The 57,462-nt window shown below is 58.3% G+C and carries 58 protein-coding genes and 6 tRNA genes (1 of these 64 running past the window's edge); 20 read left to right on the top strand and 44 right to left on the bottom strand.

Annotated features, from left to right (window positions below):
* On the top strand, positions 1-565 hold the 3' portion of the coding sequence (locus AQ996_RS04670; protein WP_055251464.1) for a hypothetical protein. It extends 389 nt beyond the left edge of the window; the window shows 565 of its 954 coding nt (coding positions 390-954); the start codon falls outside the window, past its left edge; the stop codon is at positions 563-565.
* 140 nt (positions 566-705) lie between these two features.
* Positions 706-2,013, top strand: coding sequence for a hypothetical protein (locus AQ996_RS04665; RefSeq protein ID WP_055251462.1), 1,308 nt, complete (start codon positions 706-708; stop codon positions 2,011-2,013).
* 54 nt (positions 2,014-2,067) lie between these two features.
* On the opposite strand, the gene AQ996_RS09795 is transcribed toward AQ996_RS04665, so the two are convergent.
* From AQ996_RS09795 to AQ996_RS04645, 5 genes are all read right to left on the bottom strand, one after another.
* Entirely contained in the window at positions 2,068-2,406 is a 339-nt protein-coding gene (locus AQ996_RS09795) for a hypothetical protein (RefSeq protein ID WP_148315848.1), read from the bottom strand.
* 31 nt (positions 2,407-2,437) lie between these two features.
* On the bottom strand, positions 2,438-3,565 hold the full coding sequence (locus AQ996_RS09790; protein WP_147344724.1) for a hypothetical protein: 1,128 nt from the start codon (positions 3,563-3,565) through the stop codon (positions 2,438-2,440).
* Positions 3,566-3,845: 280 nt separating this feature from the next.
* Entirely contained in the window at positions 3,846-5,525 is a 1,680-nt protein-coding gene (gene ettA, locus AQ996_RS04655; protein ID WP_055251458.1) for an energy-dependent translational throttle protein EttA, read from the bottom strand.
* Between the two features lie 184 nt (positions 5,526-5,709).
* Entirely contained in the window at positions 5,710-6,414 is a 705-nt protein-coding gene (locus AQ996_RS04650; protein ID WP_055251455.1) for an SdpI family protein, read from the bottom strand.
* The gene (locus AQ996_RS04645) at positions 6,407-6,685 is read right to left on the bottom strand and encodes an autorepressor SdpR family transcription factor (protein WP_022094448.1); all 279 of its coding nucleotides are present in this window, start codon (positions 6,683-6,685) and stop codon (positions 6,407-6,409) included. The genes AQ996_RS04650 and AQ996_RS04645 overlap by 8 nt, the downstream gene beginning before the upstream one ends.
* Before the next feature lie 461 nt (positions 6,686-7,146).
* On the opposite strand from AQ996_RS04645, the gene AQ996_RS04640 reads away from it, so the two are divergent.
* Both AQ996_RS04640 and AQ996_RS04635 read left to right on the top strand, forming a co-directional pair.
* Positions 7,147-7,944, top strand: a complete 798-nt coding sequence (locus AQ996_RS04640; RefSeq protein ID WP_055251453.1) for a tRNA threonylcarbamoyladenosine dehydratase — start codon at positions 7,147-7,149, stop codon at positions 7,942-7,944.
* A 14-nt stretch (positions 7,945-7,958) separates the two neighbouring features.
* A complete protein-coding gene (locus tag AQ996_RS04635) occupies positions 7,959-8,741 on the top strand; it encodes a TatD family hydrolase (protein ID WP_055251452.1) in 783 nt (260 codons plus the stop codon).
* Positions 8,742-9,005: 264 nt separating this feature from the next.
* On the opposite strand, the gene AQ996_RS04630 is transcribed toward AQ996_RS04635, so the two are convergent.
* Positions 9,006-9,665: an HAD family hydrolase gene (locus AQ996_RS04630; RefSeq protein ID WP_316242505.1), complete on the bottom strand. Its 660-nt coding sequence runs from the start codon at positions 9,663-9,665 to the stop codon at positions 9,006-9,008.
* Positions 9,666-9,729: 64 nt separating this feature from the next.
* Complete coding sequence (locus tag AQ996_RS04625) at positions 9,730-10,572, bottom strand: Cof-type HAD-IIB family hydrolase (RefSeq protein ID WP_055251448.1); 843 nt, start codon at positions 10,570-10,572, stop codon at positions 9,730-9,732.
* Positions 10,573-10,905: 333 nt separating this feature from the next.
* Between AQ996_RS04625 and AQ996_RS04620 the strand changes: the two genes are divergently transcribed.
* From AQ996_RS04620 to AQ996_RS04610, 3 genes are all read left to right on the top strand, one after another.
* On the top strand, positions 10,906-11,952 hold the full coding sequence (locus AQ996_RS04620) for a hypothetical protein (RefSeq protein WP_147350681.1): 1,047 nt from the start codon (positions 10,906-10,908) through the stop codon (positions 11,950-11,952).
* Positions 11,953-12,015: 63 nt separating this feature from the next.
* The gene (locus AQ996_RS04615) at positions 12,016-12,633 is read left to right on the top strand and encodes an ATP-dependent Clp protease proteolytic subunit (RefSeq protein WP_055251444.1); all 618 of its coding nucleotides are present in this window, start codon (positions 12,016-12,018) and stop codon (positions 12,631-12,633) included.
* Positions 12,626-13,930, top strand: coding sequence for a VirD4-like conjugal transfer protein, CD1115 family (locus tag AQ996_RS04610; protein ID WP_055251441.1), 1,305 nt, complete (start codon positions 12,626-12,628; stop codon positions 13,928-13,930). The genes AQ996_RS04615 and AQ996_RS04610 overlap by 8 nt, the downstream gene beginning before the upstream one ends.
* A gap of 141 nt (positions 13,931-14,071) precedes the next feature.
* On the opposite strand, the gene pgi is transcribed toward AQ996_RS04610, so the two are convergent.
* Positions 14,072-15,766: a glucose-6-phosphate isomerase gene (pgi, locus tag AQ996_RS04605; protein WP_055251439.1), complete on the bottom strand. Its 1,695-nt coding sequence runs from the start codon at positions 15,764-15,766 to the stop codon at positions 14,072-14,074.
* Positions 15,767-15,965: 199 nt separating this feature from the next.
* Positions 15,966-16,490 carry an iron-containing alcohol dehydrogenase gene (locus tag AQ996_RS04600; protein ID WP_253274604.1) on the bottom strand — a complete coding sequence of 175 codons (525 nt, stop codon included), beginning with the start codon at positions 16,488-16,490 and terminating at the stop codon, positions 15,966-15,968.
* Positions 16,491-16,726: 236 nt separating this feature from the next.
* Between AQ996_RS04600 and AQ996_RS04595 the strand changes: the two genes are divergently transcribed.
* Both AQ996_RS04595 and AQ996_RS04590 read left to right on the top strand, forming a co-directional pair.
* Positions 16,727-18,232, top strand: a complete 1,506-nt coding sequence (locus tag AQ996_RS04595; protein ID WP_055251435.1) for a Y-family DNA polymerase — start codon at positions 16,727-16,729, stop codon at positions 18,230-18,232.
* Positions 18,225-18,650, top strand: a complete 426-nt coding sequence (locus tag AQ996_RS04590; RefSeq protein ID WP_233540402.1) for a hypothetical protein — start codon at positions 18,225-18,227, stop codon at positions 18,648-18,650. The genes AQ996_RS04595 and AQ996_RS04590 overlap by 8 nt, the downstream gene beginning before the upstream one ends.
* A gap of 26 nt (positions 18,651-18,676) precedes the next feature.
* Here the strand turns inward: AQ996_RS04590 and AQ996_RS04585 are convergent, their stop codons facing one another.
* A complete protein-coding gene (locus AQ996_RS04585) occupies positions 18,677-19,060 on the bottom strand; it encodes a heavy-metal-associated domain-containing protein (RefSeq protein ID WP_055251434.1) in 384 nt (127 codons plus the stop codon).
* A 175-nt stretch (positions 19,061-19,235) separates the two neighbouring features.
* Between AQ996_RS04585 and AQ996_RS04580 the strand changes: the two genes are divergently transcribed.
* The gene (locus tag AQ996_RS04580) at positions 19,236-19,940 is read left to right on the top strand and encodes a DUF3793 family protein (protein WP_055251432.1); all 705 of its coding nucleotides are present in this window, start codon (positions 19,236-19,238) and stop codon (positions 19,938-19,940) included.
* A 46-nt stretch (positions 19,941-19,986) separates the two neighbouring features.
* Positions 19,987-20,406, top strand: coding sequence for a flavodoxin (locus tag AQ996_RS04575; RefSeq protein ID WP_055251430.1), 420 nt, complete (start codon positions 19,987-19,989; stop codon positions 20,404-20,406).
* 117 nt (positions 20,407-20,523) lie between these two features.
* On the opposite strand, the gene AQ996_RS04570 is transcribed toward AQ996_RS04575, so the two are convergent.
* From AQ996_RS04570 to AQ996_RS04545, 6 genes are all read right to left on the bottom strand, one after another.
* The gene (locus AQ996_RS04570; protein ID WP_055251428.1) at positions 20,524-21,276 is read right to left on the bottom strand and encodes an amino acid ABC transporter ATP-binding protein; all 753 of its coding nucleotides are present in this window, start codon (positions 21,274-21,276) and stop codon (positions 20,524-20,526) included.
* A gap of 12 nt (positions 21,277-21,288) precedes the next feature.
* Positions 21,289-22,650 (bottom strand): ABC transporter permease subunit, encoded by a 1,362-nt coding sequence (locus tag AQ996_RS04565; RefSeq protein ID WP_253274603.1) that lies wholly within the window; start codon positions 22,648-22,650, stop codon positions 21,289-21,291.
* A 117-nt stretch (positions 22,651-22,767) separates the two neighbouring features.
* Positions 22,768-23,628, bottom strand: a complete 861-nt coding sequence (locus tag AQ996_RS04560; protein ID WP_022094421.1) for an ABC transporter substrate-binding protein — start codon at positions 23,626-23,628, stop codon at positions 22,768-22,770.
* A 147-nt stretch (positions 23,629-23,775) separates the two neighbouring features.
* Entirely contained in the window at positions 23,776-24,642 is an 867-nt protein-coding gene (locus tag AQ996_RS04555; RefSeq protein WP_055251426.1) for a deoxyribonuclease IV, read from the bottom strand.
* Between the two features lie 129 nt (positions 24,643-24,771).
* Entirely contained in the window at positions 24,772-25,791 is a 1,020-nt protein-coding gene (locus AQ996_RS04550) for a Gfo/Idh/MocA family protein (RefSeq protein ID WP_055251424.1), read from the bottom strand.
* Between the two features lie 90 nt (positions 25,792-25,881).
* Positions 25,882-27,072 carry an aldo/keto reductase gene (locus tag AQ996_RS04545; protein ID WP_055251422.1) on the bottom strand — a complete coding sequence of 397 codons (1,191 nt, stop codon included), beginning with the start codon at positions 27,070-27,072 and terminating at the stop codon, positions 25,882-25,884.
* 326 nt (positions 27,073-27,398) lie between these two features.
* On the opposite strand from AQ996_RS04545, the gene AQ996_RS04540 reads away from it, so the two are divergent.
* A complete protein-coding gene (locus AQ996_RS04540) occupies positions 27,399-28,313 on the top strand; it encodes a ketopantoate reductase family protein (RefSeq protein WP_055251420.1) in 915 nt (304 codons plus the stop codon).
* A 109-nt stretch (positions 28,314-28,422) separates the two neighbouring features.
* On the opposite strand, the gene AQ996_RS04535 is transcribed toward AQ996_RS04540, so the two are convergent.
* The 3 genes from AQ996_RS04535 to AQ996_RS04525 form a co-directional block, all read right to left on the bottom strand.
* Positions 28,423-28,629: a hypothetical protein gene (locus AQ996_RS04535; RefSeq protein WP_055251418.1), complete on the bottom strand. Its 207-nt coding sequence runs from the start codon at positions 28,627-28,629 to the stop codon at positions 28,423-28,425.
* Between the two features lie 186 nt (positions 28,630-28,815).
* Positions 28,816-29,589, bottom strand: a complete 774-nt coding sequence (locus tag AQ996_RS04530; protein ID WP_055251416.1) for a hypothetical protein — start codon at positions 29,587-29,589, stop codon at positions 28,816-28,818.
* A gap of 312 nt (positions 29,590-29,901) precedes the next feature.
* Positions 29,902-31,212 (bottom strand): O-acetylhomoserine aminocarboxypropyltransferase/cysteine synthase family protein, encoded by a 1,311-nt coding sequence (locus AQ996_RS04525; protein WP_055251414.1) that lies wholly within the window; start codon positions 31,210-31,212, stop codon positions 29,902-29,904.
* A gap of 275 nt (positions 31,213-31,487) precedes the next feature.
* Between AQ996_RS04525 and AQ996_RS04520 the strand changes: the two genes are divergently transcribed.
* The 5 genes from AQ996_RS04520 (at position 31,488) to AQ996_RS04500 (ending at position 35,010) form a co-directional block, all read left to right on the top strand.
* Positions 31,488-32,390 carry a LysR family transcriptional regulator gene (locus AQ996_RS04520; protein WP_055251412.1) on the top strand — a complete coding sequence of 301 codons (903 nt, stop codon included), beginning with the start codon at positions 31,488-31,490 and terminating at the stop codon, positions 32,388-32,390.
* A gap of 48 nt (positions 32,391-32,438) precedes the next feature.
* Positions 32,439-32,975, top strand: a complete 537-nt coding sequence (gene rnhA / locus AQ996_RS04515; RefSeq protein WP_055251410.1) for a ribonuclease HI — start codon at positions 32,439-32,441, stop codon at positions 32,973-32,975.
* 73 nt (positions 32,976-33,048) lie between these two features.
* Positions 33,049-34,155: a Gfo/Idh/MocA family protein gene (locus tag AQ996_RS04510; protein WP_055251408.1), complete on the top strand. Its 1,107-nt coding sequence runs from the start codon at positions 33,049-33,051 to the stop codon at positions 34,153-34,155.
* 2 nt (positions 34,156-34,157) lie between these two features.
* Entirely contained in the window at positions 34,158-34,568 is a 411-nt protein-coding gene (locus AQ996_RS04505; RefSeq protein ID WP_055251406.1) for an acylphosphatase, read from the top strand.
* Positions 34,569-34,629: 61 nt separating this feature from the next.
* Positions 34,630-35,010 (top strand): Fur family transcriptional regulator, encoded by a 381-nt coding sequence (locus AQ996_RS04500; protein ID WP_172674613.1) that lies wholly within the window; start codon positions 34,630-34,632, stop codon positions 35,008-35,010.
* 76 nt (positions 35,011-35,086) lie between these two features.
* On the opposite strand, the gene AQ996_RS04495 is transcribed toward AQ996_RS04500, so the two are convergent.
* From AQ996_RS04495 to AQ996_RS04485, 3 genes are all read right to left on the bottom strand, one after another.
* Positions 35,087-35,884 (bottom strand): HAD-IIB family hydrolase, encoded by a 798-nt coding sequence (locus AQ996_RS04495; protein WP_055251404.1) that lies wholly within the window; start codon positions 35,882-35,884, stop codon positions 35,087-35,089.
* An 83-nt stretch (positions 35,885-35,967) separates the two neighbouring features.
* Positions 35,968-36,546 (bottom strand): urease accessory protein UreE, encoded by a 579-nt coding sequence (locus AQ996_RS04490; RefSeq protein WP_055251402.1) that lies wholly within the window; start codon positions 36,544-36,546, stop codon positions 35,968-35,970.
* Between the two features lie 3 nt (positions 36,547-36,549).
* Entirely contained in the window at positions 36,550-36,978 is a 429-nt protein-coding gene (locus AQ996_RS04485) for an FKBP-type peptidyl-prolyl cis-trans isomerase (protein WP_035138874.1), read from the bottom strand.
* Positions 36,979-37,098: 120 nt separating this feature from the next.
* On the opposite strand from AQ996_RS04485, the gene AQ996_RS04480 reads away from it, so the two are divergent.
* Entirely contained in the window at positions 37,099-38,112 is a 1,014-nt protein-coding gene (locus tag AQ996_RS04480; protein WP_055251400.1) for a dipeptidase, read from the top strand.
* Positions 38,113-38,186: 74 nt separating this feature from the next.
* On the top strand, positions 38,187-38,963 hold the full coding sequence (locus tag AQ996_RS04475; RefSeq protein WP_055251398.1) for a M48 family metallopeptidase: 777 nt from the start codon (positions 38,187-38,189) through the stop codon (positions 38,961-38,963).
* Positions 38,964-38,969: 6 nt separating this feature from the next.
* Here the strand turns inward: AQ996_RS04475 and folB are convergent, their stop codons facing one another.
* The 22 genes from folB to AQ996_RS04365 all read right to left on the bottom strand — a co-directional run bounded on the left by folB (position 38,970) and on the right by AQ996_RS04365 (position 56,325).
* Positions 38,970-39,455, bottom strand: a complete 486-nt coding sequence (gene folB, locus AQ996_RS04470) for a dihydroneopterin aldolase (RefSeq protein ID WP_055251396.1) — start codon at positions 39,453-39,455, stop codon at positions 38,970-38,972.
* Between the two features lie 43 nt (positions 39,456-39,498).
* Positions 39,499-40,080: an HD domain-containing protein gene (locus AQ996_RS04465; RefSeq protein WP_172622418.1), complete on the bottom strand. Its 582-nt coding sequence runs from the start codon at positions 40,078-40,080 to the stop codon at positions 39,499-39,501.
* Positions 40,081-40,082: 2 nt separating this feature from the next.
* Positions 40,083-40,640: a GTP cyclohydrolase I FolE gene (folE, locus tag AQ996_RS04460; RefSeq protein WP_055251394.1), complete on the bottom strand. Its 558-nt coding sequence runs from the start codon at positions 40,638-40,640 to the stop codon at positions 40,083-40,085.
* A gap of 66 nt (positions 40,641-40,706) precedes the next feature.
* On the bottom strand, positions 40,707-41,288 hold the full coding sequence (gene nrdG / locus AQ996_RS04455; protein ID WP_055251392.1) for an anaerobic ribonucleoside-triphosphate reductase activating protein: 582 nt from the start codon (positions 41,286-41,288) through the stop codon (positions 40,707-40,709).
* Between the two features lie 426 nt (positions 41,289-41,714).
* A complete protein-coding gene (gene nrdD / locus AQ996_RS04450) occupies positions 41,715-43,937 on the bottom strand; it encodes an anaerobic ribonucleoside-triphosphate reductase (protein ID WP_022094397.1) in 2,223 nt (740 codons plus the stop codon).
* 564 nt (positions 43,938-44,501) lie between these two features.
* Positions 44,502-44,972, bottom strand: a complete 471-nt coding sequence (locus AQ996_RS04445) for a hypothetical protein (RefSeq protein ID WP_055251390.1) — start codon at positions 44,970-44,972, stop codon at positions 44,502-44,504.
* 101 nt (positions 44,973-45,073) lie between these two features.
* The gene (locus AQ996_RS04440; protein WP_055251388.1) at positions 45,074-46,273 is read right to left on the bottom strand and encodes an MFS transporter; all 1,200 of its coding nucleotides are present in this window, start codon (positions 46,271-46,273) and stop codon (positions 45,074-45,076) included.
* A gap of 73 nt (positions 46,274-46,346) precedes the next feature.
* Complete coding sequence (gene buk / locus AQ996_RS04435; RefSeq protein WP_055251385.1) at positions 46,347-47,459, bottom strand: butyrate kinase; 1,113 nt, start codon at positions 47,457-47,459, stop codon at positions 46,347-46,349.
* 3 nt (positions 47,460-47,462) lie between these two features.
* A complete protein-coding gene (locus tag AQ996_RS04430; protein ID WP_055251383.1) occupies positions 47,463-48,470 on the bottom strand; it encodes a phosphate acyltransferase in 1,008 nt (335 codons plus the stop codon).
* 5 nt (positions 48,471-48,475) lie between these two features.
* Positions 48,476-48,709, bottom strand: coding sequence for an acyl carrier protein (locus AQ996_RS04425; RefSeq protein ID WP_055251381.1), 234 nt, complete (start codon positions 48,707-48,709; stop codon positions 48,476-48,478).
* Between the two features lie 103 nt (positions 48,710-48,812).
* The gene (locus AQ996_RS04420) at positions 48,813-49,235 is read right to left on the bottom strand and encodes a Zn-ribbon domain-containing OB-fold protein (RefSeq protein ID WP_055251380.1); all 423 of its coding nucleotides are present in this window, start codon (positions 49,233-49,235) and stop codon (positions 48,813-48,815) included.
* A 38-nt stretch (positions 49,236-49,273) separates the two neighbouring features.
* The gene (locus tag AQ996_RS04415) at positions 49,274-50,560 is read right to left on the bottom strand and encodes a thiolase family protein (RefSeq protein ID WP_055251377.1); all 1,287 of its coding nucleotides are present in this window, start codon (positions 50,558-50,560) and stop codon (positions 49,274-49,276) included.
* Positions 50,561-50,881: 321 nt separating this feature from the next.
* Complete coding sequence (locus AQ996_RS04410) at positions 50,882-51,499, bottom strand: TetR-like C-terminal domain-containing protein (protein ID WP_055251376.1); 618 nt, start codon at positions 51,497-51,499, stop codon at positions 50,882-50,884.
* Between the two features lie 27 nt (positions 51,500-51,526).
* Complete coding sequence (locus tag AQ996_RS04405; RefSeq protein WP_055251374.1) at positions 51,527-52,165, bottom strand: 4'-phosphopantetheinyl transferase family protein; 639 nt, start codon at positions 52,163-52,165, stop codon at positions 51,527-51,529.
* A gap of 145 nt (positions 52,166-52,310) precedes the next feature.
* Positions 52,311-52,385, bottom strand: a tRNA-Val gene (locus AQ996_RS04400).
* Positions 52,386-52,388: 3 nt separating this feature from the next.
* Positions 52,389-52,464: transfer RNA gene (locus AQ996_RS04395), tRNA-Gly, on the bottom strand.
* A 130-nt stretch (positions 52,465-52,594) separates the two neighbouring features.
* Positions 52,595-52,670 (bottom strand) — tRNA-Gly (locus tag AQ996_RS04390).
* Positions 52,671-52,712: 42 nt separating this feature from the next.
* A tRNA-Cys gene (locus tag AQ996_RS04385) sits at positions 52,713-52,786 on the bottom strand.
* A gap of 35 nt (positions 52,787-52,821) precedes the next feature.
* A tRNA-Gly gene (locus AQ996_RS04380) sits at positions 52,822-52,897 on the bottom strand.
* 105 nt (positions 52,898-53,002) lie between these two features.
* On the bottom strand, positions 53,003-53,749 hold the full coding sequence (locus AQ996_RS04375) for an anti-sigma factor antagonist (RefSeq protein ID WP_055251373.1): 747 nt from the start codon (positions 53,747-53,749) through the stop codon (positions 53,003-53,005).
* Positions 53,750-53,830: 81 nt separating this feature from the next.
* Positions 53,831-56,176: a SpoIIE family protein phosphatase gene (locus AQ996_RS04370; RefSeq protein WP_055251371.1), complete on the bottom strand. Its 2,346-nt coding sequence runs from the start codon at positions 56,174-56,176 to the stop codon at positions 53,831-53,833.
* A 59-nt stretch (positions 56,177-56,235) separates the two neighbouring features.
* Positions 56,236-56,325, bottom strand: a tRNA-Leu gene (locus AQ996_RS04365).
* 767 nt (positions 56,326-57,092) lie between these two features.
* Here AQ996_RS04365 and AQ996_RS09935 point away from each other — a divergent pair.
* A partial coding sequence (locus AQ996_RS09935) for an IS110 family transposase (RefSeq protein ID WP_216594993.1) occupies positions 57,093-57,462 on the top strand: 370 nt, incomplete at its 3' end.

Raw genomic sequence — 57,462 nt, 5'->3', positions numbered from 1 at the left:
GACTACGCAGGAGATGCGCCAGATTGCGGGGCGCGCGACCACGGCGCGCGTCGCCCCCAACAGCCTGCTCGCCAAGGCGGCGGCAGAGCGCAGCCAGACGCAGAAGAAGGTTATCGTCTTCTCGATCGCCATCGCCATCGTCGCGGTCATCGCTTGCGCCGGCGCCATCCTTGTCACCACTGCCGGTGAGGGCCTGGGCGAGCGCCCCGAGCCAATCCTTTCGTCGCGCACGACCGAGAGCGATGCAAATGGCAACACCCAGTCGCAGGATCAGCAGGCACAGACGGACGATACGCAAGACAGTTCTACCTCTGCCAATTCGTCCTCGAACACCCAAAACCAATCGCAGGGCGTCGATTCCTCTGCGAACAACAGCGGCACGCAATCCGGCACGACTGACTCAAGTCAAACGACTGACGGCTCTCAACCGAGCACGGGCGACCAGGCGAATGGCAATACACCGAGTACGGGATCTACCGACAACAGCAACACCAACAGCTCGAGCGGAACCGCGTCCGGCACGGCATCTGACAGTTCAAGCCAAGGCGCGACATCGGGCAACTAGGCACATTTGCCTCTCATAGATAACCGACCTGTATAACGGGCGCGAATCGACAGCGGTTCGCGCCCGTTTGCCTTGGGCGCCGCCATGGCGAGCGCCATGCGATGGTAAGATGCTTTACATGTGTAAAGAGGAGATTTGCCATGAGCAAGACAATAGTTAGGCCCACGCTTTCACTGGGCAACCACATCTATCTGTATCGCCTGCTGCGCGATGCGATTGGATGCGGCAAGCAAACGTTTATGACGCAGGTCGAAGAGGCGCTCGCCGCTGGCGACATGACCGCTTATGACCTGGGCTTCGAATCCACGCGCGAGCTGCTCGAAGAGCTTGACGACTGCATTAAGCTGACCGTCTTTAAGGGCGGTCGCCTGTATGCCACCGTCATCGCCAACGAGGCCTGGGATGCCGCCCTTGCCAAGGGCGAGGACAAGCCCAAGACCGCCAAGGGCGCTAAGCAGTCCTACAAAAAGAAAAAGCGCGGTGAGAAGGACCTCAAGGCTGTGCGCCCCAAGCACGTTAAGCGTCCCGAACCAGAAGCCGCGGTTGAAGCTGTGCCGGAGCCCGAGCCCGAGACAGAGATCGAAGTCGCTATTGAGGTGGCAGCAGAAGCCGAAACCGAAATCGCCGCCATGACCGATCCCGAAGTCATGCCAGAGCAGGAAGCCGCTGTGGAGCTCAACGAGGCATCCAAGTCGACAACCGAAGAGGCGGCTGGCCAGCCCGAGGCGCCCGTGTTCCAGAACCACGATGTCTTTGGCGACAACACCGAGGACAATCAGTCCGACGAGCTCGCGGATCAAGATGCTGCCGAGGCAACACCGGAGCCCGAGGCGCCCCAGCCTGCCATCTCGCTCACGGTTGTCTACGACCCCGAGAACGCCAACGCCGGCATCACCACCATGGTATCCACGCCGGTCGAGGCCAAGCCGAACGTCGAGGCAGAGGACACTCCGCAGGCCGATGCCAAAACCGGGACCGAAGACACGTCCATCTCCGTGGAACCGACAGATTCCATAGCTAAGCCAGAAGCGGCATCTGAGTCTGCACCTGTCATTGAGTCCGCATCCGCACCCGCCTGTGACCAGGCTCCCACACCTGCACCGACTCCGGTCCCCAATTCAGCACCGGCCCCCGCTCCCGCAGCACCGACCATCCCCGGGGACTTCCCCATCGATTTCGCGACCGAGGTCTTCTGCCCTAGCCCGCTGCTGCACCAGCTGTCGACTTATCTCCCCTACGGCGCTGACACCCTCGGCATCGTCGGCGAGTACTACTGGATCGCTCGCGAGCGCGGTACCATCGAGGCCGGCCGTAACCGCGCGTGCTTCCCCCTGCGCTACACACAGGCCGGCAAACGCCACGAAGTCACCGTACGCATTCGCCGCAACACCACCGGCGGCCTCGGAGCCACCTGGGCCATCGACAAGGTCGAAGCCCCGGTCGAGTAAAAAACGGCCTCGGATAGCCAATTGACCATCCGAGGCCGTTTGAATTCAGGCCTTTTAGTTGTCATCGGCGCATATAGACACCAGAGAAGCAAGCTCATCCTCAAGTTGCGGAGCAAAGTATCTAAAAGAAACCTGCGCTCCGGTCGGTATCGACTCAATCATATTCGCAGCATTATCTGAAACTCGGTACGATGCAGTTTCACCTGTCTTCAAATCCTCTATTGAGCAGACAGCGTCTCCAGCATCAATCGACCTAAGCACGCCTTTTCCTTGTAACATCACATCGGCATGCCCGCCAGCTATTTCTAATGAACCTGAGTCTGTCGCAGTCACTTCTCCGGAACCTCCGCGCGATATCTCTTCCTTTGTTGAACAGCCCACCAATGAAGCCATCAGCACCAAAGACAGAGCTAGACGAATCGCCCTACTTCGAAAAAGTCGTTCCATAAGTCCACGCATAATAGCTCTGATCATACTTCAGGAAGGATAAAGATGAATTCCAGCCGTCCGCTATGCCAATCATCTGCCTTGTCTCTCCAGTTTTCTTACCAGTAAGTGTGGCGTAAGCCTCCGCTGTTACAGAATGGGCTGATCCGTTGTACAAACTCGCATGTAAAACATTCGGTCTATTAGAGTTAATCTCATTTTGAATGCTCGCGATAGCCGGAGAGGAGACAGTGCGGGCGATAAGAGCACTTCCTCTGCTTGCGCAGTAATTTGTAAACCCCGTTGCACAGGTTGATATCGGCGTTCCGCCCAAAACAACGCCGGGAACAGTCTGTTCTTCAGCGGAAAGAGCATGGGTATTGGTGTAATTCCATATCTGCATATATTGCGAAGGGTCGCTATATAAATTGGCAATGCCATACAGTTCCGCAACGTTCGAAAAAGCGGTCACCATACAAGCATAGTGGGCAGTAAGCCTCTTAATCTCGCTTTCATCATATGACATAAACTGAGAAATGGAACGAAATCCAGATACTGTGTAATCCTGCATTTGAGTTGCGTAAATTACGACATCGTTCCAGCTTGAAGGTTTATTCGATAAAACGACAGGCCGTCCTTCTATGGAAACAGCCGGGATTGTTCTTCCGCAATTTGTTGTTATTGAACCGTCCAAAGATTGCACACCGAATTCGAATGGATTGATCATTACGACTGGGTTATTGAAAGAATAAGACTCAACACCAAGATCTCCTCCCCGATCCATAGGGCTGACTAAGCCGTCTCCAAAACGATATCCCGTAAGTATTTCATCATCTGAAGCATCTAAAACCAAATAGCCCGCGGCTCTATTGAATGTCACAACCGGAACAATGTAGCCAAGCGGGGACCCATCAACGTCTACAAAAGGAATAGGGTCAGAAGGCGTATACGAAGAGCCGAGGAGTCCCTTTATATATTTATCGGCAAGCTCTTGCGCAATTTCTGAAGTAAATTGTATCTGCTCACCATCAATATTGCCCGTCGAAGCAAAAACCTCTTTCGGACGTGCGGCTAAGGCGACAATTGAAGACGCGACAAGTTGCAGAAAACGACGACGCGAAAGCATATGTTCTTCTTTCTAGAGGAGCGACTTATAAGATACTCCTATTCTATAACCTTTTTTGTAACGTTACAGCACTGGTTATATTTCAATTCGATTTGCTTATGTCCTTGTAACCCAATACGTCTTTACGTTTTAAACGGAATTAGAAAATCACTCATAGCAAAAACGGGCTTTAATCCCAAAGAGATGACTTTGATTATGAATCAAACCAGCAGCCAGGGCATAGCTGCAGTGCAATTGCTACAAGAAAGGCCGCCCTTGCTGGCGGCCTTTCTACTTGCTACTAGTCACGCGTCAGTTTGCGGTGAATACGATGCGGCTGGGCTGCGTCCTCGCCCAGGCGCTCGATACGGTTGGCCTGATAGGCCTCGAAGTTGCCCTCGAACCAATACCAGTTGCCCGGATTCTCGTCGGTGCCCTCCCACGCCAGGATGTGCGTGGCGACGCGGTCCAGGAACATACGGTCGTGGCTAATGACCACCGAGCAGCCCGGGAACTCGAGCAGCGCCGCTTCGAGCGAGGACAGCGTCTCGACGTCGAGGTCGTTCGTGGGCTCGTCGAGGAGCAGCAGGTTGCCGCCCTGCTTGAGCGTGAGCGCCAAGTTCAGACGGTTGCGCTCGCCACCGGAGAGTACGCCGGCGCGCTTCTGCTGGTCCTGGCCCTTAAAGCCAAAGCTCGCCACGTACGCGCGGCTCGGAACCTCGGTCTCGCCGACCATCATGTGGTCCAGGCCGTCCGAGACGACCTCCCATAGGTTCTTATCGGGGTCGATGCCGGAACGGTTCTGGTCGACGTAAGAAATCTTGACGGTCTCGCCCACCTCGAGCTCGCCCGAAGTCAGCGGCTCCAAACCCACGATGGTCTTGAAGAGCGTGGTCTTGCCGACACCGTTGGGGCCGATGACGCCCACGATGCCGTTACGCGGCAGGGTGAACGAAAGGTCGTCGATGAGCACGCGACCGTCGAATTCCTTGTGCAGGTGATGGGCCTCGAGCACCTTGTTACCCAAACGCGGTCCAACGGGAATGCGGATATCGGTCCAGTCGAGCTTCTGGCTTGCGCGGGCCTCGGCCTCCATCTCCTCGTAGCGAGCCAGACGAGCCTTGTTCTTGGCCTGGCGAGCCTTGGGCGAGCTGCGTACCCACTCGAGCTCGGCCTCCATGCGCTTGGCGAGCTTGGCGTCGCGGTTGCCCTGCGCCTCGATACGGGCGGCCTTGGTCTCCAGATACGTGGAGTAGTTGCCCTTGTAGGGATAAAGGTGACCGCGGTCGACCTCGCAGATCCACTCGGCAACGTTATCCAGGAAGTAGCGATCGTGCGTGACGGCAAGCACCGCGCCCTGGTAGTTGTGAAGGAAGTGCTCGAGCCACAGGATCGACTCAGCGTCTAGGTGGTTTGTGGGCTCGTCAAGCAGCAGCAGGTCGGGAGCCTCGAGCAGCAGCTTGCACAGGGCCACGCGACGGCGCTCGCCGCCGGAAAGCACGTTGACCGGCATGTCGGAATCGGGCAGCTGCAGGGCGTCCATGGCCTGGCCGAGCTTGGAATCGATATCCCAGCCATCAGCGGCGTCGATCTCGTCCTGGAGCTTGCCCATCTCGGCCATGAGGGCGTCCATGTCGCAGTCCGGGTCGCACATCTCCTCGCCGATCTTGTTGAAGCGATCGACCTTGGCAATCATGTCGCCAAACGCCATGCGCACGTTCTCGATGACGGTCTTGTCGTCGTCGAGCGGCGGCTCCTGTTGCAGGATACCCACGGTGTAGCCGGGGGTGAGCCTGGCATCGCCGTTGGAGACCTCCTCAATGCCGGCCATGATCTTGAGCAGGGTCGACTTGCCCATGCCGTTGGGACCCACGACGCCGATCTTGGCACCGGGGTAGAAGCTCAGGGTCACGTCGTCAAGGATTACCTTGTCGCCATGGGCCTTGCGAGCCTGATACATCTGGTAGATAAACTCTGCCATTTGCCTGTTCTATCCTTTCTACCTGCTGTTTCCCTATTCTTGATTCGCTTTAGTAGAAACGAAATGAGGAAACCAGCTCTGAAACGTAACGAAAAAGGGGCATGGTTGCCCACACCCCCTAATACTACCTGGGAAAAGTCCCCCGGAACATACTATGAACTGCGTACGCTAGTTTTCCGCAACCTTAACGAGCGGCTCGCTGCGATTTGCGCCACAGCAGATACGAGTAGACGTAGACGGCTCCAACCGAACCAAACGCCAGAACCGCAATCACCGCGGCGACGACTTCACTCGAAAGCACGCTGCCTGCCACGCCCATCACAATCAGGCCAACGCCCAGCACCATAAAGCAGGCACCGCCAAAACGCTGCGTACGGCGCCAGTTCTCGGGATCGGCAAGTGCCCAGGGCGTCTTGATACCGAGCGTGTAGTTCTGCTTTACGCGCGGTAAGTAGTTGCCCATACCAATAAAGAGCAAGCCGATAGCGCCTGATACCAGCAAATTGACCGTTCCTACCACCGGCACGATGCCCCACACCGTTAGCTCCCCCAGCCAGCTTATGGCACACATGAGCAGCGTGAAGGCGATTACGAAGCCCTGATAGAACTTACCCGAGGTCCGATACGCCTCGCCCTTGGGGTCAATGCGTGGCACGACGTAGAACATCGCGAGAAGTGCCAGAGGCAACACGCCGAGCGCGGAGGCCATCCAGCTAGGGCCCCAACCGTCGACGGCGCCATTCGCGCCCCAGTGCGTGGGAATCTGCGCCGGCAGGCTCGGCATCACTATCAGATGCGCTGCGACATTGGCAACGCACAGAGCGACCAGTGCAATCCACACGCGCGACGATACCCCCGTGGCGTGAATGCCCTTGTTTTCGTTATTCATCCTTATCACCTTCAGTGTTTGTAAAGCCCATAAACCAGCCAATCAAGTCCTGCATGACGGTGGTATTTAAGCTGTAAACGATGTTTTGGCCATGGCGCTCGTCGGTCACCAGCCCGGCGTTTTTGAGTGTCGCCAAATGATGACTGAGCGACGGTTTGCTTATGTCGAAATGCTCGGCGAGCTCCCCCGCCGTGCAATTGCCCTCGCGCAGCAGTTCTAAAATGCGCCGCCGCGTTGGATCCGCCAGCGCCTTAAAACCTTCTCCCGGCATAGAACCTCCTCTCGCTATCTCTCGCGACGTGCACACTATACTCGATATTTAGATGTTTGTCTAATTATCTAATAGCAATGTTATGTATAGAACATTCGTTCGTTTTTAGATACAATGGGTCCAGAAGCAGATGGGCCAGCTCCCTCTTCCCAAGAAGGAGATGGACTATGAGTATTAACGATGTCCTGACGTTGTTGTTGCTTGTAATCGCGGCTGTGGAGCTCGGCATCCACATTGGAGGTCGAATGAAATAGCCGCCCCCGCGTAATGCGAAGACGGCCACTTCTCACGCTACAAACGTGTTTGGGAGTTGGCCAACCCGCTGCAACGGGTGCCATCTGCTTCATCTTATGCGAATCACTGCCTCATTTCAACAAGCCCCTAGGGCTCAAATGGAATCGCGATAATACCTATAATGGCGATAGCTAAAACACGATTCGCTTCCCCATCGGAGGATGTCTATGACCGAAACCACAGCCGCAACTCCCAACGAGACGCGCGATGCCAAGCTCGAGATCATCATGGGCCGCGAGGCACTCGACAAGCTCGCCGATACCACGGTGCTGGTACTCGGCTGCGGAGGTGTGGGCTCCAACTGCTGCGAGGCACTCGCCCGCGGCGGCATTGGTCATTTTGTAATTCTGGACAAGGACATCATCGCGCCCAGCAATATCAATCGCCAGGCCATCGCCTTTCACAGCACCATCGGCAAGCGCAAGGTCGATGTTATGGAAGCCATGATCCACGATATCAATCCTGCCGCCACCGTTATCAAACGTACCGAATACCTGCTGAGCGACAACATCGATGATTTCTTCGCGAGCGTTTTGGAGCAGACGGGCGGCAAGCTCGACTACGTCGTCGACGCCATCGACACCATCTCGGCCAAGCTCACCATTGCCAAATATGCTCAGGACCACGGCATTCGTTTGGTTAGTTCCATGGGCGGGGCCAACAAGCTCCATCCCGAGTGCCTGCGCTTTGCCAACATCTTCGATACGGTACGTGACCCCATGAGCCGCATTATGCGCAAAGAATGTAAGAAGCGCGGAATCAAGAGCCTACATGTACTGTTTAGCTGCGAGGAATCGGTTAAGACACAGCCCCGCGACCCTTCCAACATCCACGAGCGCACCGAGCTGGGAACTGCCAGTTTTATGCCGCCCATCATGGGTCAGATGATTGCCGGCGAGGTTATCCGCCAGATCAGTGGGCGCGGCACCGAACGCGTACGCTCCGATGGCCAGCGCCTAGACTAGCGGAGCGCGCCGAGATGGAGCCCCGGTTATTTGATGCACACTGCCATCTTGGTTTAATGGCTCACCCGGACGCCGTTGCCGATGAGGCAACGGCGCTGGGCCTGATTCTATTTGACTGCGGCGTCGATCCGCACGACTTTGCACGCGCCAAGAAGCGCGCCTGCGGCCGTTCAAATATCTTTGCCGGCATCGGCCTCCATCCCTGGTGGCTCGCCGACGGACGATGTGGCAACGCTGAAATCAATCTGCTTTGCGAAGTCGCTGCACAAGAACGCTTGATCGGCGAGGTCGGGCTCGACTTTTCCGCTCGTTTTGCCGGAAGCGAGCCGCTACAAGTACAGGCATTTGACCGGCTCTGCGATACACTCGTGCAGCACCCTCTTGCCGGGCGCGTGATATCAATTCACGTCGTTCGTTCGACAGGAACCGTGCTGGACGTCCTCGGGTCACATGAATTGCTCGCCCCAAGCCCCGACTCCCCCGCCATCATCTTCCACTGGTTTAGCGGTACCTCGAACGAGTTCGTCCGCGCGCGAAACGCAGGCTGCTATTTTTCCGTGAACGAGCGGATGCTCGCTACCAAGCGCGGTCGTGAATACGCCCGACAGATCCCACTCGACCGTCTGCTGCTCGAAACCGACGCTCCAGCCGAACCGCAAGCAGATGCAAGCGCGCGACAGCTCATCACATCGCTAAAAAGCGCCTCCCTGCACATCGCCGAACTTAAAAACTGCGCCGAGGAGAGCGTCGAATCAACCGTTTTAGGAAATTCGCACTCCATATTTGACTTCAACTGACCCCGGAGGGCAAAAAACGCCAAATATGAGTACTGCTGCAAAGCTAGTAGCATTATATTGTGACAAAAGAACGCCTTGATAATGTACAGCTGTTCATTATCAAGGCGTTTTAGCATGGCTAAAGCCATATTTAACAGGTTATAATCGCCCCCAGGCGCTCAACCAAGGCCTTAAAAGCATAATTTCCCTGTTACTAAATTAGTGACAGTACTCATATTTGGCATTTTTTGTCCACGAACCCCTAAAGAGCCTCCAACAGACCCCCTAAGAAAGCTCAAGCAGCTCGGGCAGCTGGTCGATAATCTTGTCCGCGGCATCCTGGCTAAAGCCAAAGCGCTCCTCGCGCTTGGCAATGACTGTCAGGCCGGCTCGCTTGCCGGCAGTGATGCCAGGCACCGAATCCTCAACGCAGCAGCAGCGATTCGCGGGCAGCCCCAGCAGGTCCAGCGCATGCAGATAGATGTCGGGCTCGGGCTTACTCTCCTTAAACTGCTCGCCGCTCACCACATACTCAAAGGCATCCGACAGCCCGCATGCGTTGAGCACTTCTTCGATGCTATCCATGGGAGACGAGCTGGCAAGCGCCACGCGAACGCCACGGCGCGGCAGCTCTCGAATCGTATCCACGGCGCCCGGGTTAATCAAAGCCTGATAGTCGCGCGGACGCTTATGCGCCCACTCGTCCCAACGGGCCAACGCTTCCTCGCCAGTGAAATGCCCCTTACCGGCGCGCTCAAACCAATCGACCAGCATATGCAGGAAGAACTGATGCGAGGTGCCGACTTGCCCATTCAACTCCTCTTGAGTCAGATTAAGCCCAAGCTCCTTGGCAAACGCGGCAGTCTCGCCCAAGTAGTAATACTCGGTATCGACAATGACGCCGTCCATGTCAAAGATAACGGCGTCGAACGGAAATGCGGACACGGCACCCTCCCTAACAAAAGGACGCCCGCGAACAGGCGCCCGAGCCATGCATTAATCGGCGATTCTAACCCAGCAGCTTATCCAGCGCCACCGCAATGCCATCTTCGTTGTTATCGGCGGTCACCATCTGGGCTACAGCCTTAACCTCATCGACGGCGTTACCCATGGCAACACCGGTGCCGGCCCACTCAATCATGGACTTGTCGTTCTGGCCGTCGCCAAACGAGACGACCTCGCTGGCATCGATACCGAGCTTGGGCAGGGCACCCTCGAGCGCACGAGCCTTATCGATGCAGGGCGCCGTGTACTCAAAGTACCAGTCGGCCGTAAACATGCCCGAAAGCGTCTGGGTAAAGGGCGCATACATTTCCTCGTAATGCGCCTGTAGGTAGGCCGGGTCGCCCGCCGTCAGCAGCTTGTCCACGGGATAAGCGTCCACGACCTCATGCAAGCTCTCGACCTCACGGATCTTAAGGTCGCACGCATCGCGCTCATACTTGACGATGTTCTTCTGCGAGCCGTCCGGCAGCGTAATCATGCAGCGATACGAGTCCTCTACATGCAGGTCACGCCCGAGCGAAATCATGGGGATCACATCAAAGTTGCGCAGATGATCAATCAGGCGATGCAATTCATCGACCGGCATCGCCTGGTCGAACAGCACCTCATCGGTCTGGGCATCGACCACATGCGCGCCGTTGAAGGCAACCAGCAGACCGTCATGGTTTTGAAGGTCGAGCTCCTGCGCCAAGGCGTGCAGCCCCCATGCGGGACGACCCGAAGCCAAGATGAGCTTAATGCCCGACTCCTGCGCCGCGAGCAGCTTCTCGCGCGTACGCGGGCTAATGACCTTTTGATCGTTGGTGAGCGTACCGTCGATATCCATTGCGATGGCTTTGATTGCCATATGTGCCTCCTTGCATCGTTTTTATCGCGCACTATCTTATCCGAGCCGGGCACGTTCGCACAGCGCGCGTATGACGGTTGCAAAACCACCCCATTTGAAACAAAGGCAAAAAAGTACTTGTAAAGACGCGTTCCGACATATAAGTTGATAAAAGACCGCCGTTGCGGTTTTAAGTAGATCGAGCATATGAAGTTTCAGTTTTCAGCGTGTAAGAGAAGGAAGATCGGCAAAGTACAACCCCAAACGCAATGACAACTTAATGAGGTAACTGCCACATGTGAGGCACCCAGGGCATTGCTGTCTCGATTTTGAGCACGATGCCTTCCGCCTTGCATGGGCCGTTCCATCCCGCCCCTGCAGCAACTGCCTCACGGGCTCATTGAAAACCGCATAGCACCCCAACGTCAGCACATCACCCACGGCAAGCACATCACTCACGACAACCAACACATCAACAAACAGCACGAACATCAACCGATTGGAGAAGCTATGACAAACCACCACGCTGAAAACGGCGATAAGAAAAGCATTCTGGATGCCCGCATTGAGCGAGCGTATGCAAACGAATATGACGCCGCCTTTGCCGCCGCGACCATCAAGAACTACGCGTCGCTACCGCTCGCGACGATCTTGGCCGACCACCCTCAACTGCTGAAGCGCTGCACAAAGATCATGGGCGACCCCGACATTCGCAAGCTGACAGACCCCTATGCCCCAAAACGCGACAACGATTCGTACGTTCTTACCGTAGGCTGCCTAGCCCATATGCTTACGGCGCTCGACACGAAACTCAAACTCGAATGGGAACCCGACGAGCGTCATGAACTCGAAAGCAAGCGGAACACCCTGCGCACCGCAATGTTCCTTCCGTTGGACGGCCTCAAGCGCTGCAACGTCGAGCTCAATACACAGGCGCGGCAAAAGCCCGGGATCACGGGGCAGAAAACTCCAAGACCCCATGCGGCCATCGTCGACCGCAACCGATATAACCGCATGACCGCGCACTTTTCTGCCGAGGGAGCAGCCATAAGGACGCTGATCGACCTGCTGTGCCTCCTGAGCATCAACGAGCTATTTGAGGGCTATCTCGCCCTTGTTCCCGCGACGGCACCCAAGTCGGTAGCAAAGATCATCGAGACCTGCAGACGCCAGTTTGAGCGCCATCGCAATGGCAGCGAGATGAACGCCAGCATCGCGCAGTACTACGCGGCTCATTACAAAAATGACGGATGTGCCCCTGTCGAGCATCAGCTGCGGCTCGCCTACACCACGCCCGCCGCAACGCTCCATCGCTTTGGAGCCCTTGGCGCTTGCGAGCCGCACGAACAGGCAGCCTGCCCCACAACCGAGCTCGATCTCAGGCTCGGACGAACCCTGTAGCCCGCCAGCCCCTCCGCGGGCAACAATCCTATTCCACAACACAACCAACAGAAAGGAGTCCTCATGGACACCAATCATTCCCCCATCATCAGTCCCCTCACCATGCGTGAATCCGCCCGAGGTATCACGCTCACCAGCATTTACGATGAGATGCTCGCCCGTCGCGAGCTCTCCGTCATGGGAAACATCGAAACCCCGATGGCCCACGACCTATGCCAGCAGATCCGCCTGCTCGATGCCACCGACCCCAGCCGCCCCATCACCATATTTGTCGCCAGCGCCGGCGGAAGCGTGCGATCGGGCCTTGCGATCTATGACGCCATGCGCCTCGCATCGTACCCCATCCGCACCGTCTGCCTGGAATTCGCCGCGTCCATGGGCGCCGTGATCTTTATGGGCGGCGACGATCGCCGTATGGCGCCCCATGCAGAGCTCATGATTCACGACCCGCTGATCCCCCAGGGGGCAGGCGGCTCGGCACTTGCGCTGCAGGAAACCAGCCGGCGTCTCATGCAGACCCGCAAGATCCTCACGCAAATCCTCTCGGACCGCAGCGGCCTCACGCCCAAGCGCATCCAGTCCCTCACTGCAAAAGACACCTACCTTTCGGCCGAGCGCGCCGTCGAGCTCGGCTTTGCCCACGAAATCCTCTCGACCACCAAGGAGGTCGCTCATGTCTAACCTCGCCAGCCGCCTCGCCGCATCTGAGTCCGCATCGTCCACCATCCTCGCGAAAGATCGGACGCTTTCCTGCGACACCCGCCAAACGGGACTCAACAACAACGCACTTGTGATCGGCCCCTCGGGAGCCGGCAAGACCCGAAACGTCCTCAAGCCCAACCTGCTGCAAATGAACGCAAGCTACATCGTGCTCGACACCAAAGGCACGCTCTGTCACGAAGTGGGACCCGTGCTGGCAGCCCACGGTTACCGCGTGCAATGTCTCAACTTCGCTGACCTCAACACCGTCCCGGCCCTTGCGCCCGGCATCGAGCGCTGCGGCTACAACCCCCTGAGGCACATTCGCCGCAAGGCGGACGGCAGGCCCAACCAGCAGGACATCCTCTCGGTGGCAAAGGCCATCTGCCCCATCGAGGACAACAACCAGCCTTTTTGGGATCATGCGGCGGCAAACCTGCTGTCGTGTCTTATCGCCTACGTCACCGAACAGCTACCCGCCGACGAGCAGACGATCAGCTCGGTCATCAAGCTGATCGAGCACCTGCAGGACGGTGCCACGGGTCGATTGTTTGACGACCTGATCACGACCGACCCCCAAAGCTATGCCCTCTCGCTATGGCGGCGCTACGCCATTACGCAAAATGCCGAGCGCATGCACGCGAGCATCGTCGGCATCCTTGCCGAAAAGGTCATGTGTCTGGGATTCGACGGTGCGGCACAGCTCTATCGTGAGTGCCATCAGGTGGACTTCGCTTCCATGGGACACACCCCCTGCGCCCTGTTTGTAACCGTGAGCGATATTGACCGCAATCTCGATCCGCTGACCGGCCTCTTTATTTCGCAGGCGTTTATGGGCCTCATTCGTGAGGCCGATAGGCAGCCCGACGGCAGCCTGCCCGTGCCCGTGCGCTTTATGCTCGATGACTTCGCAAATCTGCAGATCCCCCAGATCGACAACGTGCTCTCGATTATCCGAAGCCGCAACATCTGGGCAACGCTGCTGCTGCAGTCGACCAACCAGCTCGATGCGCTCTATGGCGAGGCACGCGCACGCTCCATCATGGGCAACTGCGACACGCATCTGGTGCTGGCGTTCCAGGATCCCGAGAGCGCCCGGGTGTTTTCCGACCGCGCCGACGCGCTGCCCAGCACGCTCATGGCGACGCCGATCGATCGCTCGTGGCTCTTTGTGCGCGGCTGCACTCCCGAACAGGTCGAGCGCTTTAGGCTCGAAGACCATCCGCTCTACGGGGAGCTGCCCGAGGCGCAGCGAGGCCATGCGGAGGCCGAGCTCTAGACGCAGGGCCCTCGCAGCACGCGACGCTCCGGCGAAGATCCTTAAAGGCCGTGCGCCCCGGGGCCACGGCAAAGCAAAGGGGCCCGCATCCGATGGGATACGGGCCCCTGACTATAAGGCGCGATGCGTTAACAGCAGCGACTACTTGCGGTGAGCGCGGTAGAACTCGATGAGCGCCTGGGTCGAAGCGTCCTGCTCGGCCTTGGCGGCGTCGTCATGGAAGGCTGGAGTGATCTGCTTGGCAAGCTGCTTGCCCAGCTCGACGCCCCACTGGTCGTAGGAGTCGATGCCCCAGACCGTGCCCTCGACAAACGTGATGTGCTCGTACAGGGCGATGAGCTCGCCGAGTGCGAACGGGGTCAACGTGTCGCCAAAGATCGAGGTCGTCGGACGGTTGCCCTCAAAGCAGCGGGCCGGGACGATCTGCTCGGGCGTGCCCTCGGCGCGCACCTCATCGGCCGTCTTACCAAAGGCGAGCGCCTTGGTCTGGGCCAGGAAGTTGCCCAGGAACAGCTCGTGCACGTCCTGGCCGCTGTCGGTCGCAGGGTTGGCGGTATTGGCGAAGGCAATGAAATCGGCCGGGACCACCACGGTGCCCTGGTGCAGCAGCTGGTAGAAGGCGTGCTGACCGTTGGTGCCGGGCTCGCCCCAGAAGATCTCACCGGTGTCGGAGGTCACGGCGCTGCCGTCCCAGCGGACATGCTTGCCGTTGGACTCCATGGTGAGCTGCTGCAGGTAGGCCGGGAAACGATGCAGGTACTGGCAGTACGGCAGCACGGCGTGGCTCTTGGAACCGAAGAAGTTGACGTACCAGACGTTGAGCAGGCCCATCAGCGCAACGGCATTGTTCTCGAGCGGCGTGTTGCAGAAGTACTCGTCGATAGCGTGGAAGCCCTCGAGGAACTGCTGGAAGCGCTCGGGACCGAGCACGACGATCAGCGACAGGCCCACGGCGGAGTCGACGGAGTAGCGGCCGCCGACCCAGTTCCAGAAGCCGAAGGCGTTGGCGGGGTCGATACCGAAGGCCTCAACCTTCTCGAGTGCGGTGGAAACGGCGACGAAGTGCTTTGCCACGGCCTCAGCGTTCTGCTCATCGGAGCCGTCGATGGCGCCCTGGGCCTTGAGCTGCTCGAGCATCCAGGTCTTGACCTCGCGGGCGTTGGTGAGGGTCTCGAGCGTGGTGAAGGTCTTGGAGACGATGATCACGAGCGTGGTCTCGGGGTCCAAACCCTTAAGCTTCTCGGCCTGGTCGTTGGGGTCGATGTTGGAGATATAGCGGCAGTCGATACCGGCGTCGGCATAGGGACGCAGAGCCTCGTAAGCCATGACCGGGCCCAGATCGGAGCCGCCGATGCCGATGGACACCAGGTGCTCGATCTTCTTGCCGGTAACGCCCTTCCACTCACCGGAGCGCACGCGCTCGGCGAAGGCATACATGCGGTCGAGGACCTCGTGCACGTCGGCGACGACGTCCTGGCCGTCGACGATGAGCTGGCCCCTCTCGGTTGCGGGGCGGCGAAGCGCGGTGTGCAGGACGGCGCGGTCCTCGGTGGTGTTAATGTGCTCGCCGGAGAACATGGCGTCGCGGCGCTCCTCGAGCTTCACCTCACGAGCAAGATCGCACAGCAGCTTGACGGTCTCATCGGTCACCAGGTTCTTCGACAGATCGAAGTGCAGGTCACCGGCGTCAAAGCTCAGCTTGTTCACGCGCTCGGCATCGGCAGCGAACCAGGCCTTGAGGTCGATACCCTCGGCCTCGAGCTTCTCCTGATGAGCCTCGAGTGCCTTCCAAGCGGCAGTCGACGTAGCATCGATAGGTGCGGCAACAGTTGCCATAGAGTCCTCCTCAGCATACGGGCGCACGCCTCCATGCGCCCGGACATTCAGATGTCACTATTCTAGCGCAGGTCAAGACTACAATCAGCGAGCGTTGCCAATCGGCCCCCAAACGGCAACCGATCAAAAAGGGACAGGCTTATTTTGGCAGGTCAAACGCTTTACCAACCAAAAATAACCCGTCCTTTTATGGCAAATATTAGGCCGCGGCGCAGACGCTACCGAGTAACTCACGCAGAGGAGACCCGATGCCCTCCAGCAGTTCGGGCGCGATAATGGCAAAAACGGGAACCTCGCCGGTGCCCACGACAGCAGGCACCTTGCCCTCCGAGACAATGCATCCATAAGGCACAAAGCCGTCTTCGCCGGCATCGAGCGCCGCCATGCGACGCGCGAGCTCGCGCGCAAAGCCAGCAGTATCGGCATCGCCAATCGCCAGGACAAAGTCCACGCCTTCGTCGGTCGCCAGGGCCACGGCTTCGTCGATCAGCTCGTCTCCCCCGTCGCCCTCAAACGAGCCGCAGCGGAAAAGCACATGCTCGAGTAGGGCTCGATCAAGCGAGCCAAGTGCCGCCGAGACAAGCTCATCGCGCGTATGCTTGTCACCGCCCAGCACAACCAGCGCCTTGGTGCCACCGTAGTGAGCGACCAATCGTCCGCACCAGCGAGCCACGTCTCCATCCGCAACAAGGCGCGTCGGCATACCAAACCCATAATTGACCATCTTTTCCACAACCCTTCCGTGCGTATAGGCGGTATCAATCGTTAGGCTCATGCTACGAAGCGAGGTTTTCCGAGCTGTTTCGCACTCTTTAGAGCTGCGTTAAAACCCGATCCAACCGCACGACCATACCTACCAAAACAAACCAGTCCCTTTTTGACAGGTTTTGACGATGTCCGGATGAGCGGGTATTATCGAACAGGTATTCGATAAGAACATGTGTTTGATGGGAGGCTCGGATGGCGCACGAGCAGCACACCTATATCTGCATCGACCTCAAGACGTTTTATGCCAGCGTCGAGTGCGTCGACCGTGGGCTCGATCCGCTCACCACCAACCTGGTCGTTGCCGACGAATCGCGCGGACGCACGACCATCTGCCTTGCCATCACGCAGGCCATGAAGGACCTCGGGATACACAATCGCTGCCGTCTGTTCGAAATTCCCGATGGCATCGACTACATCACGGCCGTACCACGCATGCAGCATTACATGGAGGTGTCGGCGAAAATCTACGGTATCTATCTGGAATACGTCAGCCCCCAGGACGTGCACGTCTACTCCATCGATGAGTGCTTTATCGACGTGACGCCCTATCTGGACCTCTATCACACAGATGCGGAAGGGTTCGCCTGCACGCTGCGCGACGAGGTCCTCGCGCGCACCGGCATCACGGCGACGGTCGGCATCGGCCCCAACCTATTCCAGGCCAAGGTAGCGCTCGACATTACCGCCAAGCACGTACCCAGCCGCATCGGCATACTCGACGACGAGACCTTTCGCAAGGAGATCTGGCCCCATCGTCCCATCACCGATATCTGGGGCATCGGTCCCGGCGTGGCAGCCCGCCTCGAGAAATACGGCGTCTACGATCTGATGGGCGTCGCGGCGCTCGACGAAAACCTGCTTTACGACGAGCTCGGCGTCAATGCCGAATATCTCATCGACCATGCCTTCGGGCGCGAGCCGACAACCATCGCCGATATCCAAGCCTATCGCCCGCAAGCAACCTCAACCACCACAGGACAGGTGCTCTCGAAGGGTTATGCCTACGAACAGGCCTATACCGTCTTGCGCGAGATGGTCGACAACGCCGTTTTAGACTTGGTCGATAAGCACGTGGTCTGCGACAGCATCTCGCTCTTTGTGGGCTACGCGAGCGAACGCGCCGACATACGCCGCCTCGACGCCAGCGGTACAGCGCAGTATGTGGACGGATGCGGGCACCTGCGCTCGAGCACATCGAGTATCGAACCCACCGCAACCGCCGGCCCCGAGCTCGCGCCCCGTGCGCCCAAGCCCGTCCAGCGCGATGACGAACGGCGTCGCCTGGTGCGCGAAGCGCAGGCAATCGATGGCATCTTTGTGGGAGAGCATGGCGGCAAACCGCGCGGTGGCTATGCCGCACTCTTTGCGCACTCTAACGCCTCGCGAAAGCTGCCCGAGCGTACCAATTCGTTTAAGAAGATCATGGGCTATTTCGATGAGCTCTGGGCGCAGACTGTCGATCCCAAACGACCGGTCAAGCGCATCAACCTGGGATTTGGCAACCTCATGCCCGAGGAATTTGCCACCATCGATCTGTTCAGCGATATCGAGGCCGATGAGCGCGAGCGCGACCTGGCGCGCGCCGTCCTGGCCGTGAAAGGCAAGTACGGCAAGAACGCGCTCGTCAAGGGATTAAGCTTTACCGCCGGCGCCACCGCGCGCGAACGCAACGGCCAAGTTGGAGGACATCGTGCCTAAACCCAAGCAGCAGCCCGTGCGCCCGCCGACCGCCTTCGAGCGCCTGGCGGACCCCGAGGGTAGACGCCGCGCCGCCGACCCCAACCTCACTGCCAACGGTGCCGTGCGCGCCAACCGCGCCGCGCAGTTTATGCCCTTTGCTGCCCTCACGGGATACTACGAGCTCGTGCGCAAGCAGGAAATCACCGTCGAGCCAAAACGTGAGCTCACGGAAGAAAAAGCCCTCGTGCTTTCTAAAAAACTCGAGGGTCTCAAACGTGGCGACTTGGTTCGTGTCACCTATTACGATACATACGGCTATCGCAGCCGCACCGGCATCCTCGACGAGGCGCTCCCCGCCTTCAAGCTCCTCAAGCTCCGAGACATCGCTATCGACTTCGACGACATCCAAGACATCGAACTGCGCGGACGAGCCTAGCCAAAGAAGCGCATCCAGGGCGGCGCCTACAGCGTCATGACGTAGTAGCCCGCGTCTTTCACGGCCGTCTCGAGGACACCACGATCAACCGGCTGCTTAGAGCGCACGCGTGCCGTGTGGTCCGCATACGTCACCGTTGCCCACACGCCATCCAGCGCATTGAGGGCATTGGCTACGTTCTGAGCGCAGCCGTCACAGCTCATGCCGCCGATGAGCAGCTCATCGCTATAGGGATAGTGTGACGCATCGGTATCCACCACAACAACCTTTTTGGCCTTCTTGCCGCTCGCACCATCGCTGCAACAACTCTTCCCGTGTGTCGAAGCGGCAATGCGACGCAGTCCAAAAAACATGCCGACGGCAATGACGGCCAGCACGATGAAATTCGCAGGGCTGAGCAAGTCACTCATGCGTTCCCCTTTCAAGTAGCACTATCTAGATACCCCCATGGGGTGTCCTCATCTTAACCCAAAATCGTGTCCGTTCGGTCAATTAGTTTCCTTCTTCAAACTTTTTTGTTGACCATGGCTTACTTTCGTGTATAAGTTTTCCTAGGCTAACAACTGAGGACCCGAAAGGAGCATCGTGACTCGAACCATTGACATCCCAACATACCAAACGGCTGTCGTGCGCAACTGCTCCCCTACGCTCGCAGGTATCAAGCCGGCTTCGCTCTTTACCTATCCCGGCGTTTACGCCAACCAAAACGGAAAACCCGGCGCCGCCCATATCGAAGAGCGACGCTCTCGCCTGCTCGCCGTCATAGCCCAATGCAACCGCGAGCTCCAGCCACTCGGAATCCATATGAGCGTTTTGGTCTGGCGCCCCTGCGGAGCGCTCATCTATGTGTATCGCCCTGCGGACCTCATGCGATACCTCTCCGACCCCCGTGCCACGACGGCGCTAGCCGCCGAAGGTTACGATGTCCACAACCTGCCCGCATCCCTGGTGCATCTCGCCGCGCGCATCACGCTGGCAAGCAGCAATGCCGCAGAGAGCGCCTATGACGGCAGCGTCTGCGCGCTAGCGCGAAATAGGCACTGCGATACGGGGTGCATGTGCGAGTTCCCCCACGAAATTGGCTATTTTTTGGGCTATCCCTACGAAGATGTCCATCAGTTTATCGTCCAGCACGGTGAAAACTATAAGGTCTTTGGCGCATGGAAGGTATACACAAACGTTGAGCAGGCGCTCACGACCTTCGATTCCTATCGTGCATGCACGCAATACCTTACCTACATCTATCAACAGGGCTGCACCCTGGAACAACTTGTCCAGGCAACCCGATAGAGCATACAAAACGCGGCCGCACGCCGCGCAACCGAAAGGAAAACATATGAGCAAGATCGCAGTAGTCTACTGGAGCGGTACAGGCAACACCGAGGCCATGGCAAACTTCGTTGCCGAGGGCGCAACCGGTGCCGGCGCCGAGGCAGAGGTCATCTCCTGCGCCGACTTCTCCGCAGACAAGGCCGCCAGCTATGACGCCATTGCCTTCGGCTGCCCCGCCATGGGTTCCGAGGAGCTTGAGTATGACGAGTTCCAGCCTATGTGGGACGAGGTCAAGGAGACCCTCGGCGATAAGAAGGTCGTCCTCTTTGGCTCTTATTCGTGGGCCGAGGGCGAGTGGATGGACAACTGGAAGGCCGATGCCGACGAGGCGGGCGTCAATGTCGTCGATTCCGTCATTTGCTACGATGCGCCCGACGATGAGGGCGAGACCGCTTGCAAGGCCCTCGGAGCCGAGCTCGCGTAACGAACCCAGGACCTCCAAAAGAGTCTGCATCAAAGCGCATCCTTATCCCTACAAAAGAGCGGGGGCTGGATTCAAGTCCAGCCCCCGCTCTTTTATAACGGCAGTTACATCAACCGGCTACGAGATATTGCCCAAGAACGCCTTGGTGCGCTCGCTCTTGGGGTGGTCGAAGACCTCGCTCGGCGTACCCTCTTCCACAATGACGCCGCCGTCCATAAAGACGACGCGGTCGGCGACGTCGCGGGCAAAGCCCATCTCGTGCGTCACGACGATCATGGTCATGCCATCGCGTGCCAGGTCGCGCATGACACCCAGAACGTCGCGAACCAGCTCGGGATCGAGCGCCGACGTGGCCTCGTCAAAGAGCATAACGTGAGGGTTCATCGACAGGGCGCGGGCGATGGCAACGCGCTGCTGCTGGCCGCCCGAGAGCTGGCTCGGCATAAAGTCGATACGCTCGGCAAGACCGACCTTGGTCAGCTCCTCGACGGCGATCTTCTCGGCCTCTTCCTTGCTGCGCTTGAGCACCTTTTGCTGCGCAAGCATGACGTTCTTTTTGACCGACAGGTGCGGGAACAGGTTGAACTGCTGAAACACCATGCCCAAGTGCGTACGCACCTTATTGAGGTCAACGCCCTTGGCGCACACATCCACGCCCTCGACGACAATCGAACCACTCGTAGGATGCTCCAGACGATTGATGCAGCGAAGCATCGTCGACTTGCCCGAGCCCGAAGGACCCAGAACTACGACGACCTCGCCCTTATGCACATCCAGATCGATATCGCGCAGGACCACGTTATCGCCAAAGGCCTTCTGGAGGTTCTTAATGCTGACGACGACCTCGTTCGAGTTATTGGTTTCGCTCATGATAGGACCTCCTTACAGACCGGCGATGTGATCGGCAGGCGTCGCGACAACCTGTCCGGCGCTCTTGGCGGGACGCTTCTTCTTGGTCTCGGTCGTACCCAAAAGCCTCGCCTCAAGACCGCTCACCAAGCGAGCGAGCGGCAGGGTGATGACCAGATAGAACAGGGCGGCAACCACGTACGGTGTAATGGAGCCCGTCGTGGCCACGATGGTACGGGCGTTCATGACGATTTCGACCACACCCACGGCGGCAAGCAGCGACGTATCCTTGTAAAGCAAGATAAACTCGCTGGTCAGCGTAGGCAAAACATTGCGGAACGTCTGCGGAATCATAACGTAGAGCAGCGTCTGGAAGGCATTCATGCCCAGAGAGCGAGCAGCCTCGTTTTGGCCCTTGGGGATCGATTGAATACCGGCACGGAAGATCTCGCACAGGTACGCAGACGAGTTCATGGCCATGACGATAACACCCAAAACATAGTCGTCCACCTTGACGCCGGCCAACGGCAGACCGAAGAACGCGATATAGATCTGCAGGAACGCCGGCGTACCGCGAATGATATTCACGTAGATGCCGGCGAGGCAGCGCAGGATGCGCGACTTGGAGATGCGCATAAGCGACAGGGCAAAGCCAAAGGGAATTGCCAGCGGAAACGCCACGAGCACGATCGAAAGCGACATAAGGAAGCCCTTGAAGACGATCGGCAGGCTCTGGACCAAAATGACCGGGTTCAGGAACAGGCGCAGGAACATATTGGAGTTCCACGCCTCGACCCACGGCTGCTCCTTAAGGTCGGCCAGGAAGTTATCGAAGGCCGTCACGCCCTTGATCTCCACCGACGGAATCTTGGAGATCTTCTTGGTCGAACCGTCGGCGAGCGTATAGGTGCCGCTAAAGGCCTCATCGCCGCCCTCGACGGGAAACGTCACACCGTAAACCTCGACGCGGAAATAGCCGCCGGCAGGCGCCGTCTCGCCAAAGTCAATCTTGAGCGTCTGGCCGTCAGCCTTGCACGTGGGCTTCATGGGCGTACGATCCATGAGGTCCTCGCCCGAGAGCATCGTCAATCGCGTGTCATCGGTACCAAACGTCGTGCCGTCGACAAACGTCAAAGAAAGACCGCTCAGCTCCTCGTCGGCATCGGCCTGAACTTCCCAGGTAATGCGCGTCTCGGTGCCGCCGACCACATCGCTGCCCGAACCGGTGTTGGGTCGGGCGGTAATCTTTGCGGTCTCAAGCGCCTGAGCGGTCGTGGGCGCATATGCCCCCGCGCACACCAGCGCGAGCGCCACGGCCATGACGCAGGCTAGCTTTTGGAGCAAGGCGGACAGTGGAAAACGCTGCTCCGCGGCCCCTTTGTTCAGTCGAGACAAGGTGGCTCCTATCGTAGAAGTTGCCGGCAAAACGAGACGGAAACGCTCTCCGTCAAGAGAAGCGCAAAGGCCCTCTCCGCAAAACGGAAAGGGCCCGCGCGCAATCAAGTAGTTATTTTACTTGATATTGTACTTAGCCATGAGGGCGTCGACGGTACCGTCGTCGGTCAGGTCCTTGATGGCCTGGTTGATGTCGTCCTTGAGCTTGGTGTTGCCCTGGTTGATGGCGATGGCGTACTCCTCGCCGGTGCTGATCTGCTTGATGGTCTGGCAGGTGTTGAACTGCTCGGCGGTCAGCTGGCTGGCAACGGAGCGGTTGGTGACTACGGCGTCGCCCTTATCGGACTGCAGAGCGCTGAAGCACTCGGTGGCGTCCTTGTAGGGGACGATCTTGGCCTTCGGGAAGTTCTCCTGGGCAAAGGCCTCGGCGGTCGAGCCAGACTGGACGATGATGGTAGCGTCGGCGTTGTTGAGCTTCTCGCTGAAGTTATCGGCCGTGATGTCGGTGTTATCGACCTTGGTCACGATAGCCTGATCGTCCATGTAGTAGGAATCAGAGAAAGTGACTTCCTTCTCACGCTCGGGCGTGTCGGTGATAGCCGCGATGGAAACGTCATACTTGGCGCCCGAAGCGACGCCCGGAACCAGCGTGTCAAAGTCATTGTTGACATACTCGACATCCAGACCCAGCTTGTCACCGATAGCCTTGATGAGCTCAAGGTCAAAGCCCTGGTAGTCGCCGTTGTCATCCTTGTACTCAAACGGCGCGTACTCGGCAGAGGTGCCGACGGTCAGCGTGCCGTCCTTGACGAGCGCGTACTCCTTGGAGCCGTCGACCTTCTCGACCTTAGCGTCGTCAGAGCTGCTGGAACCGGCATCAGAACCAGAGGTGGCGTTGGACGAGCCGCAGCCCGTCAGAGCGAGGGCGAGCGCCATAGCACCCGTGGCGGCAAATGCGCCAAGCTTCTTCAGCTTCATAATCAGTCTCCTTCCGGTGACCTCGTTTGATTCAGAGGTCTGCAAAAACTGTTGGCTATTATGCACCCGGAATTACGAATCTGCAATGAGAAAACTGATTGAAACAAACCCATAACGTGAATGGAATACTCTACTTTGTGACAGTTATTACTGCTGCAATGACCTTAATAGCCTAATTTCAGCTGCATAACCTGCAAGTTCGTTCGGAGTCTCCAAAATAAACGGCAGCGAACGCAAGCGGCCATTCGATACAATATTCTGCATAACCTGCATACCGCCACCAAATTCCTCGCTGCCAAGGTATCCCTTGCCGATGCACTCGTGGCGATCTTTATGGGCGCCACAAGGGTTCTTCGAATCGTTGATGTGTACGGCATGCAAGCGATCGATACCCACCACGCGGTCGAACTCGTCGAGTACGCCGTCCAGATCATGGATGATGTCGTAGCCGGCATCGCTCACATGGCAGGTATCCAAACAAACGCCCAGCTTGGCCGACAGCTCGGGGCGCTTGCCGGCAACACCCTCAATGATGAGCGCCAGTTCCTCAAAGCTACGACCCACCTCGGTGCCCTTGCCCGCCATGGTCTCGAGCAATACCGTCGTCTGCTGCCCCTCAAACATCACCTGGCACAGCGTGTCGACAATCATCTGAATGCCGGCGTCTGCCCCCTGTCCCACATGCGCGCCAGGATGGAAGTTGTAGTAGTTGCCGGGCAGCGCTTCCAGACGCTGCAAATCTTCCGCCATAGCCTCCAAGGCAAACTCGCGCGCCCGCTCCTTAGCGGAGCAGGGGTTATAGGTATACGGGGCATGCGCCACCAGCGGTCCAAAGTCGTTTTGCGCCATAAGCTCGCGCAGAGCCGCCACGTCATCCATGTCAAGGTCTTTTGCCTTGCCACCGCGCGGGTTGCGCGTAAAGAATGCAAAGGTATTGGCGCCAATGGACAACGCCGTCTCCCCCATTGCCCGATAGCCCTTCGTCGTCGAAAGATGACACCCGATCGTCAGCATCTCCAACTCCCCCTCATCAGTTGCGGTGAAATACGGTCTATTGGTGCCTTATTTTGGCGCAAACAGACCGTATTCCACCGCAAGTTATAAAAGGGGCATCAGGGGCACGGTCCGCCGAGCCCCCACGCCCTAAAGTTTCAAGCGAATCGCATCGATGATGTGCGCACAGCGCTGTGTGGCGGCTAGGGACATGATGGGGCTTTCGAGTTTCCCCGCCTGAATGAGCCGCGCCGCATGCGACACCTCACCGTAAAAATCATCGACCTCAAATGGTGCATCGATTTCGAGTATCCGACCGTCGGAATACTTCACATGAGCGAGCTCGGGGCGATGGAGACGCTCGATTTCCAACGAGCCCCGCTCACAGGCAATCGTTAAGCGGCTTTCATATGTTGCTTTGCCGTCGCACACCATATGAATGGGTATACCGCCGACGCTCATATGGATCTCATCGGCCCAATCGACGCGGCCGCCCGATACGTCACGCCAGCGAACTTCACGGGACGAAACCTCGCACGCGCCCGCGAGCAAATCCTCAAACCAACCGACCGCATAACAGCCCATGTCATATAGACAGCCGCCCTGCAGCGGATCAAGCAGATAGCCCGAAGGAGACTCGCCGTAATCGAGCTTTTGCACGCTTTCAATCGAGACGATACGGCCAAGCTCACCCGACGCAAGCAAGTCTTTCACGCGAGTGCGCATCGGGCAAAACCGATTCTTCATCGCCTCCATAAACAACACACCGCGCTCGCGAGAGGTGGAGGCGATCGAGAGAGCCTCTTCCTCACTCAAAACGGCCGGCTTTTCGCACAGCACGGCCTTTCCGGCGCACAGCGCGCGACAGGCCCAACGCGTATGCATGCCATGCGGAAGAGCCAAGTAGATTGCGTCGACATCGGGGTCGGCAATCAGCGCATCATAAGCCGCATCGCCGCTATCGTCGGCCGAGGCATGGCCATGCGCAGCATCGATCGAAAACACTCGGCAAAATTCCTCGACATGTGCAGGAGTGCGGCCGGCCGCAGCCACCAGCCGTGCCCCGTCGACCTTCTTGAGCGACGATGCAAATCGATGAGAAATGTGCCCAGCGCCCAAAATGCCCCAACGAACCCCACGCGAATCATTACATGAATCCCGATGGCCCACGACAGCCCCCTTCAGTTGCGGTGGAATAGTCCCTGTTTAAGCCCTATTCTGCCGCAAACAGGAACTATTCCACCGCAAGTTATAAAAGGGTCACGAGGAGCGCGTTTTGCCGAAGGCCTTAAGCACTGCCGTCACGGGTCCAGGCTGGAAGCGTCGGCGCACGTCATCGAGACGCTCGGGAATATCGATATGCTGTGGGCAGTGGCGCGCGCATTTGCCGCACTTGACGCAATTGCTCACCAGCTTGGCCTCGCTTGTACGCACCGCGCTCGCCGTAAAGTACTGCGATAGACCCGTAAACCAGCTGTGCGCATAACTCGCGTTGTAGGCGGCAAAACATCCAGGGATATTGATGCCTTTAGGGCACGGCATGCAATAGCCGCATCCCGTGCAGGGCACGCGATTCGATTTTTCAAACTCATCCAGCACGTGCGCGATCGTGTCGAGCTGAGTAGCTGTCATCGAATCCGGCAGGGCCCGATCGGCCAACACCACGTTCTCATCCACCTGCGCGGTATCGGTCATACCCGAAAGCAACATCGTCACCTGAGGATGATTCCACACCCACGAAAGACCCCAGGCGGCAGGAGTGCGCAAATGCGGGTCACGGGCACTATCGAGCACAGCGCGGGCCCGTGGCGGCAGCTTGCCCGCTAAACGCCCGCCCAGCAGTGGCTCCATCACAAACACCGCGAGGCCTCGCTCGGCGGCGGCCATGAGCCCCGCTGTTCCCGCCTGATATCGCTCTCCAGCGTAATTGTACTGGATCTGGCAAAAGTCCCACTCATATGCATCGAGCATCGTCAGGAAATCCGCCGCGCTGCCGTGGTACGAAAAACCAATCTGGCGAATGCGCCCCGCCGCCTTTTGACGCGCGATCCAGTCCTCGATGCCCAACGCCACCACACGTTCCCACTGGGCGGGCGAGGTAATGTTGTGCATGAGGTAATAGTCGATATGGTCGGTCCGCAGGCGGCGCAGTTGCTCGTCGAAGAACCGGTCGAAATCCTCCGCGCATTTGCACGAAGCATGCGGCAGCTTGGTTGCGAGCAAAACCTGGTCGCGCAAGCCCAGGCGCTCAAGCGACGCACCCACACAAGCCTCGTTGCCGGGATAGAGATAGGCCGTGTCCAGGTAGTTAATCCCCTGCTCCACCGCACGGGAGATGATGGCGTCGGCAGTCTTCGCATCCGGGCGTCCCGGCGCACCGGGAAACCTCATGCAGCCCAGCCCCAACGCCGAGATACGGTTGCCGCTTTTGGGGTCAACGCGATATTGCACGGCCCCTCCCCTCCCATCGAAGCCCTGACAAGGCGAAACAAACCCGTCACGTCATCGAAACACATCGGAATCGCAATTGAGAACGTATCGTAACGCAGCAGAAATCGAGCCGTCACGGCACCGCTTTAACATCAGCAAAAAGCCCGATGAAAGGAACCGGGCGTGACCACGCGCATGTCTTTGTGGTCTGCCCCGCGGCATAAGCGCACAGCGCAATAGTTTCTTTTTCACAACAGCAGCCCCGCGCGCCCACCAAACGCCCCGACGACATACAATCCATCAGGCGCCCCATATGCGGGCGCCTTTTATATGGGGAGATGATTCATATGCAGATCAACAAGGTCGCCTTTATCGGCAAGGGCGGCGTCGGCCTGCTCTACGGCAGCATGATTGCCAAGGCCCTCGGCAACGACGCCGTCGAATACGTCATGGACGACGCTCGCTTTGAGCGCCATGCGAACGACGCGCTCACCGTCAACGGCAAGCCCTGCGATCTCACGTCCGTCCGCGCCAGCGAGGCGACACCCGCCGATCTGGTCATCCTGACGGTCAAGACCACCGGTCTCGACCAAGCACTCAAGACTATGGAGCGTGTCGTGGGACCCAACACGCTCATCGCCTCGCTGTGCAACGGCATTACGAGCGAGCAAAAGATTGCCGAACGCTTTGGCTGGGAGCATACCGTTCTTGGTATCTGCCAGGGCATGGACGCCGTGTTCCTCAACGGCGCGCTCACCTTTACCAATGCGGGCGAGATTCGCTTTGGCGCGGCAGCGGGCACCGACCCCGCGACTGTCGCCGCTATCGACGAGCTCTATACGCGCTGCGGCATCGCCCATACCGTCGAGGACGACATCGCCCACCGCATGTGGGCCAAACTCATGCTCAACGACGGCATCAACCAGACCTGCATGGCCTACGGCGGGACCTACGGAAGCGCCACGGAGCCGGGCTCCGAGCAGCGCCGCTGTTTTGTCTCCGCCATGCGCGAGGCGCTTGCGGTTGCCAACGCCGAGGGCGTTGAGCTGACCGAGGCAGACCTGACGCAAATGGTGCACCTCATCGAGGGAATCGACCCCACCGGTATGCCCTCGATGGCGCAGGACCGCATCGCACAACGAAAAACCGAAGTCGAGGAGTTCGCGGGCACCATTTGCCGCCTGGCCGCCAAACACGATATCCAAGTGCCGCAAAACGATTGGCTCTACCAGAGGATTCGCGAAATAGAAGGCAGCTGGTAGTGCTCGGCATACTGCAGCCAACAGATCCAATGGTAAAGCCGCCGCAAGGGGCACTCCCCTCGCGGCGGCTTCCTTTTTCATCTTTGACCAAAAATCAGCTTCACAACGGTTAGAGCTGCGACTCCGACGCCTGGCCCTCATCGTCGCGACAAAGGGCTACACCCGCACTTCCCAGCAGCGCGGCCGCGATCAACACGTCAACCACGATAGAGGCAGCCCCACAAGACCCCTGCATACCCGCGACGAGCGCGGCCGTAGGACCAAGGCAACCAAGCATCAACGCGACGGCGGCAACGGCAATATCTCGAGCATTCACAAGACCACTTCCTCCAAGAGAAAGACCTTATTTCTCAAGAACCAGTGTGCCCCGCATCCATACGCCCAGCGTACCGCCACGGTAAGGGCTCTGTTAACTCAAACGCATACATAGAACGGACGTCCTTACGTTGCCCTAAAGCTCGGTAAAGACGCCCGTCCGCCAAATATCCGTGATGCAGAAAAATTACCAACCGGTGTAGTAGTCGGTGGTTCCGGCAGCGCAACCGGAGTCATAGACCTTGCAATCACCCTTGGAGCCCGTAAAGGTCGAGCCCTGGGCCATATCGCCCGCGGCAACAACGTAATAGCCGTCGGAATCGCGCCAGAAGCCCTCAGAATCCTGAGTCCATTCGCCCGTGCGATAGTGATAAAGCACATTGCTGCTGTAATAGGTCTCGCGGCGCCCGTTGTAGTTATTGACACCCGCAGAGCGCGTCAGGCCCGATCCGTTCGCGTAGGACGCGGCAGACGCGTAGGACGGAGTGTAACCGGCGTTGTAGTACGAAGCCTGGGCGACCTCGGCAGCCTCCGCCTCGGCGGCAGCCTCGAGCGCATTGCGCTTGGCATCCTCAAGCGCAATGCGCAGCTCATCGAGCTCGGTCGACTTGGCGTCGACCTCCCCCATCGTCAACAGGCTACCCGCGCCGTCGATGCAACCCTGCAGCACAGCGCGCTCGTCATCGGTGGCATAGTCACCGTACATGTTCATGATGATCTGAGCGCGCATCTCCAGGGAATCGCGCTTGGCCTCCATCGAGGCGTTCCACTCCTGCATGGAACCATAACCATCGCCGCGATAGTCAACGGGCTGTACCAGCGTCGTCTCGGACGGCGTAGATCCAACCGTATCGGACAGTGTTGCGGCGTGGGCATCAGTTGCACCGGCGCCCGCCAAAAGTGCCACGGTCAGAGCGGCGGAAAGGGCGGCGGCTTTCGGTTTTCGTGAATCGATCCTCATGTAGCTGGAAACCTCCGTAGTGCGTTTTTGCTGCGTTTGAGCTGCGTGTGATTCGATCGCGCTGCATAGTACCCCGAGCAAATCGCGACCTGCGGTTTTACTCAAAAGGCGCACGTCAATTGCGTAAAACTCACATCCTCTCAACAGGAGTTTTCCACAACTCAAATGCATAAAGCGTGTCAAAAACCCTGTTTTTGCACCCGCTCTATGCAAAAAAGGCGCCTGTGCAACCATTGTTCGCACAGGCGCCTTGAGCAGGCATTTTATGCAGTTATACCTATCGAGTCGCAAGGGGTCCTTGCACAAGTCGCCTTACTCGTCCAGCGCGGCGAAGGCCTGCTTCAGATCCCAAATGATATCCTCGGCGTTCTCGGTACCGATGGAAAGACGGATCGTGGAGGGCGTGATGTTCTGCTCGGCGAGCTCCTCGGCAGAGAGCTGGGAGTGCGTGGTGGTAGCCGGGTGCACGACGAGCGACTTGACGTCGGCCACGTTGGCGAGCAGCGAGAACACCTGCAGATGATCGATGAACTTCCAGGCAGCCTCCTGGCCACCCTTAATCTCAAAGGTGAAGATCGAAGCGCCGCCGTTGGGGAAGTACTTCTGATAGAGCTCGTGATCGGGGTGCTCAGGCAGGCTCGGGTGGTTCACCTTGGCAACGTGGCTGTCGCCGGCAAGGAACTCAACGACCTTCTTGGTGTTCTCGACATGACGGTCAACGCGCAGCGACAGGGTCTCGGTGCCCTGGAGCAGGACCCAGGCGTTGAACGGGCTGATGCAGGCACCCTCGTCACGCAGCAGGATGGCGCGGACATAGGTTGCGAAGGCGGCGGGACCGGCAGCCTCGGCAAACGAGACGCCATGGTAGGAGGGGTTGGGCTCAGCGATCTGGGCGTACTTTCCGCTCGCCTTCCAATCGAAGTTACCGCCGTCGACGATCACACCGCCCAGCGAGGTGCCGTGGCCGCCGATGAACTTGGTTGCGGAGTGAACGACGATGTTGGCGCCATGCTCCAGCGGACGGAACAGATACGGGGTGCCGAAAGTGTTGTCGACGACAACCGGCAGACCGTGCTTCTTGGCGATCTCGGAGATGGCGTCGATGTTGGGGATGTCGGAGTTGGGGTTGCCGAGCGTCTCGAGATAGATGACCGTGGTGTTGTCCTTGATGGCACCCTCAACCTCTTCCAGGTTATGAGCATCGACAAACGTGGTCTCGACGCCAAACTGGGAGAGCGTATGCTCCAGCAGGTTGTAGGAACCGCCGTAGATGGTCTTCTGAGCCACCACGTGGTCACCAGCCTGGGCAAGAGCCTGCAGGGTATAGGTGATGGCAGCGGCACCGGAGGCGACGGCAAGACCGGCCACGCCACCCTCGAGCGCGGCGATACGGTCCTCAAAGACGCCCTGGGTGGAGTTGGTCAGACGGCCGTAGATGTTACCGGCGTCGGCAAGACCAAAGCGATCGGCGGCGTGCTGGGAGTTGCGGAACACATAGCTCGTGGTCTGGTAGATAGGCACGGCGCGGGAGTCGGATGCGGGGTCGGCGCTCTCCTGGCCAACATGAAGCTGCAGGGTATCGAAACCAAAGGTGTGCTCGGGGTTGTTGATGAACTGGCTCATGATGATCTCCTTGATCGAACGAAAGTAAATAAATAAGAGAGAAGTAAGTCGCTGTCTCCTGATCACGCCGACGGGCGCAAACAGGAGCCCGGCATTCGTCTTGGTAAGCAGTTCATATGCGGTCCTCCTTTTGACATCCCGGTTCCATGGTCGGCTTAATTACCTACCGCCTTTGTGTGTTTTGAATAGTACGAGCATTGTCTCACTCGGTCAATCACTTAAAAGCGCTAACCTGTTATCGGTTTTTTAGATAGCTATCGAAAGGACGGGCACCGATGACACTCCAGCAGCTTCGTTTTCTTATCGCCGTGGCAGAGTCCGGCTCAATCAACGCCGCAGCTCAGCGCCTCTATACCGCTCAGTCCAACATCTCAAACGCCGTCAAAAGCCTAGAACAAGAGCTCCATCTGGAGATCTTTACGCGCTCCAGCCGCGGCGTCACGCTCACCAACGACGGCACCGAGCTTTTGGGCTATGCGCGCCAGGTCGTAGAGCAGGCCGACATGCTCGAGGCACGCTACGAGGACGGTGGCACCCCGCAAGCCCGCCTCGCCATTTCCGCCCAGCACTACGCCTTTTCGGTCGAGGCCTTTGTCAACGTAGTCGAGCGCTGCCGCGACAGCAAGTTCGAGTTCATCATGCGCGAGACCACCACATCGCAGATCATCGATGACGTCCGTGCGTTTCGCAGCGATATCGGCATTCTGTATCTGGATGACTTTAACGCCCGCGTTCTGCAGAAGGCCTTCGCCGATGCCCGCGCAAGCTTCCATCCCCTATTCGACGCGACGGTCCACGTCTTCGTTAGCGAGCGCCACCCGCTCGCACGCCGCCCGCAGCTGTCCCTTGCCGACCTCACGCCCTATACGCGCTACAGCTTTGAGCAGGGAACCTCAAACTCCTTCTATTACGCCGAGGAACCTTTTAGCTATATCCCTTGCGACCGCAACATACGAATCTCGGACCGCGGAACACTTACTAACTTACTTATCACGTCGAACGGTTACACCCTGTCGACCGGTGTCCTCTCCAATGAAATGCAATGGGGCATGGCATCGATCCCGCTAGCAGACGCCCCAACGATGCACGTTGGCTACATCATGCACGACGAGCGCAAGCCCTCTCTCCTCTTGCAGCAATACCTCGACGAGCTCAACCGCATCATCCATGCCAACTAACAGTCGGAAGACGGGGTAGAAATCGTAGATTGCTGGCCCCCGGCGGGCATGGCGCTACAATGGTCACTCACACGAAATGCACTCAACGAAAGGAAGCCCGTGAAGGTCATCATCTATACCGACGGCTCGGCCCGATCAAATCCGGGACGCGGCGGCTACGGCGTCGTGCTCAAATACACCAACCCCGCCGGCAAGACCTTCACCTCCGAGCTTTCGCGCGGCTATGCCAAGACCACCAACAACCGCATGGAACTCATGGCGGTCATCGTGGCGCTCGAGGCGCTCAACCGCCCTTGCGAGGTCGAAGTCCATTCCGATTCGCAGTATGTCGTCAACGCCTTTAACAAGCACTGGATCGACGGCTGGAAAAAGCGCGGATGGAAAACCGCCAACAAGCAACCCGTCAAGAACCGCGACCTGTGGGAGCGCCTACTCACCGCCAAAAGCAAGCACAAGGTTGATTTCATCTGGGTTAAGGGTCACGCCGGTCACGAGCTCAACGAGCGCTGCGATGAGCTCGCCACCACGGCGGCCGACGGCAGCAACCTCGATATCGACGCCGGCTTTAACGAGAGCGACCTGTAATAGCGTTTTCGCGCAGCTTTATATCCCCACGCGCTACACTCATCCTGTAGACCAAACAACGCAAGGGGGACGTATGCTGCGCATCGCGACCATCGGCACATCCATGATCACCGACGACTTTATCCAAGTCGTCAACGCCAACGACCAAGCCGCGTTTGTGGGCACGCTTTCACGCGATGCCAATCGCGGTGCCGCCTTTACCGCCGAGCGCGGTGGCGAGCGAAACTTTACTTCACTCGATGAGCTTGCGGCAGCCGCCGACGTCGATGCCGTCTACATCGGCAGCCCCAATGCGCTCCACTACGAGCAGGCGCTCGCCTGTATCGCAGGCGGCAAGCACGTCATCGTCGAAAAGCCTTTTTGTGCCACCGAGGCGCAGGCGTTCGAGGTCTTTCGCGCAGCCGAGGCGGCGGGCGTCGTAGCCCTCGAGGCCATGCGCCCGCTCCATGACCCCGCCTTCCACGCCATCGAGGACGCCCTGGGCGAGATTGCGCCCATTCGTCGTGCATCGTTGCGCTTTGGCAAGTATTCTTCGCGCTACAACGAGGTTCTCGCGGGGCGCGCCACCAATATCTTCGACTGCCACATGGCCTCGGGCTCCCTCATGGACATCGGCGTCTACACCGTCGAGCCCATGGTCGAGATCTTCGGCATGCCCTCCGGTCTCACCAGCATGACCACGCTGCTTGACCCCTCAACGCAAGAGCTCACGCACGGCCCCATCGACGGCTGCGGTTCCATCCTCGCCAGCTACGGCGGTGGCCGTATCTCCGTCGAGCTTGCGCACTCCAAAATTACGAATGACCTGCTGCCCTCGCAGATCGAAGGCGAGCGTGGCACTATCCAGATCGACCATCTGTCCACGCCCCGCAACGTCCGCATCGACTATCGCGGCGACGTCGTACGCGGCTCGGCGACCGAGGCACCGCGCGAACAGGGCGACAACAGCCGCGTGCTCGACCTTCCCAAATCGAGCAACACTATGGAATACGAACTCACAGACTTTATCAGCGCCATCGGCGGCATCGATAACGTTAAGGAAGAGATTTGGGAGACCCCGGCGGGACGCCACGAGCTCGGCCACTACCGCGATGTCACGCTCGTGTCGCTGCGTATCATGGATGCCGTGCGTCAGCAGGCGGGTATCGCCTTCCCGGCCGACGCAGGCAAGCAGGCATAGCGATGGGTTTTTTCGACAAGCTTTTCTCGGGCGTCGCCGGCGGCAGCCGCGAACCCCAAAAGCCTTCTGGCGTCGAGCTCGAGCTGCGCCGTAGGCTCACCGTGCTCGCAAGTGACGAGGCCACTCAAGACGCCCCGCAGCGCTATTTCCTGCGGTGGGAAGGGCAGGTCCAGGGCGTCGGTTTCCGCTTCACCAACACCAACCTCGCGCAGGCGCGCTCCCTCACCGGCTGGGTGCGCAATATGGAAGACGGCTCGGTTGAGATGGAGCTACAAGGCACGCCGACAAACATCGTGTCTCAACTCGAGGCGCTTCACGCCTCCTACGAGCGCATGGGAACGCGTTTTCGCCTCGTAGACGCCCAGGCCCGAGCCCCACTTGCCAATGAAGACGGTTTCATTCCTCGTTATTAGTATTGTGTGCTAAATACGGTATCATTTACCTACAACCGTTGATAGAAAAGAGGCGAGGCGCATGGCGGTGCAAAGAAGGAATACCAGGCAGCGAAAGCTGGTTCTTGACGCTGTGCGCCAAAGCTATAACCATCCCACCGCCGACGAAATCTACAACGCCGTACGCGAACAGGATGACAAGATCAGCCGCGGCACGGTCTACCGCAACCTCAATCTCTTAGCCGACGCAGGGGAGATTCTCTCTATTAAGACGCCGGGCGGCAGCCGCTTCGATCGCACCATCGAGCCGCACGCACATATCATCTGCACCTCGTGCAGCCGCGTCATCGACGTGCCACTCCCCTTCGACGCCCAGCTCGACGCCAGGGCATCCGAACAAATCGGATGGAGCGTCAGCTCGCACTACACCATCTTTGAGGGACTCTGCCCCGACTGCCAGTAGCCTTTGGGACATGCCTGCAAATCTACTTGCCCATCCGCTACAGCAAACAGTACATTTCTAGGCATGTCCCAAATATCTACTCGGCGAGCAGGCGACGCAGCTCCTCTTCGACCGTGCGTACGTAACGGACGCGGTCGTTGATGCCACGCATAGAGGGATTGCAGCTCTCCATTAGATAGGGATGGCCCACTACGTTGAGCATGTCGCGGTCGTTTTCGTTATCGCCAAACGCCATCATTTCGTTAGGTGAGATCCCCAGCGCACAACCATAATCGGCAAGCGCGGACCCCTTGCCCGAATCAAAGCCGATAAAGTCGGTCCATTCGGTTCCCGACGTCATCACATCGACCCGGTCGCTAAAGCGACGCACAAAATACTCCAGCGCCGCCGGCTGCTCCGCCTCGGGCGTCTGGAAGGCAATCTTAATGACATCCTCGTCAATGTCTTCGGGACGGTCAACTACCGCCACATCACAATGGACCTCATAACGCAGGTGATCGACAAACGCATCGTTGCCGCTCATGCTGTAGAGGTGCCCCTCACACGAAAGGGTCACGTCGGCATGGGGGTACGCAACCACGGCATTCGCGATATCCATGGCCAGGCCACGCTCCATAGAACGCTTGACCACGGCACGCCCCTCGCTCATGACCAGGGCTCCGTTTTCGCATACATAGGCGAGTTCATCGGCCACCGGGGCAAACAGGTAGCGCAGGCTCGCATATTGACGGCCGCTCGCCGGCATAAACACGATACCGCGACGATGCAGCTCATCGATAAGCTCAAAGGCCTCGGAACGCGGCTCGCGCTCCCCCGGATGCAGCAACGTGCCGTCCAAATCGCATGCAATCAGCTTGATTCCCTCAAGACCCATATGCTTCCCCCAAAGCCTCCTATCAACAGCAAGACGGACCTTGATCGGTCACCCCTCAAAGCCCGTCTTGCGCATACGCGCGCTTAGTCGCGCGTCTTTTTAACGATGGTAAAGTCCGGAGCCATGCTCACGACAACATCGGCCGCGCTCGACGCAAAGCGTCGGCCCGCATCGAGCTCGTGCGAAACGATCGAGATTCGAGCTCCCTCGACACCGCGAAGCATACGGCCCAAAACCGGCTGCACCGGCGTATACATGCGCACGGTATGCTCGTCCGAGTCGCCCCGGAAGAGCGGCGCATGCATGTTGCCGATCTCCCAGCATGCATGCGCGAGCGCAATCGGATCCATGCGGTCGACTTCGACCAAATAAACCTCGGCGCTGCGCAGGCGCACGACAACCGCCACGGACACCACGCCCGAACGGTCAATGGCGAGCACGTCGCCATCGGCAAGACGACCGCCGTCGGCAGTATCCAGCCGAACATCGATCGTGCGCCCCAGCTCCGTCACGCCCACAAACGCGCATACATCAGCTTGGTCCCAATCGAGCAGCAGCTCGTCAACTTCAAAGACGCCGCCCAGCTTCCGGCGAAGCAGGAGTTCATAGGACGGATCGTTGAGATTTCCCAAGCATGTCGTCGAAACCAAGCGTTCAGGCATGCTCTAGCCCTCGACCTCGACGAGCTCGATATCAAAGTTGAGGTCCTTGCCGGCCAGCTCGTGGTTGGCGTCGAGCGTCACGGCCTCGGGCGTCACGTCGATGACCACGGCGGGGACGGGCATGCCGCTCGGCGTGGACAGGAAGAGCTTCATGCCCTTCTCGATCTGCTCGATATTGGGGACCTGCTCAGCCGGGAAGGTCAGGACCATCTCGGGGTTGTGCTCGCCGTAGGCATCGGCAGCGGGAATGTGCACGGTCTTCTTCTCGCCCACCTGCATGTCGACAACAGCGGCGTCGAAGCCCTTGATCATCTGACCGGCGCCGCAGGTGAACTCCAGCGGCTCGCCGCGATCGTAGGAGCTATCGAACTGCGTGCCGTCGTCGAGCGTGCCGCGATAATGGGTCTTGACCTTCTTGCCCTGGTTGGACATGGTAACCTCCGTGATAAGGGCGGCGCACAACGCGGGCCGCCATGAACATATGGCGCTAACTATACCCTAGTCATACAATTCAAAGACAGTTTGCAAAGAAACGCTGCAACCGGAGGAACCATGGCATATCCCGTATTTGACCTACACTGCGACACCGCTGACCGCATCGGCTGGGCCACGCTCGATCTCGACCTGCGCTTTACCGCCGGTACCGACGGCTATTTCCCCGGCGACGAAACGCATCCGCAAGATTTCGACCTCATCGAGGGCAACGCCTGCGCCATCTCGCTCGCAAAGATCGGCAACACGCCGTGGGCACAGTGCTTCGCCACGTTTGTCCCCGACGAGATTCCCACCGCCCACGCCGCGCGCTTCCAGGCGCAGATCATGGCGCACATGAGCGGCCAGGCAATGCTTAACCACGACCGCATGGTCAACGTACGCAGCGCGGCAGACATTCGCCCTGCGCTCAAAGACGGCAAGGCCGCCTGCATCCACACCATCGAAAACGCCACGTTCTTTGCCGAGGACCCCGCGCTGATCGAGGTACTCAAGAGCCTGGGCGTACTCATGTCATCACTCAGCTGGAACGCGCAGGGGCCGCTCGCGAGCGGCCACGACACCCACGCCGGCCTCACCGCCGCCGGCATCGAGGCCCTTACGCAGATGGAGCACGCCGGCATGGTACTCGACGTCTCTCACCTCAACGACGAGTGCTTTGACGAGGTTGTCGCCCACGCCACGCGCCCCTTCGTCGCCAGTCACTCCAACTCCCGTGCGGTTTGCGGCGTCAAGCGCAACCTCACCGACGACCAGTTCCGCACCATTCGCGACATGGGTGGCATCGTCGGCCTCAACTACTGCAGCGAGTTCCTTTCCAACGACGCAACCGACAAAACCGCCGCAGACGTCACCTTCGACCAGCTAGCGGCACATATCGAGCACTGGCTCGACCTGGGCGGCGAGGACGTCATCGCGCTCGGCGGCGACTGGGACGGTGCCACGGTGCCCGCTTTCCTCTCCGATGCCAGTATGATGCCCGAGTTCCAGAACATGCTCTCCAAGCATTTTGGCAAGACCGTGATGCAAAAGCTCTGCAGCGACAACGCGCTTGCCTTCTTTGAGCGTTATTAATTTCACATCCCTTGAGCGGGTCGGCATGCCGAGCGGTCGACATGCCGACCCGTCCCCAATCTGAAGGATCACATTTGACGCAGCAATTTACGATTTCCGTACCCCGACCGGATGGAACGCTCATCCCCGTCGTCGTTACCAAAAAGCGCGTCAAGAACTTTAACCTACGCGTCACATCGAGCGGTGAGGTCCACGCCAGCGCGCCGCTCGGCACCAGCCGCGAGCGCATCGAAGCGTTTGTGAAGCGCAACAGCGCCTGGATTATCAGCCGACTTGCCCAACGTGAGCAACGTCAGGCGACAGCGCGAGAGCCGCTCAGTCCCTCGTCCATCATTGCGCTTTGGGGCAAGCCCATCACGGTACAGGATGCACTCGATCACAACTTTGCATCACCCGCACCGCGACCCAAACAGGCCACCTTCGCAAGTTTTATGGGTACCGATGAGCCAAGTGGGCGCGCGCAGGCAAAGCAGTGCACGGCCCTCGACGGCCTAACGTCCGATGAGTTCCAAGCCCACATCGACCAGCTTTATACGTCCGAGGTCACATCGGCGCTGCGCGATATGGTGCACGCATACGAAATCGCAATGGGTGTCGCCGTTTCCCGCGTTTCCGTGCGCAGCATGAAGACGCGCTGGGGCTCCTGCACACCCAAAACCGGCGCCATTCGCATCGCGCGCGAGCTCGCCGCCTACCCCGTCGAATGCCTCGACATGGTTGTCGCCCACGAGCTTGTCCACTTGCTCGAGCCAAGCCACAATCGGCGGTTTCACACCCTGCTCGACACGTACTGCCCCAACAATAAAGCTCTGTCGCAGCGGCTCAAGCAGCCACCCCTCAACAAGCTCTAGCGTCGACTAGCGCACGCGCTCGATCTCGACGCCGCAGCTTGCCAGAGGCAGGCCAACAGGAGCCCACGGCTTATCGAGCTTTATGCGCACACCAAGCAGCGAGGGATAACGGCGCAGCAGCATCTGGGCTGTCCCCTCGGCTGCCGCCTCGATGAGCTTAAACGTATGCTCGCGCAGATAGCCATCGACATCGTGGCACACCGAGCCGTAGTCAATCGAGGCATCCAGGTTATCGTGCTCCCCCGCCGCGCGCAGGTCGGCATAGAGCACCAGAGAAACGATGAACTTCTGACCCAGCGCATTCTCCTCGGGATACACGCCATGGTTGGCAAAAACCTCAAGGCCGTCAATGACAATGCGATCGGCATGGCGCAGATCGTCATAGCTCACGTGAGGCACCGCCGTTGCGGTGGATATTTCGCCCCTTCCACGGCGGGCGAGCTCAGCACCTTCAGTCTTGGTTGCATTCTCGGGCAGTTTCTTATTACTCAACGCGATCGTCTCCTTCGTTTAGAACCCCGACCGCACAAACTAACTACACGCGAATCGACAGGTTCTTTTTATCATCGCTCCAGTTGCAAGCGTTGCGCGCGGGGCATGCAAAGCAGGCACGCGACGCTTTGTCGGCTGCATAGAGCAGACGCTCAAGCGGTTGGCTGTTCACGCGCAGCTTTCGATGGCCCAGAATGGCCGTCTTAATGGCTGCGGCATCGGCCGGCTCAAACGCCACGTCATCGGGCATGCCGCCGAGAATCGCATCAGCGACGCGTTCGCTTGCAACATCATGGGATATACCCGATTCATACTGTTCATCTTTGCCGATATCGTGAAGAAGTGCCGTGGCGTAGATGACCTCGCGGTCAAATTCGAGCTGCTCCTCGAGATTCTTGATCCACATAATGCGAGCGACATCGAGCAGATGGTCAATACCGTGGCGGCAGAAGATGCGCCCCGATTCCAACTGTACGATGTTGCCCAGGTGCCGCCGAAACAGCCCGTTGGCACAAATGTAATCAATGCGAGGCATGGCACCAAAGGGGGCCAGGCCCGAAGCCATAAAGCCGCGACGCGACGTCCCCTCATCGGTCTTCGATGTAAAGTCGTTGACGACTCTCATGGTTAGCGGCCCAGCATCCTAAAGAAACGCTCCTCGAGCGCGGGATCGGTCTCAAAGACGCCGCGGCGAGCAAGCGTCACGGTCTTGGTGCCGGGCTTTTGCACGCCACGCATCGTCATGCACATATGCTCGGCCTCCATCAACACAATCGCTCCCTGGGGAGCGAGATAATCCATGAGGGCATCGGCAACCTGTGTGCACAGTTGCTCCTGCAGCTGAAGACGGCGGGCATAAACCTCAACCGTGCGGGCGAGCTTGGAAAGCCCAGCCACCCGACCGTTAGGGATATAACCAATGGCGGCCTTGCCATAAAACGGCAGCAGATGATGTTCGCACAGCGAGTAGAACGTAATGTCGCGCTCGATAACCAAATCGTTCGAAGCGACGGCAAAGGTTTTGGACAGGTGCTCCTCGGCACTCTGGTCCATGCCGCCGGCGATTTCACCATACATACGGGCAACGCGCGCCGGGGTCTCCAGCAGGCCCTCACGAGTTGGGTCCTCGCCTATGCCCTCAAGCAACAGCTTAATGGCGGCCTCGACTTTTTCCTGATCGACCATCTGGGCCTCACTTTTCCGATTTCACGTTCGCACTATGGTACCACGCTCTTCGGCATCGACCACAAGCTACATAGTATGGGTCGAATAGACCGGATCATCACGCCAAAGTTCAACCGCATCACAAAGCGCAACGCCCTCACGCACAGCGCGGTCGCGCGTAGCGTTCATATCAATCACGCGCTGGTTACTCGAGCCCCTAAAGCGCAACGAGATATCATAAAGATCCTGAACAAACGGGCCATCCACCAACATGTCGAGGCAGGCAAGGATACGGTCCGTCACCTCAGTATGGTGACGACCACCCGGCATAAGCTCCTCGAGCACGTCGCCGGTAAAACACCAAATGGTCTTTCCTGACCCCGCAGGATAAGCGGCACGAACACGCTCGACAAACTCAACGAGCCCCGCCTGGTTCTCGGGCTCCATGGGCTCTCCGCCCAGAATCGTCAGGCCGTCAATAAAGGGATGATCGAGGCTCTCGATAATCTTGTCCTCGACGGCACGATCAAAGGGCTCGCCCGCAGCAAAGTCCCACGCAACAGAGTTAAAGCAATTCTTGCACCCACGACGACACCCACTCACAAACAGAGAAGTACGAACGCCTTCCCCATCAGCAATGTCGAAATACTTTATGTTCGCGTAGTTCATAGGTAACTCTCCCGGGAGGCCGGGACATATCATCCCGTCCTCAAACATTCTCGGCCTTCGGCCTGCGAAACTGCGGGCGGGACGATATGTCCCGGCCTCATGCAAAGGGCAACTCAATGAACGAAGCGAACATCGAGTATAGGGTTCGAGGTCCAATAAATACTTCGTTGCAGCTCAACCGTCATCGCAAGCAAAGCGTTGCTGCAAGTCAACTCATTTCCACTAAGAACTTCGAGGAGCGAGCAGACCGCATGCTGCATCTCAGCTACGTCAACTTGGCCGCCCCGTAGCGAGGCCCCGGACCTTTGCTCGATATGAGTTCCGCACGAACAGGAGGCGCCAGTGGCGCCTCCGTCGTGAGCCAGGACTGTCCGAAATAGCGAGTAAAGGTCCGGGGCCTCGCTACGGGGCGGCCTGGGATGGTTATTAGAGATGCAGCACGCGGTCGCGGATCTCCTCGGTTCGGCCCTGGTTCCAGAATTGGGTACCGATGTAACCGCACGTGCGACGGGCGACATTCATCTTCTCCTGGTCACGATTGCCGCAATTGGGGCACTCCCACACCAGCTTGCCGTCATCCTCGACAATCTTGATCTCGCCGTCGTAACCGCACACCTGGCAATAATCGCTCTTGGTGTTGAGCTCGGCGTACATGATGTTGTCGTAGATGTACTGCATCACGCGAATGACAGCCTTGAGGTTGTCCTGCATGTTGGGAACTTCGACGTAGGAGATGGCGCCGCCCGGCGAAAGCTGCTGGAACATACCCTCGAACTTGAGCTTGTCGAATGCGTCGATCTCCTCGGACACGTGGACGTGGTAGCTGTTGGTGATGTAGCCCTTGTCCGTCACGCCCGGGATGATGCCAAAACGACGCTGCAGGCACTTGGCGAACTTGTAGGTCGTCGACTCAAGCGGGGTACCGTACAGCGAGAAGTCAATATCGCTTTCGGCCTTCCACTCCGCGCACTTGTCGTTCATGCGCTGCATGACGGCCATGGCAAAGGGCGTGCCCTCCTTCTCGGTGTGGCTGTGGCCCGTCATGTACTTGACGCACTCATACAGGCCGGCATAACCCAGACTAATGGTGGAGTAACCGCCCACGAGCAGCTTGTCGATCGTCTCGCCCTTCTTCAGGCGGGCGAGGGCACCGTACTGCCAAAGAATCGGTGCGGCATCCGAAAGCGTACCCATCAGACGCTCATGACGGCACAGTAGGGCGCGGTGGCATAGCTCAAGGCGCTCGTCGAAGATCTTCCAGAACTTGTCCATGTCCTGATGCGAGCTCAGCGCGACATCGGGCAGGTTGATGGTCACAACGCCCTGGTTAAAGCGACCGTAGTACTTGGGCTTGTTCGGGTCATAGTTCAGCGCGTTGGCCACGTTGTTAAATCCGTTACCGGAGCGGTCAGGCGTCAGGAAGCTGCGGCAGCCCATGCAGGTATAGCAGTCGCCGTTGCCCGCGGTCTCACCCTTCGACAGCTTGAGCTCGCGCATCTTCTTCTCGGAGATGTAGTCGGGCACCATGCGCTTGGCGGTGCACTTAGCGGCCAGCTGGGTCAGGTAGAAGTACGGGGAATTCTCGTGAACGTTATCGTCCTCGAGTACATAGATGAGCTTGGGGAATGCCGGGGTAATCCACACGCCGGCCTCGTTCTTAACGCCCTCGTAGCGCTGGCGAAGCGTCTCCTCCACGATCATGGCAAGGTCGTGCTTCTCCTGAGGCGTACGGGCCTCGTTAAGATACATGAAGACCGTCACGAACGGCGCCTGGCCGTTCGTGGTCATAAGCGTCACGACCTGATACTGAATCGTCTGGACGCCGCGACGAATCTCGTCACGCAGGCGGTCCTCAACAACCTCGCGGACCTTTTCGGGAGATGCGGAAACGCCGAGCTCCTCGAGCTCGCGGGCGACCTCGCCGCGAATCTTTTGACGGCTCACCTCGACGAACGGGGCAAGATGGGTCAGCGAAATCGACTGGCCACCGTACTGGGAGGAAGCAACCTGAGCGATGATCTGCGTCGCGATGTTGCAGGCGGTCGAGAAGCTGTGCGGCTTCTCAATCAGCGTACCCGAGATAACAGTGCCGTTCTGGAGCATGTCCTCCAGGTTCACCAGATCGCAGTTGTGCATGTGCTGGGCAAAGTAATCCGAATCGTGGAAATGAATCAGGCCCTCATTATGGGCATCCACGATCTCTTGGGGCAGCAGCACACGCTGAGTCAGGTCCTTGGAGATCTCGCCGGCCATGTAGTCACGCTGAACGGAATTGACGGTCGGGTTCTTGTTGGAGTTCTCCTGCTTGACCTCTTCGTTGTTGCACTCGATCAGCGACAGAATCTTGTCGTCGGTCGTGTTCTTCTGGCGCTTCAGGCTCTGAACATAGCGATAGATGATGTAGTGGCGGGCAACCTCGTAGCAGTCGAGACGCATGATCTCGTCCTCGACCAGATCCTGAATCTCCTCGACCGACACGGTGTGGCCCGCGTTCTCGCATGCCTCGGCGACGTTTTGTGCCGCGTAAACCACCTGGCGGTCGGTAAGACGAGAGCTCTCCTCGACCTCCAAGTTTGCGGCGCGGATGGCATTGACGATCTTATCGATGTCAAAGACAACCTCGGTGCCGCTGCGCTTGATGATCTTCATCCTCTTGCCTCTTTCGCGTCGTAGTCTCATTGCGCTTCAGAGCCAAACGATGCCCGGCAGGGCGTGCCCCTGTCTTGCGGCGCCGTCGCGCAATCTGTGTTCTCGATAACCATAGGCCCTCATGCGGACAATCCTCGCAGCCAATCAAGGGGCTCAAAGATCTATCCAAATGGGGCGAATAAGGTTCTCGTTCTCTGTCCGACATCTATCATACGACAAAGAGGCATCTATATCCTGTATTCTTTTTTTAGGTCAAACACAACATATAGTGTTTCAGCAGGTCAAAGCAATTGGTCAATTTGCAGACGCATTATAAATGAAGACCTCTTGGCAGGCTGCTAAAACGTTATCAACCCAACTACCTGCACAGCAGTTTTGAAACCCCCTCAATCGTGCCGCCGTCAAATAGCACCAAAACCAAGCTGCTCGCGCCAAAAGAATCCAAAAGATTATGCTTGACCAACATGTTGCGGTCGAATGCCGGCGGACGGAGCGACAGGACTGCAAACGCTCGGAAGACTACAGCCCCGGCGCCCCGTCCGCCGGCATTCGATATGCGAGGAGCTATTTCTTCTCTTCGCGAGCTATCATGCGACCGAGAGCCGCTGTAAAGGGATCGAGCAGCACACCGGCGATAACCACGAAGGCCCACCCCTTTGTGACAAGGCCTGCCCAGCGCGCAAAGAACGTATGGCCTTCAATCGTTCCGAATCCTCCCTGGAAGGCAATCTCGCCAAAACCGATCACCATAAAAAGGAGCGTGGCACCGATGACCGTACCGGCGATCTTGTGTGATGCACTCCCCTGATCAAAACCAAAAAAGTCCAGGCACATGCCAACCGTCTTTCCAAACAGCGGAAGCGCGCTCAATACCTCGGCGATCACTGTGGCGACCACGAGCTGTCCCCAAAAACCCGTGGGACTCCTCAGGTCCAAACCGGGTGCCCCTTCGATAATGGGGAGAAATGCACAGAGCAACAAGGGGTTAAAGAAGCCATTGAGAATGCCGATGACGCGGCCGACAGGGAGCTTCATGGCCTAAATCCTTTCAGAACAATTGATAAAAAGAGGGCCGCCGGCATTTGTCGGCGGCCCCGTTAAAGCTACAGATGCGATGCGGCAACTGCCAAAAGCAACTACTCCGCTTCGCCCTGAGCGGCCATCTTTTCGGCCTCGGCGAGCTGCGCCGGAGTCAGTTTGCGATACTTAATGGCGCCAAAGACGACACAAGCCGCACACACGATCATGCCAGCGACGAACTTCTGGTCGATCGTTGCACCAAACGGCGACGTCACGGCCTCGAACACAATGGGAGACAGTGCCATGCCAAAGTTGATGCCTGCCATGCCAATGGCGAGGTTAAACGCACGTCCCTCGGGGGCAGAGTTGCCGGCGGCAAAATTGCCCTCCAGCGGCACGTATGTCTCCTTGCCCAACGCAACGACAAAGCCCGCAACGCACAGCACCATAAAGGCGGGCGCGACCAGCGTGAGGCCCAGGCCAACGAGCGTCACGCCCCACGCAATCGGCATAGCCAGGTTCTTAAACTTGGCAAACAGTGGACCGACCAAAAGACCAGCTGCAATACCGGCAACGGTCATAACGGTAGAGGCAAGACCGGCCTCCACGGTACCGCCAAAGCCGCGACCCACGACAAGCAGCGAGACATTGGAGCTAAAGAGCTGGAACGTGAGCACGAACACAAAGCTCATGAGCGTGATAATTGCGACCTCTTTGGGCATGTTGGCAAACACGTTGACTTTACGCTTGGGCTCCAGATGGCCCTCGGGCAGGCAGACGGCCTCAATGACGATAAACACGATCATGATGAAATAGGCCGCATAGCTGTGGAACCACTCGGCAGAACCCAAGATGCCGGAAACCATCGTCCAGATAATGCCGCCCAGTGCAACAAAAGTGGAGTAGATGCCCATGACAAACGAGCGCTGCTTTCCACCAAAGTAATCCGCGATAAGAGCGTCTGTTGAATTCTGCACGGCGCCGAGACCAAGGCCCATAACAGCAGAAGCCGCTAAGACCTGGCCGAGTGAGTCGTGGAACACCAGCACCGAGGCGCCTGCCAGCATCACGATAACGTGACCGACAAGCGTCGTCTTCTTCTTGGACACGCGAGAGGCGAGCTGTGAAGAGACGAGCATGGCGGACAGCGCCATCATCAACGGGATGATGCCGATGATCATCTGGACGGCAGCGATGATTTCGTTGGGAAACGCCGCCGCAACAGAGGCCACGATGGGGACGGGCACCAACATGCCCATAATGCACATGGCGGCAGCATAAATGCCCACCAGGTACTTGATCTTGGTTTTATCCATGATCCATCCTTACACTTAGAAAAAGGGTCTGGGCGTCCGGACATCACCATCGGACGCCCCAAACACAGCACTATCAGTCGTTGAATCCGGTGAACACGGGCTCTCCGCTGTACACGAGCGCTTCCTCGATGCCATCGAGCACGCGGCAGGCGCCAGACGCCATCGCCTCGAGTTCAAACTCGCCGGGATAAGCCGATACGGGGGCGATCCAAGAGCAGCACTCCTCAATCGAGGCAACGAGCTCTTTGCTGTGGACCATGCCGCCTCCGAGCAAGATGCCGTCGACGTCACCCTTCAGCACGCAAGCCATCTCACCAATCCACTTGCAGATTTGGTAGATCATTGCATCCCAGGCGCGAGCTGCGGCCTTATCGCCCGCAGCGGCACGATCGCACACCTCGATGGCATCGGAGGTACCCAAAAGATCGACAAAGCCGCCGGTCTTCATGCAATGGGCGCGGGCGACATCAAGACCGTGCTCCGCAGTGTACTTTGCGACCTCGATCGCGGGAACCGATCCGCAGCGCGTCGGCGCCATGGGACCCTCGCCGCCGACGATGTCGTTGCCGTCTACCATCTTGCCCTTAAGATGAGCCGAGATAGAGATGCCGCCGCCGATATGGCAAACGATGAAGTTGCACTCATCATAGGGGCGACCGAGCGTTGCCGCATGGCGGATGGCGGTCTCTTTGAGATTAAGGGCGTGCAGGTGCACGTTTCGATACACGCCCTTAATGCCCGTCATACGTGCGAGGTCGCACAGCTCGTCGGTATCGGGAGGATTCACCACAAAAGAGGGCTTTCCCGTCTTTGAGGCGAACTCATGGGCAATCTGGGGACCCAGCTGTGCCGGATGCTGAATGCCATTTGCGCCAACGCGAGCATGCTCGAGCATGACCTCATTGATGGCATACGTACCACCGGGCAGCGAAAGCAAGCCACCGCCGCGACCGACAAATGCATCAAAGTCCTCGAGCTTTAGGCCCGCCTCCCCCAGTGCTCCAAGAATCAGATCGCAGCGATACGGCATCTGAGCCGAAACCCCATCGAACTGGGCAAGGTCCTTCGCATCGTGCGCAACGTTCTTGCTGAGCTTGCACTCATCGCCCTCAAAAACGCCCACCTTCGTGGAAGTGGAACCCGGGTTGATTACCAGAACGCGCCAGGGAGTCTTTTTATCGGACATACCTTAAGCCTCCTTAAGCGCCTGGGCGCGCACGCAGCTCATCACCACGTTGCCGACGATCTCATCGACGGGCGCAGAGCGCGAGCAATCGCACACAATCTTCTTGAAGCCCTGAAGCATGGGGCCGTAGGCATTGGCGCCGGTCAGATTCTGGATGATCTTGACGCCGATATTGCCCACGTTGATATCGGGCCAGATGACCACGTTGGCTTGGCCCGCAACAGCGGACTCACGACGTACCTTCTTGGCCGCAACCTTGGGGTTAATCGCCGAATCAAACTGGAACTCACCGTCGATGGCCAGGTCGGGACGGCGATCGTTGGCAATCTCGCGAGCACGACGCACCTTTTCGACAAGCTCATTGTCCATCGAACCGTCAGTCGAATGCGAAAGCAGCGCGCAACGGATATCCCATCCGGTCAGTGAGCGCACCGTTTCGCTCGACGAAATCGCGATCGAGGCAAGCTCCTCGCTCGTAGGGTCAACGCAAACGGCGGAATCGCCAAAAGCCAAAAGGCCGCCTTCGCCGCCGTTCCAGTTGGGAATGTCGGCGATACCGCACGAGCTCACGGTGTCCACCCCGTCGGCAAGGCCGACGATGGTCTGACCCGCCAGGATAATATCGCCCGTGGCGTTATCGATACCGGCGAACATAACGTCGACATCGCCGAGCACCTGCAAAATCAGGGCGCGCTCAAGCGGACGCGTCATACGGCGCGCAGCGCCCTTGGGCTTAAACTTGCAATCCGGATGAGAAAGGTAGCGCTCACAGCAGGCGGCGTTCGCCTCCTCGTCGGTCACATCGACAATCTCGATGCCGTCAAGGGAGATGCCACGCTCATCGGCAAGCTCCTTGAGCTTACCGCCGTCGCCGACCAGCACGCATTCGGCAAGATGCTCGGCAGCGATCTTTGCGACCGCCTGCATCATGGTCTCGTTTTCGCCCTCGGGAAAAGCAACGCGCATAGGCTTGGCGGCAGCCTGCTCGCGCAGGGTCTGCATCAGGTCCATGGCAGCTACTCCATCTCTTCGGCAGTGCGCTCGATAAGCTCGCCGATGGTCTTCATGACCATGACCTCGCGCACAGGAACCTCGGCGTCGAGCTCGTTCTCGATCATGGAGGTCAGCGCGATCATCTTCATCGAGCCCTTGCCCAGGGTCTCGAACGTCGTCTCGGGGGTCACATCGCCGTCATAGTTGTAAGCGGACTTGGCAAAATCGCAGATCTGCTGAGTGAGTTCTTCGTTCATGATGGTGCCTTTCAATCGAAAAAGAGGGGCGACCACGGCGGACTGGAGACATGGGTCCCGCCGTGGCCTAAGAGAGGAATCGAATTGTTACAGGGGTGAAAACCTAGTCGTCAAGCTCGAACGTAAGCTCTTTGTAGCCCGGACGGTCGATAACCTTGGCATGGACGCCAACGGTCTCGCCCGCCATGAGCTTGGCGCGAATCTCGGGGGCCTTCTTCTTGGTAATGCCGTAGATGACGTAGGTGTACTGAGAACCCTCGTCAATATCGACGGCGCCGTAGGCGTACTTGCCATACTCTTTGAGGTAGGGCTTGTCGTTCTGCGGACCAGGCAGAGTAAAATCGATTAGATGGCCGTGACCGGAAACCTGGACCCAATCGGTCTTGTGGTAGCCGCAGGCATTGCAGGCAAGGTGGGGCGGAAACTCGACGGCTCCGCACTCGGGGCACTGGCGCGCCCAATAGATGCCATCTTCAAGACCCGTGTAGAACTTCTTGACCACGGGCTCCATATCTTTGAGTTGCATGAGAATACTCCTTATGGGAAATCGAAAACCGCGGTCGCTTAGGCGACGGTACGAAGGATCTGGCAGCGCACGTTCTGAGAACCACCAAAACCGCGCAGGAAAGCCGTCTCGGGAACCTTCTTCATCTGGGTGGCACCGGCGACGCCGCGCATTTGTTTAACGGCCTCGACGATATCGGCGATGCCCGATGCGCCATGAGCGTGACCGAAGTTGCAACGGCCACCGTGCGGATTGATGGGCTTATCGCCGTCAAAAGCGGTGCGGCCATCGATTGCGTACTTCCAAGCCTCGCCGCGCGGAATATAGCCGCACTCCTCAGCCGAGACAATCTCGGAAGCCAGGAAGAAGTCATTGCACATAAATAGGTCGACCTCGTCGGGGCTCACGCCGGTAAGGTCGTAGACCTGCTTGGCGGCAAGCTCGGTAGCCCAATGCTCGTTGTGAAGCAGGCCGGCCTCGACGGCAGAGGCGCCCGTGCCCAGAACCTCGATAGGTGCATACGGGACACCCATGGCCTTGGCCTTCTCCGTGGGCATCACGACAACAGCTGCGGCACCGTCGCATTTCTTCTCAAAGCCGGTGACGCGCAGGTACTGCGTAACGCGCGGGTTGTACATGCTCTTGAGATACTCGTCGGCGGTATCGAACCCAGCTGCCTTCGCGTCCTCCTCGACTGTGGTCTCGTACCAGGCAAGGGGGTTCAGGACGGCACCGCGGCGAAGGCTCTTGGTAAGGCCGTTCAGGGCGTCATCGATCTGATCGGCAGTAAGGTCGTACTGCATCGAATACTCGTTGATCCAGTTGTCGAACGACACGCCAAAGGCGCCATCGAGCGGGCGACCATAAGCGCGGTCATAGATCTTATCAAGCGAGGGAATCATGACGTCGAGCGTAAAGTCCTGACGAATATGGGAAGGCATATGCTCAACGGGAAGAGTCGAAGCCAAATCACAGGCACCCGTAAGGACAACATCGTAGGCACCGGAGGCGACTGCCATCACGGCCTGCTCAAGGGCAACATAGCCCGTGCAGCAAGCCTCGGAATGATGGACAGAGCCCTTGGCACGAACGCCAAACCAATCGGCAACCTGCATGTTTGGGGTAATGCAATCGCCAACGAGATACGGATTGGCGCTGCCGTGATAGAAAAAGTCGATATCGCGGGGCTCAAGACCGGCATCGGCAATTGCCTCGAGGGCTGCATAGCCAAACGCCTCGCCCTCGCCAATACCCTGGGTCTCGGGATGCTCCTCAAAATCCTTGAACGGGGTGCAGCCTACGCCTACAATCGAGACGCTGCGCATGTTCTTTCCGAGCGTAACCACTGAATATCACATCCTAATCATGTGAAGGTGTACGGAATGATGGCGCAGCCCAGCCGCGAGCGAAGGTGAGAGAGCGCTCGCGGCTTTTCTGTGCCGTCACACGTTGAACTACTGCAGTGGTTCTTTTGAACGTAGCTTTAGTTTACGAGGGGTTAAACGAGACGCGTGAGACAAAAAGCCCCGATGTGTCCCATCACATGGGACACATCGGGGCTAGGAGTTCCAAATAGCAGATAAATGGCCATACTCAAATCAATTCATAGGGCTGAATTGCTCTGAATCCGCAACCTACGCAACCGTTCATCCCTAAAAATCAGCCGTTCACCCGAGCGGCTTTTCAAAATCGGGGATGCGTGGGTGCCAGTGGCGTGACGCATCGTCGACAAACAGCGGCGCATAGAACATGCGATTGAGCGCGGCAGCAACGGTGCGCGCTTCCAAATCGGGACGGACCTCGAGCCAATACTGGACAAGGTTGTGATGTCCCGCGAGCGCAAAGGCCAGATACAGGTCAAAATCGGTCTCGTCAGAAAATGTTGAGCGCAGACGGTCGCGAAAATACTCATGCATGAAAACCGTAGCCTTATGCGTGAACACGGGGTCCCCGTTTTCGCTGTTGAGCGCGAGCACCTTCGAACGATTGCGCTGTAGAATCTCCATACGCTTGATCATCGTCGGCGTCGGATCGAGCTGAGCGTCACCAAAGCGCGCCTCAAGGGCAACGTCGTTAATATCTTGCATATTGTGGAGCAGATCGTCCTCAAATCGCTTAACAACGTCGTCGACAGAACGATAGCAGCGGTAAAACGTCGATTTCGAGGTGTGCGCGAGCCTCAGTACATCGGTCACCTTGATCGCCTGCACCGGTGTCGTCCCCATAAGCTCAAAGACGGCATCCTCGATGCGGGCGCTGATATCGTTCTTTGCATCTAGCGGCATAACGGTCTCCCCTGTTGGCAATCAGCCCTATCCTACATGAAAGATATGCTCTTTGAGGACGATTTGGGGCACGAAGTGCGCGGCACACGAGATGACGCTTCCATCGTATTCGGTGAACGAAACGTTCCAGTCGTCGGGCAGTCCGTCCTTGCCGGGATCAACCGAAAAACCGCTCCCCTGCGCTTTGAGAACGGCTTCGATGCGTGTCCATACCCGGCACATGCGACGGCAACGCTCCCGCTGATTGCCCGCAGCGTCAATCCATGCACGCTCCTCGAAGGTTGCCATTCGACTAACCGCCAAGGGCGACACCTCACCCATCGACTCAATGTCTACGCCTATAGGTCCTCCAGATAACTGCGCGGCCTCAGAAACAGCAAGAACGGCCGTACCGGCGGCATGCGAAATCGAAATGGAGGGGGCATTAGCATCTGCAAGTTCAGGTTTGCCAAATGAAGAGCGCACAAGCTGCGCATCCTCGTAGACACCCAAAACGTCACGAAGAAGCGCACCCACACCGGCAGCTTCTCGACGAGCAGAAAGCGGAAGGTCATCGTCTAGGGCGCGAGCGGCATAATGAGGCGCCATCCGCGCAAGATCGACGATCGCACAGGGGTCAACCATGGAAACGCGGGCGACATGCACGGTTATGATCAAAATAATCATCTCCCCACGAAACCAAAAGGCAAATGATGGCAGATTATGCTGGACAGCAATTGCACTGTGATAAAGCGACCGTTGTCGATAATTTGATGGCATACGCACTTATAGCAAAACAGTCCAGAAGCAAAGCCTCTGGACTGTGAACATTTGGTGGGCGTTAGAAGATTTGAACTTCTGACCTCTTCCGTGTCAGGGAAGCGCTCTCCCCCTGAGCTAAACGCCCAAATGGAGCGGACAACGGGGCTCGAACCCGCGACCCCAACCTTGGCAAGGTTGTGCTCTACCAACTGAGCCATGTCCGCCTGCGAGGATTTAATATACGGGATGATCCACGCAAATGCAAGAATTATTTTCGAATAATTTGAAAATAATTCGAGCCCATGCGATGGGTACGAAAAAGCCCGGCTACCGTGGTAGTCGGGCTGCTGCGTTTGGAGCGGACAACGGGGCTCGAACCCGCGACCCCAACCTTGGCAAGGTTGTGCTCTACCAACTGAGCCATGTCCGCATATGTAAAACAAAACGGGCGCCGGAGCGCCCGGATGTTGCCTGGAGGCGAAGCCCGGATTCGAACCGGGGGTAAAGGCTTTGCAGGCCTCTGCCTTACCACTTGGCCACTTCGCCGAAAAAGGACCGTTAAGAACGGTCCGGAAATGCAATGGAGCGGACAACGGGGCTCGAACCCGCGACCCCAACCTTGGCAAGGTTGTGCTCTACCAACTGAGCCATGTCCGCTTGCGGGTTATTAATTTACGCGAGTTATCCAAAAGACGCAAGTACTTTTTTCAAAAAAGTTGCTCAAAGCAAGTTCACGCAGGGAAATCATGTCAACCCAAGGCGCTAAGCGCACGATTCCAATGCCGAGCTAAACAGCTTCACCATCCGAACGCGTGTGCCGGCACCATCCGTGCGACGGGTAACCTCCACATTATCGACGAGCATGCGCATAAGCTTGATACCACGTCCGCGTTCCTCGGATGCCACCGGCTCGCTCGCCCCATCGATAGAATAGCCAGCGCCCCGATCAAGCACCTCGAGCACAACACGGTCCCCGTAGGCCTGAACCGTCAGGATACAGCCAACACCGCCCGCATGGTCATACGCGTTACCCAATGCCTCCCCCAGCGCCAATGCAACGTCATAACGTTCATCACGCCTCAGGGGAAGCGATTCGAGAAGCTCGGCCACACGGTGCCGATAATACGGGAGGTTCTCTATGCCTCGCCGCACTTCGATGCTCTTGCTCCATCGTGGCAACTCTCCCACCGGAATGGCGGGAATCGACTCACGCGCCGGACCCGCAACATGAAGGATGTCGACAAGTCGGGCAATCTCCAAGAAGCGAATGACCTCATCGGAGGCGTTAACGAGCGAAAGCAGGCCCTCTCGCCTCATGAGCTCTCTGGCACGTGTAAGCAAAAACGCCAAACCCGTCGAGTCGATAAAGCCCACGGCCTGGCAATTGATGACAACACGGCGCACGCCCCGGTCGATCAGATTATCCAACCGTGGGCGCAGCACGGACACCGAGGCGATGTCGACATCACCCGGTGGCGTCAGAACCGCTATGTCATTCCACTCATTCATACGACCATGGTTCCCCAAAAGAGCTCGCTCGATGCATACGTATCTGTAACTGCGAAGATTTTGCCCGTTACGCGTCGAGGTCTACGATCGACCTCGTAAAAATTCAAGGGAAACCAGCGCGATGTCATCGTCCAGCGCCGACTCGGTAAAGCGGTCAAGCTCGCCCAAGACCTTACCGCAGATTCCCGATACGCCCTCACCCGAGACAGAGAGCAGAAGGTCGCGAAGGCGCTGCTCGCCAAAGAAAGCACCCGAGCGATCACGTGCTTCGATTGTTCCGTCGGTATACATAAATAGCATGTCACCAGGAGCGAACGTAAACACGCCTGTCTCGTACACCATGCTCTCAAAGGCACCGATCACGCCCGATTGGCACCCAAGGAGCTCCACTTCTCCCCCTCGGGTTTCTCCGCCGCCAAGCGGCGTCGACGACGGTCTAATGACCATAGTGGGAGGATGTCCCGCAGAGCAATAGGTAGCGCGACCCGCTTTAAGATCGATCTTGGCGATAAACGCCGTCACAAACGTCTCGACCCTCGAAAAGCCCATGAGCATGCTATTGAGCGAGCGGGCCATGCGGGCGGGCCCAGCACCCTCCCAGGCATAGGCCGTCAGCGCCGTCTTGACGAGCGCTGACATCGACGCCGCCTCGATTCCTTTGCCAGACACATCACCCAGAATCATTACGGCGCAATCGTCGGGAAGACGGACGAGCGTATAAAAGTCGCCACCGACCAACGCCGAATTCGTTGCCGAAAGGTATACCGAATCGGTCGCGATACCCGGAACGTCACCAAGCGAATTTCTCATGCCAATCTGGAGGGTCTGAGCGATATGGCGCTCCTCGCGCTTTTGAGATTCGCCCTCGTAGATCAGTTCAAAGTCATGCGCCAAGTGCACCAAGTAGTCATATTCAAGGTCATCAATCGGCTCTTGACTACCGTCACGAAGCAGAAGCGCGCGCGTCGTCGGGCCTTTCGCAACAGAAGCAGGAACGATCGCGTCGTTGCTGTGTTTGCCATCACCCTCAGAGCGCGGGCGCCCCGCCTCGATGCCGGTGTCGACGTAGAGACCCTGGCAAGGCAGACCATGCGCCCTAAGCCAGCCTCCCATAGGCATCGATTCGTCAACGCGAGTTATACGGACGTGTTTAAGATCCTCGGCACTCGTGCCGCCCAAAACAGACGCCTCAAAGCCATCAGAGCCAACCCCCAAACGTGCCGCTGGCGCCGTCGTGGAAAAGAAAAGTTTCTCGGGATCGTCCGGCAAAGCAACGCGACTGCCGCCTTCAAAATCTATGACATAGGAGCCCAGACTGGCGTCATACTCAACAGGGCAAAAATGACAGTTGAGCATATTGCAAATCTCGGACGATATAGCCTGGGTAGCCGCGGCGGAATCGTCTAGAAAGGTAAACAACTCATCACGTAAGACATTGAGCGAGCGGCCAAGCTCGGCCGTGCGACGAGAGCGAAGGCTCGATGCCATGCCGACCAGCTGGATAGACAGGTAATCGCAAATGACCTCGAGTACATTAACGTCATAGGCGAGCGGTGCCTGAGGGCGCTTCCAACCAACTTCCAGCACGCCAAGGATCTGCGTACCGTAAAAAACGGGAAGACAGATCTCGCTGCGGTACGGAGGCATATCCTGCACGCGCAACAGGTGCTTAGAACGATTGTCCAGGTCCATGAACATACCGGAGGCAGCCCTATCACCCTCAAGGTCCTGTTGAATCGACAAGCGACAGGCACGCGACTCGCGAAGAACATACGTCGGAATGCCAGCGCCATACGGCAAAAACTCGGGCAGGTAGCTGTCGTGCAGCTCCTTGGAGACACCGCGAAGCTTAAAACCGCCGCTCTCAGAAAAATAGATAGCGGCACCCGAAGCATCGAGCGTTCCTACAAGCTGGTTCAAAACGATATCTAACAAACTGGGCAGCTCATCGGAGCCCACCGTGCTCATAATGACCGACAATGTACCCGAGAGACGCTTATTCGCCACTCTAAGCTCCGAAAGCGCACGCTTGAGCTGACGGTCGTGCGAATACTGTTCTTCGATGCTATGGAGTGCCACCAGAACGCGCGGCGCACGGCGGCCAAAGATTCGAGGCGGCGTAACCGAGCCGGCACAAACCAGGACGGGAATAAACGATCCGTCACTTAACTTGAGCATCAACTCGCTCTTTGTTCCATTGGTCTCAAAAGGAAGCCGATGCTCTGTCGCGCGTTCAAAAGCCGACGAGTACAAGAGGTCTTTAACGTCCCCGTTGATCACATCGGAACGCTCCTCGCACATCAAGTCGAGCAAGCGATTATTTACATGCAAAATGGTTCCGTCGAGCTCGCAGATAATGACAGCATCGCTCGTGATCTCGACCAATTGGGCAACGTCCGCCCACTCATTGCGCTCAAGCGTTTCCATCGTGAACCTCACCGTCTATCGGTAACAAAAAAGCCTCCGAAGAGGCTTCTCAAATGCGATGGTGTCGGAGGCGGGACTTGAACCCGCATGACCAAAAAGCGGTCACTAGCACCTCAAGCTAGCGCGTCTGCCAATTCCGCCACTCCGACATGCTATGTTGTTGATTCGCGGTTCGCTTTGTTGAACCCGCGCGTTCAACGAGGAAGATAATAACCTATGTTTCGAGAACTGCGCAAGCACTTTTTTGAAAAAAGTTTACGAATTTGTAAATGCACTGGTAGACGCTTATGTTCGGACCGGAACGGGGTCGGCTTCCCAACGCGTCCTCGGGCATGCGGTACATTTTGATTCGCGCTTCGCGCTACAAAATGTACCGCCCCCTGCGGAATGCGTTGGGAAGCCGACCCCGTTCCGGCCCTACGTCCACGTACTCCAGGCACCGTTCTCAAACATGTTCTGAGAGCTGATATAAATTTGGTGGCTCGGCTTTGCCGAGCCCTTATATGGTGAGGCCGGAGCCAAGGCTCCGGCCTCACACAATTCCCTATCAGATTAAGCGAGCGATCAGGGAATCGCACTCCCCCTGCCGAGTTAACGTAGGGCCCGCCCTGGTGTTACTTTTCAGAACACTCCGCACTGATATTTTCTGTATTGAAGACGTCGATGGTGCGCCCGTATACCATTGACGTCGACACCATCAGACGCGGTCCGCGCGGTGACCCCACATTCCGCTGGCGCCCACAGGGCTGCCCTCGTTTCCTGACATGTCCCGCGCGGGCCGCGGCGAGCCGAGACCGCCGCATGACCTAATAGGAGCATGGAGCGATACCGCGGACCCGAACAACCGCATTCTATCGCGCCCCGTCAGTGTGCCGTCTGCCCGGTCCAGGCGAGCACGGAAAGAACGGAGCGAGACATGAGAACCGAATCGACACCCGGCGCCCGCGGGCCGGTCTTCTGCGGGGTCGACACCCACGCCGACTCGCACTGGCTGTGCGTCCTCGACTGGAGGGGCCGCAAGGTCCTGTCCCGCCAGTTCCCCGCCGACGCGGCGGGATACGAGGCGCTCGCCGGGGCGATCGCGGCGGCCGGGGAGCCGGCCTGCGTCGCGATGGAGGGGACGTCGTCCTACGGGGCGGGCCTCACCAGGCACCTCGCGTCGCTGGGGATGCCCGTGCGCGAGGCGCTCTCCCCGGCGAGGACGCAGAGGAGGCGCCCGGGGCAGGGAAAGTGCGACGAGTCGGACGCGGAGAGGGCGGCCCGCGCGGCGATGTCCGGCTCAAAGC

Source organism: Collinsella aerofaciens (genome assembly GCF_001404695.1).
Lineage (GTDB): Bacteria > Actinomycetota > Coriobacteriia > Coriobacteriales > Coriobacteriaceae > Collinsella > Collinsella aerofaciens_E.
The sequence above is the reverse complement of the archived record's forward strand: the minus strand, read 5'-3'. Positions and strand labels throughout refer to the sequence as shown.

Coding starts and splice junctions, on each gene's coding strand:
- AQ996_RS04510 (WP_055251408.1), top strand. CDS start 33,049: ATGCTGCGCATCGCGACCATCGGCACATCCATGATCACCGACGACTTT.
- AQ996_RS04540 (WP_055251420.1), top strand. CDS start 27,399: ATGCAGATCAACAAGGTCGCCTTTATCGGCAAGGGCGGCGTCGGCCTG.
- AQ996_RS09795 (WP_148315848.1), bottom strand. CDS start 2,406: ATGGCTTCATTGGTGGGCTGTTCAACAAAGGAAGAGATATCGCGCGGA.
- AQ996_RS04505 (WP_055251406.1), top strand. CDS start 34,158: ATGGGTTTTTTCGACAAGCTTTTCTCGGGCGTCGCCGGCGGCAGCCGC.
- AQ996_RS04440 (WP_055251388.1), bottom strand. CDS start 46,273: ATGGATAAAACCAAGATCAAGTACCTGGTGGGCATTTATGCTGCCGCC.
- AQ996_RS04480 (WP_055251400.1), top strand. CDS start 37,099: ATGGCATATCCCGTATTTGACCTACACTGCGACACCGCTGACCGCATC.
- AQ996_RS04375 (WP_055251373.1), bottom strand. CDS start 53,749: ATGAATGAGTGGAATGACATAGCGGTTCTGACGCCACCGGGTGATGTC.
- AQ996_RS04445 (WP_055251390.1), bottom strand. CDS start 44,972: ATGAAGCTCCCTGTCGGCCGCGTCATCGGCATTCTCAATGGCTTCTTT.
- AQ996_RS04620 (WP_147350681.1), top strand. CDS start 10,906: ATGGGCCGTTCCATCCCGCCCCTGCAGCAACTGCCTCACGGGCTCATT.
- AQ996_RS04650 (WP_055251455.1), bottom strand. CDS start 6,414: ATGAATAACGAAAACAAGGGCATTCACGCCACGGGGGTATCGTCGCGC.
- AQ996_RS04610 (WP_055251441.1), top strand. CDS start 12,626: ATGTCTAACCTCGCCAGCCGCCTCGCCGCATCTGAGTCCGCATCGTCC.
- AQ996_RS04575 (WP_055251430.1), top strand. CDS start 19,987: ATGAGCAAGATCGCAGTAGTCTACTGGAGCGGTACAGGCAACACCGAG.
- AQ996_RS04420 (WP_055251380.1), bottom strand. CDS start 49,235: ATGCAACTCAAAGATATGGAGCCCGTGGTCAAGAAGTTCTACACGGGT.
- AQ996_RS04665 (WP_055251462.1), top strand. CDS start 706: ATGAGCAAGACAATAGTTAGGCCCACGCTTTCACTGGGCAACCACATC.
- nrdD (WP_022094397.1), bottom strand. CDS start 43,937: ATGAAGATCATCAAGCGCAGCGGCACCGAGGTTGTCTTTGACATCGAT.
- pgi (WP_055251439.1), bottom strand. CDS start 15,766: ATGGCAACTGTTGCCGCACCTATCGATGCTACGTCGACTGCCGCTTGG.
- AQ996_RS04640 (WP_055251453.1), top strand. CDS start 7,147: ATGACCGAAACCACAGCCGCAACTCCCAACGAGACGCGCGATGCCAAG.
- AQ996_RS04430 (WP_055251383.1), bottom strand. CDS start 48,470: ATGGACCTGATGCAGACCCTGCGCGAGCAGGCTGCCGCCAAGCCTATG.
- rnhA (WP_055251410.1), top strand. CDS start 32,439: ATGGCGCTACAATGGTCACTCACACGAAATGCACTCAACGAAAGGAAG.
- AQ996_RS04600 (WP_253274604.1), bottom strand. CDS start 16,490: ATGGTCAATTATGGGTTTGGTATGCCGACGCGCCTTGTTGCGGATGGA.
- AQ996_RS04570 (WP_055251428.1), bottom strand. CDS start 21,276: ATGAGCGAAACCAATAACTCGAACGAGGTCGTCGTCAGCATTAAGAAC.
- AQ996_RS04410 (WP_055251376.1), bottom strand. CDS start 51,499: ATGCCGCTAGATGCAAAGAACGATATCAGCGCCCGCATCGAGGATGCC.
- AQ996_RS04490 (WP_055251402.1), bottom strand. CDS start 36,546: ATGCCTGAACGCTTGGTTTCGACGACATGCTTGGGAAATCTCAACGAT.
- AQ996_RS04645 (WP_022094448.1), bottom strand. CDS start 6,685: ATGCCGGGAGAAGGTTTTAAGGCGCTGGCGGATCCAACGCGGCGGCGC.
- AQ996_RS04625 (WP_055251448.1), bottom strand. CDS start 10,572: ATGGCAATCAAAGCCATCGCAATGGATATCGACGGTACGCTCACCAAC.
- AQ996_RS04500 (WP_172674613.1), top strand. CDS start 34,630: ATGGCGGTGCAAAGAAGGAATACCAGGCAGCGAAAGCTGGTTCTTGAC.
- AQ996_RS04495 (WP_055251404.1), bottom strand. CDS start 35,884: ATGGGTCTTGAGGGAATCAAGCTGATTGCATGCGATTTGGACGGCACG.
- AQ996_RS09790 (WP_147344724.1), bottom strand. CDS start 3,565: ATGCTTTCGCGTCGTCGTTTTCTGCAACTTGTCGCGTCTTCAATTGTC.
- AQ996_RS04615 (WP_055251444.1), top strand. CDS start 12,016: ATGGACACCAATCATTCCCCCATCATCAGTCCCCTCACCATGCGTGAA.
- AQ996_RS04405 (WP_055251374.1), bottom strand. CDS start 52,165: ATGATTATTTTGATCATAACCGTGCATGTCGCCCGCGTTTCCATGGTT.
- nrdG (WP_055251392.1), bottom strand. CDS start 41,288: ATGAACTACGCGAACATAAAGTATTTCGACATTGCTGATGGGGAAGGC.
- AQ996_RS04530 (WP_055251416.1), bottom strand. CDS start 29,589: ATGAGGATCGATTCACGAAAACCGAAAGCCGCCGCCCTTTCCGCCGCT.
- AQ996_RS04560 (WP_022094421.1), bottom strand. CDS start 23,628: ATGAAGCTGAAGAAGCTTGGCGCATTTGCCGCCACGGGTGCTATGGCG.
- AQ996_RS04370 (WP_055251371.1), bottom strand. CDS start 56,176: ATGGAAACGCTTGAGCGCAATGAGTGGGCGGACGTTGCCCAATTGGTC.
- AQ996_RS04595 (WP_055251435.1), top strand. CDS start 16,727: ATGGCGCACGAGCAGCACACCTATATCTGCATCGACCTCAAGACGTTT.
- folE (WP_055251394.1), bottom strand. CDS start 40,640: ATGGTCGATCAGGAAAAAGTCGAGGCCGCCATTAAGCTGTTGCTTGAG.
- AQ996_RS04585 (WP_055251434.1), bottom strand. CDS start 19,060: ATGAGTGACTTGCTCAGCCCTGCGAATTTCATCGTGCTGGCCGTCATT.
- AQ996_RS04485 (WP_035138874.1), bottom strand. CDS start 36,978: ATGTCCAACCAGGGCAAGAAGGTCAAGACCCATTATCGCGGCACGCTC.
- buk (WP_055251385.1), bottom strand. CDS start 47,459: ATGTCCGATAAAAAGACTCCCTGGCGCGTTCTGGTAATCAACCCGGGT.
- AQ996_RS04465 (WP_172622418.1), bottom strand. CDS start 40,080: ATGAGAGTCGTCAACGACTTTACATCGAAGACCGATGAGGGGACGTCG.
- AQ996_RS04555 (WP_055251426.1), bottom strand. CDS start 24,642: ATGCTGACGATCGGGTGTCATCTTTCGACGACGAAGGGCTATCGGGCA.
- AQ996_RS04635 (WP_055251452.1), top strand. CDS start 7,959: ATGGAGCCCCGGTTATTTGATGCACACTGCCATCTTGGTTTAATGGCT.
- ettA (WP_055251458.1), bottom strand. CDS start 5,525: ATGGCAGAGTTTATCTACCAGATGTATCAGGCTCGCAAGGCCCATGGC.
- AQ996_RS04525 (WP_055251414.1), bottom strand. CDS start 31,212: ATGAGCCAGTTCATCAACAACCCCGAGCACACCTTTGGTTTCGATACC.
- AQ996_RS04520 (WP_055251412.1), top strand. CDS start 31,488: ATGACACTCCAGCAGCTTCGTTTTCTTATCGCCGTGGCAGAGTCCGGC.
- AQ996_RS04425 (WP_055251381.1), bottom strand. CDS start 48,709: ATGAACGAAGAACTCACTCAGCAGATCTGCGATTTTGCCAAGTCCGCT.